Origin of the sequence: Gaetbulibacter sp. M235 (assembly GCF_043876835.1) — a bacterium.
Lineage (GTDB): Bacteria > Bacteroidota > Bacteroidia > Flavobacteriales > Flavobacteriaceae > Yeosuana.
This window is the reverse complement of record NZ_JBAWJZ010000003.1, coordinates 230686-288356: the sequence shown is the minus strand read 5'-3', so window position 1 is coordinate 288356 and position 57671 is coordinate 230686. Positions and strand designations below refer to the sequence as shown.

The following is a 57671-nucleotide window of genomic DNA, read 5'->3' as shown; positions in this document are numbered from 1 at the left end:
TGGTTCAAATGGACGAACATTGGTGTAAAATTGGATGGCTACTCCTGTAAACAAGAAAAATACCAACATGACCCAAAACAGTTTTTTGTCTTTGTTGAATAAAAAGAATAACCCAATAAGACCTAATATAAGTGGTAAAAAATAGTAGGTATTTCTTGCTTTATTATTCTTTACATCACTTGGTAGGTTGTCTTGCGATAAGCCTAAATGCCATTTATCAATAGGTTTAATACCACTAATCCAATTTCCATGATTGTCTAATCTACCTTGAATATCATCTTGCCGTCCGGTGAAATTCCACATGAAATAGCGCCAATACATATATCCTAATTGATATTGTATCATGTAAACTATGTTGCTAGCTAGTGAAGGTTTTTCAACTTCAATATAACTTTTGTAACGTTTTAGAAAATTGTTGTAATCTTCATAATCAACATTCCCTTTAGCAACATCATTTTTAAAATTTGTAACAAGTGTTCTTAGTTCATTTTGCATTTGGTAATCAGGTTTTAATTTAAAATCTAAATAACCTGAAAACATCATATAATTTTCGGCATGTTCTGCACTCCACATTCTTGGAAGAATTGAAGCTTGTTTATGATTATAATTTTGTTTAGCGTTTTTATAATCGTTTACAATAACGTATTTGCCTTTTGCTTCATCTTTTTCGTATTTTGGTTTATCATCAACATATGGTTCGTTCTCATCAAGATAAGCATACTGATCTGTAAATTGAGGTCCGTAAAACAAATGGGTTTCCGGGTATTGTTCTAAGTTATAATAGGCTAATAACTCTCGGGCACTTGACGGATTGTTTTCATTAATTACCACATTGGCATTGGCTCTAATTGGCAATAATAACCAAGAAGAAAAACCAATGATGATAAAGCTTATACAAAGAATACCTGTATTAATATGGGTGTAATTTTTTTTGCGAGTATATTTTAATCCAAAATAAATAAAGGCAACCAAAAGTACCCCGGCAATAATTGAACCTGAATTAAAAGGAAGTCCTACAGAATTTACAAAGAAGATTTCAAAATCACTAAAAAGTTTTAAAAGGTTTGGTGCTAAAAGTTTGAAAACAAATAACAAAACAGCAACAGAGACCAAGTTTGCAATAATGAAGTTTTTAAGTGTGACAGTTTTATAATTTTTAAAATAATATATAAGCCCAATAGCCGGAATGGTTAATAATCCCATAAAGTGGACTCCAAACGATAATCCAATAACAAACGATATTAATATAAGCCAACGGTTACCTCTTGGTTTGTTCATATCTTGTTCCCAACGTAAACCTAACCAAAATAAAATTGACATGATAAGAGTTGCCATAGCATAAACCTCTGTCTCAACAGCGTTAAACCAGAAAGAATCGGTAAATGTAAAAGCTAAACTTCCAACCAAGCCACTACCAAGAATAGCAATTGCTTTTTGTTGAGTCAATTCTTTGTTTTTTATAACCATTTTTTTGAGCAAAAGCGTAATAGTCCAGAACATAAATAGAATAGTAAATGCACTAGCCACGGCACTCATCATATTTAGCATCATTCCTACATGTTGGTTATTCCCAAAAGTAAATATTGAAAAAAATGCTCCAAACATTTGAAATAATGGTGCTCCTGGAGGATGTCCTACCTGAAGTTTTGATGATGTTAAAATATACTCTCCTGCATCCCAAAAACTTACAGTGGGCTCAATTGTTAAACCATAAGTTATAAAAGCTATTAAAAAAGTGAACCAACCAGTTAAGGTGTTCCATTTTTTAAAGTTGAAATATGTCATTTGATTTTTTATTTATTTATGATGGCGAATTTAAGAATAAATATGTAATGAATATAAGTATTTGGATTGTGTTAACATAATTGATTTCTTACATAAATTTAAGAAATGATAAAATATTAGGATAATGTAATTCAAATTAACCCATATTAAATTTGAAGAAATGGTAGAGGCATGTGATTATTTTTCAAAAAAATACTTGTGCAAATAAAACTTTGTGCTAAATTTGCACCCTCAATTACACATTGGCTTATGGTGTAACTGGCAACACGTCTGGTTTTGGTCCAGAAGAGTCTAGGTTCGAGCCCTAGTAAGCCAACATAATTGTAAACCCTAATCTTATTAAGATTAGGGTTTTTTATTTTTAGGAATAATTGAATTCACTATAAAAGATTATTCAATCTTAAAAGTTAGTACTGGGCGTTGAGCATTATTAACCAAATCTTCACTAATGCTACCATTAAAAAAGTTTGAAAGTCCTCTTCTGCCATGAGTACACATACCTATTAAGTCGGCAGAAATAGATTGAGAAAAACTCATGATTCCTTTTTCAACATTTATGTCATTATAAATGTTAACTGTATAATTATCAAAATCAGCACTTTTTGCAAACTCGTGCATGCGGTCATTAGCGTCATGTGTTGTCATAAAATGCCCCGCAGTATTAACCATTAAAAGATGCATTTTAGCATTAAATAATTTAGCAAATTCAGTTGCTTTAAGGTAAGGTGTTTTGTAATGGTCTTTAAAATTTGAAGCAAATACAAAATGGTCAACCTTAAATACAGGGTGTTCTTTTTTAACTACTAAAACAGGCACTTCAGATGTTCTGACTATTTTTTCAGTATTTGATCCAATTAGCATTTCTTTAAAGCTATTAGTGCCATGCGATCCCATTACTATTAAGTCTATATCATGTTTTTTGCAAACTTGATAAACACCTCTAAAGGGTTCATAAAATTCAACAATTTCATGAACATTTAAACCCTTCAAATATTTTCTTTCTAATAAGCTTTCAAAATGTTTATGTGCTAATTGCATGAAATACATGGCCTCTGGTAAACTTTGACTAGTGCTTAAAGGATCAATCTTTTGCATAGGTAACTCTAGCGTATGAAGCAGATAAATTTCCGCATTATGCTTTTTAGCTAATTGTGCAGCTACTTTTAAAGCGTTTTCAGCTTGCTCTGAAAAGTCGGTAGGTATTAATATTTTTTTCATATTCGGTTTGTGTTAAGTAGGCTTTAATACTTATAAATTTATGAATATTACTTTAGAAATCAATTAAAAAATTATATATTTGCGCCGTTGTAAGGCAAAAAAAGGAAATGAGGGGACGGAAAGTCCCCTCTTTTTATAATAAAAATGTTTAAAGATACCGTTAAAGAATTACTGGAAAAGGCACTGTTGGAAAGAACAGATTTGTTTCTTATTGGCATGACTATTTCTGAAGACAACAGAATAAATATTGTAATTGATGGCGACAATGGAGTTAGCGTTGAAGACTGCATGTTTGTAAGCCGAGCCATTGAACATAATCTAGATAGAGAAGAAGTTGATTTTGCATTAGAAGTAGCTTCGGCAGGCGCAACTTCTCCTATAGTTAATCAAAGACAGTACAAAAAAAATATTGGGAGAGATTTTGAAGTTAAAACAACTTCGGGTAAAATTGAAGCCATTCTTAAAGGAGTATCAGAAGAAGGTATTTTGTTAGAATGGAAAGCCAGAGAACCAAAACCGCAAGGAAAAGGTAAAGTAACCGTAGTAAAACAAGCTAATTTAGCTTATAGTGATATTGTAGAAGCAAAAGTGATGATTAAATTTTAATTCAAAAGAGTTATGGAGAATATTGCGTTAATTGAATCGTTTTCAGAATTCAAAGACGATAAATTAATTGATCGTGTAACGTTAATGGCGATTTTAGAGGATGTCTTTAGAAGTGCCTTAAAAAAGAAATTTGGAGACGATGATAATTTTGACATTATTGTTAACCCTGATAAAGGCGATTTAGAAATTTGGAGAAACCGCGTTGTGGTTGCTGATGGAGAAGTTAAAGAACCAAACCAAGAGATTTCTTTGTCTGAAGCACGCAAAATTGAACCAGATTTTGAGGTAGGCGAAGATGTATCAGAAGAAGTAAAATTAGTAGATTTAGGAAGAAGAGCTATTTTAGCATTACGCCAAAATTTAATCTCAAAAATTCACGAACACGATAATACAATTGTTTACAAACAGTTTAAAGATTTAGTAGGTGAAATATATACTGCCGAGGTTCATCATATTCGTCACAGAGCAGTTATTTTATTAGATGATGAAGGCAATGAAATCATTCTTCCAAAAGAAAAACAAATTCCTTCAGACTTTTTTAGAAAAGGAGATAACGTAAGAGGTGTAATTGATAGTGTTGAGCTTAAAGGAGCAAAACCAACCATTATCATGTCTAGAAGTTCGCCAGCATTTTTAGAAAAATTATTTGAACAAGAAATTCCTGAGGTTTTTGATGGGTTGATTACTATTAAAAATGTAGTTAGAATTCCAGGCGAAAAAGCAAAAGTAGCTGTAGATTCATATGATGATAGAATTGATCCAGTAGGAGCATGCGTAGGTATGAAAGGATCAAGAATACATGGCATTGTACGTGAGTTAGGAAATGAAAATATTGATGTTATTAACTACACCAATAATTTACAACTATACATAACTAGAGCATTAAGCCCTGCAAGAGTAACTTCAATAAAAATTAATGAAGAAACTAAACGTGCAGAAGTTATTTTAAAACCAGAAGAAGTAAGTAAAGCTATTGGTAGAGGTGGACATAATATTCGTTTAGCCGGTCAACTAACTGGTTATGAAATTGATGTGTTTAGAGAAGGTGCAGAAGAAGATGTTGAATTATCTGAATTCACAGATGAAATTGAAGGATGGATTATTCAAGAATTCAGTAAAGCTGGACTTGATACAGCAAAAAGCATCTTAGAACAAGATGTAGAAGACTTAGTAAAAAGAACAGATTTAGAAGAAGAAACAATTAGAGATGTTATTAGAATTCTAAGAGAAGAATTTGAAGAATAACATAAATTTGGTATATTAAAGGCAATTTATGGCTGACACAGTAAGATTAAATAAAGTATTAAGGGAATTAAATATCTCTATAGATCGTGCGGTAGATTTTTTAGAATCTAAAGGCATTGATGTAGAGAAAAGTCCTAATACTAAAATATCAGAAGACGTACATGCAATTCTTTCAAACGAATTTCAAACAGATGCTAGCAAAAAAGTAGCATCTCAAGAAGTTAGTGAGGCAAAAATTAAAGAGAAAGAAGTATTACGTGAACAACGAGAACGAGAACTTGAGGAAAAACAAAAGGAAGCGGCAAGAAAAGAAGAAATTATTAAAGCTTCTACAATTATTTCAAGACCAAAAGCCGTTGGAAAAATTGATTTAGAGCCAAAAAAGAAAGAAGAAATTCCAGCTCCTCAAGTAGAAGAAGCTAAAGAAGTTGCTCAAGAAATTCCTAAAAAAGAAGAGTCAGCACCAGTAATAGCCAAAGAAGAGCCTGTTGTTGAAAAGCCAAAACCTGAACCTGTTCAAAAACCTGTAGAAACCAAACCTGCAGAGCCAAAACGTGAAATATTTAATAGTGAAGGAATATTAGTTCCTGATGAAAGAGTAGAAACTCAATATCAAAAGCTTACAGGTCCTAAAATTTCTGGAGATAAAATAGATCTTTCACAATTCAATAAGCCAAAGAAAAAGAAGGAAGAAAAGAAACCAGAAACTAGACCTGGTAATGACAATGCTAATAAAAAGAAGCGTCGTCGTATTAGTAAAGTAGGTGGGCCACAAACTGGAGGAGATCAAAATAAGCCAGGAGTACAACAACCTGGTGGACCAAACAGACCTGGCGGACCAAACAAACCAGGAGATAGATTTAAAGGAAATAATAATCAAGGTCCTAGACGCCCAATTTTAAAAGAAGAACCAAGCGAGGAAGATGTTCAAAAGCAAGTAAGAGAAACGCTTGAAAAACTTCAAGGTAAATCTAATAAAGGAAAAGGAGCAAAATATCGTAGAGAAAAAAGAGAACATCATAGAGAACAATCTGAAAAGAGCTTAGAGCAAGAAGCAGCAGAAAGTAAAATTCTTAAAGTTACTGAGTTTGTTACTGCAAGTGAAGTTGCAACAATGATGGATGTTCCTGTAACTCAAATTATTTCAGCATGTATGTCACTTGGTATGATGGTAACCATGAACCAACGATTGGATGCAGAAACACTTAGTATTGTTGCTGAAGAATTTGGTTATCAAGTAGAATTTGTTACTGCTGCAATAGAAGAATCTATTGAAGAAGTTGAAGATACCGAAGAAGATTTAAAACCACGTGCACCAATTGTAACAGTAATGGGTCACGTAGATCATGGTAAAACATCGCTTTTAGATTATATCCGTAAAGAAAATGTAATTGCTGGAGAATCTGGAGGAATCACTCAACATATTGGCGCTTATGGTGTAGAACTTGACAATGGTCAAAAAATAGCATTTTTAGATACACCAGGTCACGAAGCGTTTACCGCTATGCGTGCTCGTGGTGCGCAAGTAACAGATTTAGCAATTATTGTTGTAGCTGCTGATGATGATATTATGCCACAAACTAAGGAAGCCATTTCTCATGCTCAAGCAGCTGGTGTACCAATCATTTTTGCGATTAATAAAATAGATAAGCCTGACGCAAATCCAGAAAAAATTAAAGAAGGACTTGCTCAAATGAATTTATTAGTTGAAGATTGGGGAGGGAAAATTCAATCCCATGATATTTCAGCAAAAAAAGGAACAGGCGTAAAAGAGCTTTTAGAAAAAGTACTACTTGAAGCCGAATTACTTGAACTTAAAGCGAACCCTGATAAACAAGCAAGCGGAACTGTAGTTGAAGCCTTCTTAGATAAGGGTCGTGGTTATGTATCAACAATTTTGGTGCAAGCAGGAACCTTAAGAGTTGGTGATTATGTATTGGCAGGGAAAAATAGTGGCAAGGTAAAAGCTATGCAGGATGAACGTGGCAACAATGTTGTTGAAGCTGGACCATCAACGCCTGTATCGATTTTAGGATTAGATGGCGCACCACAAGCAGGTGATAAGTTTAATGTTTTCCGTGATGAGCGTGAAGCCAAACAAATAGCTGCTAAAAGAGCACAATTGCAACGTGAGCAATCTGTTAGAACACAAAGACATATTACACTAGATGAAATAGGTCGACGTATTGCTCTTGGAGATTTCCAAGAATTAAACATCATTCTTAAAGGAGATGTGGATGGTTCTGTTGAAGCATTAACAGATTCATTCCAAAAATTATCAACAGAAGAAATTCAGGTTAATATTCTACATAAAGGTGTAGGTGCCATTACTGAAAGTGATGTGTTATTAGCTTCCGCTTCTGATGCTATTATAGTTGGATTTAATGTACGCCCTGTTGGAAATGCAAGAATGATTGCCGATAGAGAAGAAATTGATATTAGAACTTACTCTATTATTTACGATGCTATTAATGACCTTAAAGACGCTATGGAAGGTATGTTGTCTCCAGAGCTTAAAGAGGAAATTACCGGAACGGCTGAGATTAGAGAAATATTTAAAGTTACTAAAATTGGAAGCATTGCTGGTTGTATGGTAACAAATGGTAAGATATTCAGAAATTCTGGAGTGCGTTTAATTAGAGATGGTGTTGTTGTATATACTGGAGAATTAGCTTCTTTAAAACGATTTAAAGACGACGTTAAAGAAGTAACTAAAGGATATGATTGCGGTATGCAGGTTAAAAACTATAACGACATAAAAGAGGGTGATATAATTGAAGCCTTCCATGAAGTTGAGGTTAAAAAGAAACTTAAATAATAAGTATAAATTATGAGTATAAAAAAAAAAGCACTTTCAACAGAAAGTGTTTTTTGTTTTAAATTATTTAAGAGTTATTTTATTTCCTTTTTAGGTTTGAAAATGAAAGCACTTGAAAATTTTTGTTTCACTTCTTTCAAAGCTCTGTCAGCTTCTAAGCGTGTTGTAAAACTTCCCGCCCAAATTTTAAAATTTGGATATTCATATACTATGTTTGATTTCCATTTATCAAAAGTTGAGTTAAATTTACTTTGTGTTGCTTCTGCATCAGAGCGATTTCCAGAATAAACCTGTATTTTATATCTGTCAATTGCATTATCTGTTTTGTTCATTTCTTTTTTTAAATCCAACAAAACATCAATATTTTTATCTTGATTTACGGTTACATTTCCCTGTTGAGCAAACCCATTAGTTGTTAAAAATAAACAACCAATAAATGCTAAAAGGCTAATTTTCAAACTCAATGTTTTCATTTTTATCAATATTTATTACAAATGTATAAGTTATTAACTGAAATAGTATATAATTTATTATTTAGAATCTCTCTAAATTATCAATTATCAACACTCTGCGTTTCTAAAATCGAGTTTAAATATTACTTTTGCCTACGTTTTAAACTATGATTTTCTCTATTTTATATATAGAAAAAACCATACCAAAGATTAGAAGTTAATTCAACCAATAATATGAGACAGGTTATTCACTGTAAATTAAGTAAGGACTTATTATGTCTAGGCTTAATTATTCTATTAGCGTTTTCAACCTCACTTTCTGCTCAGGAAGGTGATCCGGCAACAGGAAAATCATTGTTTAATGCCAATTGTGCTGCCTGCCACCAGTTAGATAAAAAAATGACTGGACCAGCTTTACGTAATGTTGAAGCTAGATTATCAAATGATCAAGGTTTAGATAAAGCATGGATATATGCGTGGGTACGTAATAGTGCCGGAGTTATAAAATCTGGTGATGCTTACGCAAATAAGGTATTTAATGAGTATGGCGGTACAGCAATGACAGCTTTCCCTCAATTATCAGACCAAGATATTGATAATATTTTAGCATATACAGCTGAAGTTAAAGCTGAACCAGCAGCTCAAGCTGCAACAACTACAACAGAAACAGCTGCAACTTCAGATATTTCAAATGAACTTATTCTAGGAGCCTTAGCAATTTTATTTGTATTGTTGGCTACTGGTCTGTATTTGGTTAACAAAACATTACGTCGCTTTGCAGCTGCAAAGGATATTGATTTGCCAGAAACAAAAAGAACGCCATTATGGAAAGCTTTTGCTCAAAATCAATTTTTGGTTTTGGTTACTGCAATATTTTTGTTGTTAGCCAGTGCTTATTTTGTTTATGGGTACTTAATGCAAATTGGGGTTGATCAAGGATATCAACCAATACAACCAATTCATTTCTCTCACAAAATTCATGCTGGTGATAATGCAATTGATTGTAAGTACTGTCACTCTTCTGCTAGAGTAAGTAAAACTTCTGGTATTCCTTCGTTAAATGTTTGTATGAATTGCCATAAGTCAATTTATGAATACAAAGGGGAAACATCTGTAGAATTCACTAAAGAATTTTATGACGGAGAAATTAAAAAACTTTATGCTGCTGCCGGATGGGATGATACAGCACAACAATATACTGGTAATTCTCAGCCTGTAAAATGGGTAAGAATACATAATTTACCTGATTTTGTTTACTTTAACCATTCTCAACATGTTAGTGTTGCAGGAGTTGAGTGTCAAACTTGTCATGGTCCAGTAGAAACGATGGAAGTTGTTAGTCAATTTGCTCCTTTAACCATGGGATGGTGTATTGATTGCCACAGAACTACCAATGTTAACATGAAAGACAATGCTTACTATGAAAAAATACATGAGCAGTTGGCTAAGAAATATGGCGTTAAGGAAGTTACCGAAGCTCAAATGGGTGGTTTAGAATGTGGTAAGTGTCATTATTAATTTATTAAAGAAGTAATTCAATTATATAATATGTCATCAAACAAGAAATACTGGAAAAGTGTTGAGGAGCTAAACGAAAATAGTTCTATTGTTGAGACGCTAAAACAAAACGAGTTTGTAGAAGAAATTCCTACTGATGAATTTTTAGGTAATAAAGATTCTTTAGAAGCTTCTTCAACAACACGTCGCGATTTCTTAAAATACGTTGGTTTTAGTACAGCTGCTGCAACATTGGCAGCATGTGAAGGACCAGTTATTAAATCAATACCATATGTTGTGCAACCAGAACAAATTATTCCTGGAGTTGCCAATTATTATGCTACTTCAATAGCAGATGGGTATGACTTTGCAAGCGTTTTAGTTAAAACTCGAGAAGGACGTCCAATTAAAATAGAAAATAACGCTTTAGCAACTACCAATGGAAGTGCGAATGCTAGAGTGAATGCTTCTGTTTTAGGATTGTATGACAGTTTAAGAGTTCAAAGTCCTAGAAAAGAAGGAAGTTCAATTTCTTGGGATGAATTAGATGCAGAAGTTATTCAAAAATTAACATCGTTAAAGGATTCTGGTAAAGACATTGTTTTATTTACTCAAACTTTTGCAAGTCCTTCAACTAGTAAGTTAATTACTGAATTTAAGGAAAAATATGGTAATGTGCGTCATGTAGTTTATGATTCAATTTCTGAATCTTCTGCGTTAGATGCTTACCAAACAAAATATGGAGAACGTGGTTTAGCTAATTACGATTTTTCAAAAGCTATGACCATTGTATCTGTTGGAGCTGATTTCTTAGGAGATTGGCAAGGAGGCGGATTTGATTCTGGATATTCAAAAAATAGAATTCCTCAAAATGGTAAAATGTCAAGACATATTCAGTTTGAATCAAATATGTCATTATCAGGTGCTAATGCCGATAAAAGAGTGCCATTAACTCCAAGCCAACAAAAAGTAGCTTTAGCTAAGTTATACAGTTATGTAGTTGGCGGTTCTGTTTCTGGAACATTACCTGAAAATATTGAAGATGCAGTTAAAAAAGCTGCTTCTCAATTAAAAAAAGCAGGAAGCAACGGTTTAGTTGTAACTGGAATTCAAGATGTAAATGCTCAAACAGTAGCTCTTGAAATCAATGAATATTTAAATAGTAAGGCTTTTGATAAAGCTGCACCTATTAAAACAAGACAAGGTAGTGATAAAGAAGTAATGACTTTAGTTGCTGATATGAAAGCAGGAAAAGTTGGTGCTATTTTTATGAGTGGTGTAAATCCATTATATACCTTACCAAATGCTGCTGATTTTGAAGAAGGATTAAAAAACACTGAATTATCAGTTACTTTTTCAATGAAAGAAGATGAAACATCTTCTAAAACTCAATTTATTGCAGCTTTACCACACTATTTAGAATCTTGGGGTGATGTTGAAATTAAAAAGGGACATTATGCTTTAATTCAACCAGCGATACGTCCATTATTTAATACAAGACAATTTCAAGAAGCTTTATTAAAATGGACAGGAAAAGATGTTTCATACCATGATTATATAAAAGAAACTTGGGGAACAACTATATTAGGAACAAGCTCATTTAATCAAGCATTACATGATGGTATTTTTGTTGGAGAAATTGCAACTCAGGTTGAAGATACAACAGATGCTTCAGATAGCTTGGAAACTCCTTCAGGTGACGCAGCTAGAACTTTAGCAAATTCTGCAAAATCAAGTCCATTAGAATTAGTATTGTATACTAAAACAGGAATGGGCGATGGTCAACAAGCTAATAACCCATGGTTACAAGAGTTTCCAGACCCAATCACCAGAGTATCTTGGGACAATTATTTAACTGTTTCTAAAAAAGATGCTGAGGCTTTAGGTTTAGTAAATGTTCATGTAGCTAATGGTGCTTTAAACGGAAGTTATGTTAAAGTAACTGTAAATGGTAATAGTCTTACTGTTCCAGTAATTATTCAACCAGGTCAAGCAATTGGATCTGTTGGATTATCCTTTGGATATGGAAAGACTTTAGGATTAAAACAAGAAATGCAAACAGGTGTTAACGCCTATACTTTATATAACAATTTTAATAACGTTCAAGATGTAACTGTTGAATTGGCTGCTGGTGAGCATGAATTTGCATGTGTTCAGTTACATAATACGTTAATGGGTCGTGGTAGTATTATTAAAGAAACTACGTTAGAAATTTTCAATACAAAAGATAAAGAACACTGGAATGCTGTTCCTATGGTTTCTTTAAATCATGTAGAAACGCCAGTTACTTCACCAGAAGTTGATTTATGGGATGAATTTGATCGTTCAATTGGACATCATTTCAACTTATCAATCGATTTAAATGCTTGTACAGGTTGTGGTGCTTGCGTCATTGCTTGTCATGCTGAAAATAATGTGCCAGTAGTTGGTAAAACAGAGGTAAGACGCAGTAGAGATATGCACTGGTTGCGTATTGATAGATATTATTCTTCTGAAGAGACTTTTGAAGGCGATAATGAAAAAAGAGATAAAATTTCAGGGTTGTCAAGTTCATTAAGTGAATTTGCAGAAATGGAACATGCTTCTGAAAATCCTCAAGTTTCTTTCCAACCAGTAATGTGTCAACATTGTAATCATGCACCTTGTGAAACTGTTTGCCCAGTGGCAGCAACATCACATGGTCGTCAAGGTCAAAACCATATGGCATACAACCGTTGCGTAGGTACACGTTACTGTGCTAATAACTGTCCTTATAAAGTACGACGTTTTAACTGGTTCCTATATAACGGAAATGATGAGTTTGATTATCATATGAACGATGATTTAGGTCGTATGGTATTAAATCCAGATGTTGTTGTACGTTCTCGTGGAGTTATGGAAAAATGTTCAATGTGTATTCAAAAAACACAAAAAACCATTCTTGACGCTAAACGTGATGGACGTGTGATTAAAGATGGTGAATTCCAAACAGCTTGTTCTGCAGCGTGTAGCAATGGAGCGATGGTATTTGGAGACATCAACGATAAAGAAAGTAAAGTTGCAAAACTTAAAGAAGATAACCGTATGTATCACTTGTTGGAAAGCGTTGGAACAAAACCAAACGTGATGTACCAAACAAAAGTGGTTAATGCTACGGAAGCATAATAAATTAATTAAGAAATAATTAAAAAAGGATTATGGCGTCTCATTACGAAGCACCTATTAGAAGACCTTTAGTTACAGGAGAAAAATCATATCACGATGTATCGGTTGATGTGGCCAAACCTGTTGAAGGAAAAGCCAATAAATCTTGGTGGATAGTTTTCTCTATATCACTAACCGCTTTTCTATGGGGAATTGGATGTATCATTTATACAATATCAACAGGTATAGGTACTTGGGGTTTAAATAAAACCGTAGGTTGGGCCTGGGATATTACAAACTTTGTTTGGTGGGTAGGTATCGGTCATGCAGGAACACTTATTTCTGCAGTACTTTTATTATTCCGTCAAAAATGGAGAATGGCTATTAACCGTTCTGCGGAGGCAATGACAATTTTCTCTGTTGTTCAAGCAGGTTTATTTCCAATCATTCACATGGGTCGTCCATGGTTAGGATATTGGGTATTGCCAATTCCAAACCAATTTGGATCATTGTGGGTAAACTTTAACTCGCCATTACTTTGGGACGTTTTCGCAATCTCTACGTATTTATCTGTATCATTAGTATTCTGGTGGACAGGTTTATTACCAGATTTTGCAATGATTCGTGATAGAGCTGTGAAGCCTTTCCAAAAGAAAATATATTCATTATTGAGTTTTGGATGGTCTGGTCGTGCAAAAGATTGGCAACGTTTTGAGGAAGTATCTTTGGTACTTGCTGGTTTAGCAACTCCACTTGTGCTTTCTGTGCATACTATTGTATCGTTTGACTTCGCAACATCAGTAATTCCAGGTTGGCATACTACAATTTTTCCTCCTTACTTTGTTGCTGGTGCAGTATTCTCAGGATTTGCTATGGTAAATACACTTCTTATCATTATGAGAAAAGTGTGTAACCTTGAAGACTATATAACAGTTCAACATATTGAATTAATGAACATAGTAATCATGATTACTGGTTCTATAGTAGGTGTTGCTTACATTACCGAATTATTTATTGCATGGTATTCTGGAGTAGAATATGAACAATATGCATTCTTAAATAGAGCAACAGGACCTTACTGGTGGGCATATTGGTCTATGATGACTTGTAATGTATTCTCACCACAATTTATGTGGTTCAAAAAACTAAGAACAAGCATTATGTTTTCTTTCTTCATCAGTATTGTAGTAAATATTGGGATGTGGTTTGAACGTTTTGTAATTATTGTAACATCATTGCACAGAGATTATTTACCATCATCTTGGACCATGTTCTCTCCAACATTTGTTGATATTGGAATTTTTATTGGAACAATTGGATTCTTCTTTGTATTATTTTTATTATACTCAAGAACATTCCCAGTAATTGCTCAAGCTGAAGTAAAAACAATATTAAAATCTTCTGGAGAAAAATATAAGAGATTAAGAGAAGCTGGACAAAGTTTAGTAGGAACTGGTGTTGATGCCAGAACTTCTACAAAATACGCTTCAGGAGATGATGCAAACCAAACAAAAAATAACGAGTAGCATATGGAAACTTCAAAAGTAATTCACGCTATTTATAATGATGATGATGTCTTAATGGAAGCTGTTAAGAAAGTTAAGGCAGAAAGATATCATATAGAAGAAATATATACACCTTTTCCTGTTCACGGATTAGACAAAGCTATGGGATTAGCACCAACACGTATTGCTATTGCATCTTTCATTTATGGTTTAATTGGATTATCTGTAGCAATTACAATGATGAACTTTATTATGATTAAAGATTGGCCACAAAACATTGGTGGTAAACCAAGCTTTAGTTATATAGAAAATATGCCAGCATTTGTACCAATTATGTTTGAATTAACAGTGTTTTTTGCTGCGCATTTAATGGTTATCACTTTTTATTTAAGAAGTAGGATGTGGCCATTTAAAAAATCTGAAAACCCTGATCCTAGAACAACAGACGATCATTTTTTAATGGAAATCGCTGTTGATGGTAATGAAAATGAGTTAACTAATTTGCTAAAAGAGTCAGGTGCAGTTGAGATTAATTTAGTTGATAAAGCCCACTAATGAATCATATGAAAAGCTTAATTAAAATATCAGTAATTTTTGTCGTTTTAATAACCATGACATCATGTAGAAAGGATACAGCTCCTAACTATCAATTTATGCCTAATATGTACGCACCAATAAGTTATGAAACTTATGGTGAGTCAACGGCATTTGCCAATGGAGTTGAAGCTCAATTATCTGCTGAAGGAACAATTTCTAGAGGACACAGTCTTTTTGAATATGAAAATTCAATAGAGGGATATACATTAGCTAAGGAAACTTTAAAAAGCCCGTTAGATTCAACACAAGTTAATTTAGATAATGCAAAAGTATTATTCGAAATTTATTGTGGTATTTGTCATGGCGTTAAAGGTGACGGACAAGGAAATCTTGTAAAAAGAGAAAAAATTCTTGGTATTCCAAGATACGATGATCCAGCAAGAGCCATTACTGAAGGCAGTATTTACCATACAGTTTATTATGGAAAAAATGCTATGGGTTCATATGCAAACCAATTAAGTGAAAAAGAACGTTGGGAAGTAGTATCCTATGTGCTTAAATTAAAAGCAGATTTAGAAAAGTAAGATTATATAGATATGTATACATTTTCAAATAAATTAAGAACATTTTCTTTCGCTCTAATAATTCTAGGGTTGTTAGGTGTTGGATATGGTTTTATGACATCTCATAAATCTTTAGAAGAAGTAAAAATGATGCTGGCAGAAGAGGCATCAGAACACGGTAATGGTCATGCAGAGGCTACAACACATGCTGTTGTTGAAGATGCTCATGGTTCAACTTCTCATGAAGCAAATGTAGAAGAAGCGCATCATGGTGACGAGCATGTAGAACATGTTCAACATCAAATTGCAAACAGACCTTGGTCTGCACTTTATGTAGCTGCTTTTTTCTTCATGATGATTTCTTTAGGAATTTTAGCATTTTATGCTATTCAAATAGCTGCACAAGCTGGATGGTCGCCTGTATTATTTAGAGTCATGGAAGGTATGACAGCTTATTTATTACCGGGCGCTTTAATAGTTATTGCTATAGCAGTGGCTTCTGGAACTATAGGACATTACAATTTATTTATTTGGATGGATCCTGAGGTTGTTGCAGATGATAAATTGATTCAAGGAAAATCAGGGTGGTTAAATTTACCTTGGTTCACAATTAGAGGATTAATTTTTGTTGCTGGATGGAGTTTATACCGTCATTTTTCACGTAAATTTTCAATAGCTCAAGATACAGCTGAAGATAAAAGTAATTTCAAAAAGGCGTTCCGTATTTCTGCAGCTTTCTTAGTATTCTTCATTTATACTGAATCTATGATGTCTTGGGATTGGATTATGAGTGTTGATCCACATTGGTTTAGTACTTTGTTTGGATGGTATGTTTTTGCAAGTATGTTTGTAAGCGGTATTACAGTTTTAGCTTTAATTACCATCTACTTAAAATCTAGAAATTATTTAGAATTTGTAAATGAAAACCATTTACATGATGTTGCCAAGTTTATGTTCGCATTCAGTATTTTCTGGACATACTTATGGTTTTCACAATTTATGCTTATTTGGTATTCAAACATACCAGAAGAAGTAACATATTTTGTAACTCGTTTTGGTGATTACAAATTACCATTCCTAGGTATGGTTGTCATGAATTTTGTTTTCCCAATCCTTATGTTAATGAACGCAGATTTCAAGAGAGTTCCTTGGTTTGTAGTTATGACTGGTTTAGTAATTTTAGCAGGACACTATGTAGACATTTTCAACATGATAATGCCTGCAACTGTTGGAGACAGATGGTTTATTGGAATCCCTGAAATTAGTTCAGTATTACTTTTTGCAGGATTATTTATATTAGTAGTGTTTACTGCTTTAACAAAAGCGCCATTACTTGTAAAAGGATATCCATTTAGAAAAGAAAGTGAACATTTCCATTATTAATTAAGAAATAAATAAAGACGAACGACAACAATGACTGCTTTATTAACAATTATAGTTTTAGTATTTATTTTAGTTGCCATTTGGCAAATGGTGAAGATTTTTGATTTAGCTCAAGCTAAAGTTGAAAACTCACAAGTAGCCAATGATAGTGACAACAGAATGAATGGATATTTAATGATGGGCTTTTTGGCTTTCATTTATATTATCACAATCGTGTGTTTTGTAAAATGGGGTAATTTACCTTTATTATCAAATTCAGCTTCAGAACATGGTCCTCAAATTGATAACTTAATGATTATTTCATTAACGTTAATTTTTGTTGTGCAAACAATCACACAGTTTTTATTATACTATTTTGCTTTTAAATACAAAGGAGAAAAAGGTAAAAAAGCATTGTTCTTTGCTGATAATAACAAGTTAGAAGCTATTTGGACAATTATTCCTGTAATAGTTTTGGCAGGATTAATTATTTACGGATTAAACACTTGGATTAACATTATGGGTGTCGATGAAAGTGATGATCCTATGGTTATTGAACTGTATGCCCAACAGTTTAATTGGACTGCTCGTTATGCAGGAGAAGATAATACATTAGGAAAAGCCAATGTACGTTTAATAGATATTGACCGTGCTAATGTTCTAGGAATTGATGAAGCTGATTCTTATGGACAAGATGACGTCATTACTAAAGAATTGCACCTACCTGTAGGAAGACCCATATTGTTTAAAATGCGCTCTCAAGATGTGTTGCACTCAGCATACATGCCTCATTTTAGAGCCCAAATGAACTGTGTTCCAGGAATGATAACACAATTTGGACTCACGCCAACTGTTACTACAGCTGAAATGCGTCAAAGAACTGAAATAACTGAAAAGGTTGCGAATATTAACAAAATTAGAGTAGAAGAGAGTAAAAAATTAATCGCCAAAGGAGGTGAAGCTCTTGATCCTTATGAATTTGATTACTTGTTATTATGTAATAAAATTTGCGGTAAGTCACATTACAACATGCAAATGAAAATTGTTGTTGAAACCCAGGATGAGTATGATGCTTGGATTAAAGAGCAAAAAGTATTCAAAAATTCTCTAATTAATTAATTTTAAAAAGATAAACAAGATATAAGATTATGTCAGCACACGAAGATACTCACGCTCACGACGACCACGGACATCATCACAAAGAAACCTTTGTTACTAAATATATATTTAGTCAAGATCATAAAATGATTGCTAAACAGTACCTAATTACAGGTACTATTATGGGGGTTATAGGTGTATTTATGTCTATGATGTTCCGTATGCAATTGGCATGGCCAGAACAACCAAATGTATTATTTGAAGCAATATTAGGTAAATGGGCTCCAAATGGTGTTATGGATGCTGATATTTATTTGGCATTGGTTACTATTCATGGTACTATCATGGTATTTTTTGTACTAACAGCTGGTTTGAGTGGTACGTTTAGTAACTTATTAATTCCATTGCAAATTGGTGCTCGCGATATGGCATCTGGATTTTTAAACATGATTTCATATTGGTTATTTTTCTTATCAAGTGTTATCATGGTTATTTCATTATTTGTTGAAGCTGGACCAGCAGCAGCAGGTTGGACTATCTATCCACCATTAAGTGCTTTACCAATGGCTCAAGGTGGCTCTGGTTTAGGTATGACCTTATGGTTAGTATCCATGGCAATTTTTATTGCATCATCATTAATGGGTTCGTTAAACTATATAGTTACTGTAATAAATTTACGTACTAAAGGAATGTCTATGACTAGACTTCCATTAACAATATGGACATTTTTTATCACTGCTGTAATTGGGGTAATTTCTTTCCCTGTGTTATTATCTGCGGCTTTGTTATTAATTATGGATAGAAGTTTTGGAACTTCATTCTTCTTATCAGATATTTTCATTCAAGGCGAAGTATTACATTATCAAGGGGGTTCTCCTGTGTTATTTGAACACTTATTCTGGTTCTTAGGGCATCCTGAAGTTTACATTGTAATTTTACCAGCTATGGGATTGGTTTCTGAAATTATGGCGTCAAACTCACGTAAACCAATTTTTGGTTACAGAGCCATGATTGCTTCAGTTTTGGCCATCGCATTTTTGTCAACAATAGTTTGGGGACACCATATGTTTGTTTCTGGAATGAATCCATTTTTAGGTTCTGTATTTACATTCACGACTTTATTAATTGCAATACCTTCTGCGGTTAAAGCATTTAACTGGATTACAACATTATGGAAAGGTAATTTACAAATGAATCCTGCTATGTTATTCTCTATCGGATTTGTTTCAACTTTTATTACTGGTGGTTTAACAGGAATTATTCTTGGAGATAGTGCTTTAGATATCAATGTACACGATACTTACTTTGTAGTTGCTCACTTCCATTTAGTAATGGGCATATCTGCATTGTATGGTATGTTTGCTGGTATTTATCATTGGTATCCAAAAATGTTTGGTAGAATGTTAAATAAAAATTTAGGTTACATACATTTCTGGGTAACTGCAGTTTGTGCTTATGGGGTATTTTTCCCAATGCATTTTATTGGAATGGCTGGATTACCAAGACGTTATTACACAAATACAAATTTTCCATTATTTGATGATTTAGCTAATGTGAATGTTATTATAACCATTTTCGCTTTAATAGGAGGGATTGTTCAAATTGTGTATTTATACAATTTCTTCAGTAGTATTTTCTACGGTAAAAAAGCTGTGCAAAATCCATGGAAATCTAATACTTTAGAGTGGACAACTCCTGTTGAGCATCTTCATGGAAACTGGCCAGGAGAAATTCCTCATGTTTACCGTTGGTCTTACGATTATAGCAAACCAGGACATGATGAAGACTTTGTGCCTCAAAATGTTCCTTTAATGGAAGGTGAAGAAGAGCTTCAACATTAAACTTAAATAAAAAATAATATTGAAAAGCCTTTCTATTTTTAGAAAGGCTTTTTCTTTATATTTGTTTGTTATGAATGAAAACTTAGATCCAACAAGCGAACATTTTTCTCCAGAAGAGATTGATGTAGAAAAGAAATTAAGACCATTATCTTTTAATGATTTTACTGGTCAGGATCAGGTTTTAGAGAATCTTCAAATATTTGTACAGGCTGCTAATTTACGAAGTGAAGCATTAGATCATACATTGTTTCATGGGCCTCCGGGATTAGGAAAAACAACGTTAGCTCACATTTTAGCAAATGAATTAAGGGTAGGAATAAAAGTAACTTCTGGACCAGTATTAGACAAGCCTGGAGATTTAGCAGGGTTACTAACAAATCTTGAAGAACGCGATGTTTTGTTTATTGATGAAATTCATCGTTTAAGTCCAATAGTTGAAGAATACTTGTATTCTGCTATGGAAGATTATAAGATTGATATCATGATTGAATCTGGGCCTAACGCTCGAACAGTTCAAATCAATTTAAATCCGTTTACACTTATTGGAGCCACTACTCGCTCTGGATTGTTAACATCTCCAATGCGTGCTCGTTTTGGTATTCAAAGTAGGTTACAATATTATAATACAGAACTATTAACCACTATTTTACAGCGTAGTGCATCTATTTTAGATGTGCCTATTTCTATGGAAGCAGCTATTGAAATAGCTGGAAGAAGTAGAGGGACACCAAGAATAGCAAATGCTTTGTTACGACGTGTTCGAGATTTTGCTCAAATAAAAGGTAATGGAAGTATCGATATCAAAATAGCCAAATTTGCCTTAGAAGCTTTAAATGTTGATGCCCACGGTTTAGACGAAATGGACAACAAAATTTTAGCGACTATTATTGATAAGTTTAAAGGCGGACCAGTTGGAATTACCACTATTGCAACAGCGGTTAGCGAAAGTTCAGAGACCATTGAAGAAGTGTATGAACCTTTTCTAATACAACAAGGCTTTATAATGCGTACTCCTCGAGGACGTGAAGTAACGGAATTAGCATACAAACATCTTGGTAAAATAAAGGGAAATATTCAAGGAGGGTTGTTTTAATAAGGATGATTAAATTTTTTCGAAAAATTCGACAATCATTATTGACTCAAAATAAGGTGAGCCAATATTTTTTCTACGCCATTGGTGAAATAATATTGGTGGTCATTGGTATTCTTATTGCGCTTTATATAAATAATAACAATGAAAAAAGAATAAATAAAGAAAAAATTACAGCTATCCTTAAAGAGATTCAGGTAGATTTGGTTACAGATATTACAGAATCAATTAATTTATTTGATAGGTTTAAAAGAATCGATTCAATTCAGGATTTAATTTTAAATAATAAATATACTTATGAAGATTATATGTCTTGGAAAGTTCAATTTATAGATCTGTATTATGATAGTCATGAGGTACAAACAAATGGTTATGATAATTTGATGCAAAATATCGATAATGTTTCTGAAGAACATAAAGACTTACTTAAAGAATTAAAACATTTGTATGTTATTGACAAAAGTGATTTAGATGTATCCAATAGAAGAATTCAAAACACAGTATACGAAAATGTTGATAGTTATTATAGTAAAAAATGGGCACAACAACTCAATTTAGGAAATTGGACTGATGAGGCCATTGATTATTATCTTAACGATTTAAGTCATAAAAATCAGATCCTTTCTTACATGAATGATTATAGATGGGTATTTAGGCGAAGTCAACGATTTAGGATTGATGCAATCAATTCATATAAAGCTATTGCTAAAATTGTTAAAAATGAAGATTCTATTCCAGACGTTGTGAGTTACATAACTAACGATTCAACACTTCTAAATAAAATTGAAGGCAATTATAGTTTGAAGAAAAGTAACGCAAATTGGCCAAAGAACCTAGAAATAACTAGTAAAGATGGTCTCTTAATAATAAGTTCTGAAAAATTTTCAAATGCAAAATATTATTTCATAAAAAATAGATTGTTTTATTATAATGATATCATTTTCGATTTTGAAAATATCGAATCAGGTGAGCTCTCAATGAGTCAAAACATAAATGGCAAAGCAATCTATACCAAAAATGGATTTAAAACTGATTTGCATTAAGTGAACCTAAAAACAAGGCACACACAACTTATCAAAACCGAAGCCAAACGCCTCGGTTTTTTGTCTTGTGGAATAAGTAAAGCACAGTTTTTAGAAGAAGAAGCCCCAAGGTTAGAAAAATGGCTAAACAACAATATGCACGGTGAAATGCATTACATGGAAAATCATTTTGATAAACGACTCGATCCAACCAAATTGGTTGAAGGTTCTAAAAGTGTTATTTCGTTATTGTTAAATTATTATCCTGAAGAAAAGCAAAACGTTAATAGTTTTAAGATTTCCAAATATGCTTACGGAACAGATTATCATTTTGTGATTAAAGACAAACTCAAATCACTTCTTAATTTTATACAAGAAGAAATTGGCGAGGTTGATGGACGCGCATTTGTGGATTCTGCACCGGTTTTAGATAAAGCTTGGGCAGCCAAGAGTGGTTTAGGCTGGATAGGGAAAAACAGTAATTTATTAACCCAGCAAGTAGGCTCGTTTTATTTTATTGCAGAATTAATTGTTGATATTGATTTGGAATACGATTTACCAACTACAGACCATTGTGGAACCTGTACCAAATGTATAGATGCTTGTCCAACACAAGCCATTACAGAGCCATATGTTGTTGATGGAAGTAAATGCATTTCTTATTTTACCATTGAATTAAAAGAAAACATTCCATCAGAATTTAAAGGACAGTTTGACGATTGGATGTTTGGTTGTGATGTGTGTCAAGATGTTTGTCCTTGGAATCGATTTTCAAAACCACATAATGAACCTTTATTCAATCCGAATCCAGAGTTACTTTCAATGTCCAAAAAAGATTGGGAAGAAATTACCGAGGATGTTTTTATGAAAATATTTAAAAATTCTGCTGTTAAGCGAACTAAATTTTCAGGATTGATTGGAAATATTGATTTTTTAAAGCAAGAAAAACCTTAATCTATATTTTTAGTAGATTCTCTTTTTACAATGGCTGTTTCAAGTTCAATTATTTTTGGGGCTATTGTTTTGTTACTTTTCTTCTTATTCATTTCTTTAAAAAGTTGTTTGAATGCCGTTTTCCCCATTAAGTAACCAGGTTGATCTATTGTAGTTAAAGTAGGTGATATCACAGAAGACATAAACCAATTACTAAACCCTACTATGGCAATATCATCGGGGATTTTTACACCTTGTTTATTAAATTCACTCATAGCTCCAATAGCAACTAAATCAGTATTAATAAAAATACCATCTACATCATTATGATCTTTTAATAGCTGTTTTGCACTATTTTTCCCTTCTTCAAAGCTTTTATCTCCGCATTGACATATATAAACTAAACTTGGATCGTATGGCATATTATTATCAAGTAATGCTTTTTTATAACCAAGAAATCTATCAATTGAATTTTGTGGTAAAAGAGGACCCCTAAAATGGGCAATACGTTTACAACCCGTATCTATTAAATGTTTTGTTGCCGTATAAGCTGCTTGTCTATCATTTATTATGACTTTTGAGCATTTTACAATTTTGGCAATTTTATCAAACATAACTAAAGGTTTGTCTTGTGCAATCACTTCATTTAAATGATTAAAGTTAGCTGTGCCATTTGCTATGGAAATTAGAATACCGTCTACACGTTGTCGTAGCAATAAATCTATTTGTTTTTTTTCTAATTCATAGGATTCATTAGATTGTAAAATAATCACTAAATATCCTTTTTTTTCGGCTTGAGAAACAATCCCTTTTATAACACTAGAGAAAAAGTGGTGTACAATTACAGGAATTATTAATCCTATGGTTTTAGATTCCTTGGTTCTTAAATTAACAGCAAAAGCATTGGGTTTATAGTTTAGGGTTTTTGCTAATTCTTTTACGAGGCCTTTTGTTTTTTTACTTACATCTGGATAATCTTTTAAAGCTTTTGACACAGTTGTAACCGAAATGTTTAAGTGCTCTGCTATTTGTTTTAATGTAATAGGTTTCATAAAATGATTTAATTCTAAAAGATAAATATACATAAAAACTTAAAAACGAAAACGTTTTCGTTTAAATCGAAAACGTTTTCGTTACGAAAAAAATATTTTCACTAGCTCTAAAATGTACATTGCTCAATAATTAAGCTAAAATATTATTAAATTAACTAAACTTTAATGCAAAATGGATTCAACAAAAACTATGTGGAGCGTTTTATTTCTGTTGTTATTTTCTGTAACAACGTTGGTCGCTCAATCAACTATTACTGGAACTGTTAATGATCAAAATGGTGTGCCTATTGGAGGTGTAAACATTATTTTAGATGGAACTACTAAAGGAGCAGTGTCTGACTTTGATGGAAATTATTCTATTGCTAATGTAGAAAATGGGACTTATACATTAATAGCAACATTTATTGGTTACAAAACCTTTACAAGAACTGTTGAGGCTCAAGGGAGTAATATTACATTAGACTTTATAATGGCTGAAGATGCAGCATCTTTAGACGAAGTTATTGTTACTGGTGTTGTAAACCCTAAATCTAAAATAGAATCAAGTGTATCTGTCTCTACTATGGATGTTAAGCTTATTGAGCAAGCTGCGCCAAGAAGTGCAGGTGAACTTTTTAGAAACATACCAGGTATTCGTGCTGAATCTTCAGGCGGTGAGGGTAATGCGAATTTTAATGTTCGTGGGGTGCCAATTTCTTCAGGTGGTTCAAGATATTTTCAAATTCAAGAAGATGGTTTGCCATTAAACTTATTTGGAGATACTTCTTTTGGGAATTCTGACAACTTTTTACGTATTGATTCAAACATTGGAAGAGTCGAGGCTATTAGAGGTGGTTCTGCTTCTACTCAAACGTCTAACGGTCCTGCAGGAATTATTAACATGATTAGCAAAACGGGTCAAACAGAAGGAGGTTCTATAGGAGCGACTTATGGTTTAGATTATCAAACTAGTAGATTAGATTTTGAATATGGTACACCAATAGGTGAAGGATTATCATATCATATTGGAGGATTCATGAGATCTGGTGAGGGGCCAAGAGAAATTGGTTACCAAGGAAACAAAGGAGGCCAACTAAAAGCAAATCTTACTAAAAGATTTAAGAATGGTTATGTTCGAACATTTTTCAAGTTTTTAAATGATAAATCGGTAATGTATTTACCAATGCCAATGTTATTAGAAGGTGATAATTCAAACCCAACATTTTCAAACTTACCTGGGTTTGATATTACTGGTGATGCTGTGCAGTCTGCATACCTTCAACAAAGTGCAGGAACATCTCCTTTTGATGGAGGCGGAACTCATGTAAACGATGTTAGAAATGGTAATAATCCTGTTTCAACAGCTGTTGGTGCTGAGTTTTCTTTTGATTTAGGTGATGATTGGAAAGTAAATGGTAAAGCTAGATATTCAAAAAACAGTGGAGAATGGGTTGCTCCGTTTACAGCTGCTGTTGGTACAGTTTCAGAAATAGAAACAATAGCTAGAGATGCTTCAAATGCAACAGGCCCCCTTGTGTATGCTAATGGTTCTAGAGAAGCTTTTAATCCATCAAATGGACTAGCTCAAATTATACACATGTTTGATGTTACAGTCGATGATTTAAGTAACTTTTTTAGTGATATTAAAGTGTCTAAGAAAGTAAGTGATAATGTAGGTATTACGGCGGGGTTATTTAGTGCTACTCAAAACACAAAAATTGGATGGCAATGGAACTCTTTTATCTCTGAAGTTAAAGGAGGCGGACAAGCTAGGTTAGCAGATTTTGATGGTTTTTCTAGAAATGGTCAATTCTCTTACGGAACACCTGTTTGGGGTAACTGTTGTCAACGTAAATACAATACAGTACATAATGTAAATTCGCCTTACGTTGGTGTAGATGCAGATATTACAGAAAAATTAAACTTTGATGGAAGTATACGTTTTGAAAATGTTAAAGTAAATGGTAATATTCAAGCTGGTCCTACTAGTCAGGGGAATTATGATTATGATGGAGATGGTGTAATACAAGGCATTGAAGAAGTTGTGCCTGTTATTGCTGGTAATGCAGGTCAAATTGTAAATGATGATTACAACTTTGTATCGTATTCTGCGGGTCTTAACTACAAATTGAATGCAGGTTCAGCAGTGTTTGCAAGATATAGCTCAGGTGCTTCAGGAAGAGCTGCTGATAGAAATACTTACGGAATAAATGGAAAGGCAGATGTGCAATATGACGAAGTTTCTCAGTTTGAAGTTGGTTACAAAAAAAGATTAAAAAACGGAGTTCTTAACTTAACTGGATTTATGAGTAATACAGATGAAGGATTGAGCAATGAGTTAAACAGATCTGTGGGTAATCCTTTTAAAGCATTAGGTTTAGAAGCAGAAACAGCTTTGGCTTTTGGAAAAGATTTCTCTTTTAATGGTTCTTTTACTTGGACAAAAGCAGAAATTGATGGTGGAGCCAATAAAGGTAACACACCAAGAAGACAAGCAGATTTAGTTTACAATCTGTCTCCATCTTATAATTTTGGTAAGAATAGTCAGCATAGTTTAGCTTTAAGTGTTTTAGGAACATCTAAATCGTATGCTCAAGATGATAATCAATTAGTTATGCCAGCATATGCATACTTTAATTTAATTGGAAGAGCTGGTTTAACAGACGGTCTTTCTTTAGTATTAAGTATAAACAATATTTTCGATACCGTTGGCATTACAGAAGTTGAAGGTAATGGAGATGGAGCATTTGGAACAAATCGTTTAGTAAGAGCAAGATCTATTAGTGGTCGTTCTTCAACAATATCACTTCAATATAAATTTTAAGTGTTTAATAGCAAATAGTTTGTTTGGTTTTTAAGTAAAAAAAAAGGGTTGATGTTTTGTCAACATGATGTCAACTCTTTTTCTTTAAATTTATTCTATCATGAAATACTTTACATTGTCTTTTTTCTTAATATCTCTAAACGCCAATATATTTCAAGAAAAGAAAACTATTATTGTTTATGGCAGTGATACGTGCCACTATTGTATAGATACAAAAGCATATTTAAAAGAAAAAAAGGTTGCGTTTATTTATTTTGATGTAGATGTAAATTTAGAAAAGCAGCAGGAAATGATAGCTAAACTTCAAAAAGCAAAGATTGATATTTCTAGTTTGAGTTTGCCTGTCATTGATAAGAAAGGTGAAATATTTACAAATGGTGAAGATTTCGATAAATTTCTTAAAAGAATTATTCAATAAAATTAAAACAAGCAGTTATGTTGACCAAACCTAGATTAAGTTTTTGGCAAATTTTTAATATGAATGTAGGGTTCTTAGGAATTCAATTCAGTTTTGGTTTACAGCAAACGGCTGTTAATCCTATATTTTCATTCCTAGGGGCACATCATGAAGATTTACCTCTTTTAAATTTAGCTGGTCCTGTTACGGGTTTAATTATTCAGCCTATAATAGGTGCTATTTCAGATAAAACATGGTCTCCTCGTTGGGGAAGAAGGAAACCTTTTTTTATGATTGGAGCGTTAATTGGAAGTTTGTGTTTGTTTGCATTTCCATTTAGTCCAACTCTTTGGTTTGCTGTTGGATTATTATGGATTTTGGATGTAGGTAATAATATGGCTATGGAGCCTTATCGCGCTTTTGTAGGTGATAAATTACCAAGTAAACAATTAAGTTTTGGTTATCAAATGCAAAGTTTGTTTGTTGGTGCAGGTATTGTTCTGGCTAATGCCTCTATTTTTCTTTTTCAAGATTGGTTTGGAGGTACAGAAACGGTCAACGAAGCAGTAAGTGCTATTCCTAAATGGTTGTATTACTCATTCTTCATTGGAGCTATTTTATCGGTTTCAACCATTTTATGGTCGGTTTTGAAGACTCCTGAAATCCCCCCTACAGATGAAGAATTAGAAGATATAAAAAAACACAATGCTTTACCGTTTTTCGACAGGATAAAAACACCATTTATTGAAATTGTCCAAGCAATAAAGGATATGCCTAAGTTTATGTGGAAATTATCTGTTGTATATCTCTTTCAATGGTATGCCTTATTTGTTTATTGGCAGTTTGTCGCTCCCATGTTTGAAGAAACGATGGGTTTTGATAAATCACAGGCATTAAGTCAAGCTGCAAAAATGAATACAACATACAACCTTTCTACAATCATTTTTGCATTGGCATTAGTACCATTAGCATTAAAATTTGGAGGCAAAAAGGTATATGTGTGTAGTTTATTTATTACAGGGATTGCCATGCTTTCTATACCATATATACAAGACCCATTTTTGGTTATTATACCTATGGTTTTGTTTGGCATAGGTTGGGCAGCGATGATGGGTATTCCATATTCTATGGTCTCTAAAATAGTCCCTCAGCAACGACGTGGGGTTTACATGGGTATATTAAATATGATGATTGTTATTCCAATGGGTATCCAAACGCTTAGTTTCGGGCCTATTGTGAAAAATCTTTTAAATAATAGTGCCATTAATGCCATTTTGTTTGGAGGCGCATTTTTTGTTATAGCAGGTGTGTTGGCATTACGGCTTAAGGAGCCTAAATCTTTACAGTTAGAAGAAGATGTTGTTGCTGTAAGTGGTGGTCACTAACTAACGAGATATAGCTTAAATTAAGATTAGATAAATTAAGAAATGAATTAGTTTTGAAAAATAATGTTAAAAATATAGACGTTCTATGTGTTGGTGAAGTGCTTGTTGACTTCATTGGACATCAATCTGGTGTTCAAATTAACAACACAAGAGATTATCACAGGTATTTAGGAGGTTCGCCTACAAATGTGGCCATGAATTCAGCTAGATTAGGATTGAAATCCGTTATGGTTGCTACGGTTGGTAAAGATGGCTTTGGAGAATATATATTTGAAAGACTTGAAGAAGTAGGAGTAAACACTAATTTTATCAAGCAAATTGATGACCACCATACAAGTGTTATTTTTGTTTCAAGAACAGATAGTACTCCAGATTTTATCCCGTTTCGTGAAGCCGATTATTGTATTTCTGAAGATCAAATTTCAAAAGAAACATTGTTAAATACCAATATTTACCATACAACCTGTTTTGCGTTGAGTAAAAATCCGGCACAATCTACTATTTTAAAAAAGGCTGAAGAAGCTTATAATTTAGGATGTAAATTAAGCATTGATATAAATTATGCTAAAAAATTGTGGAAAAGTAAAGAAGAAGCGCTTAGCGTAATTAAAGCGTATTGCAAATTTAATCCGTTAGTAAAGATTAGTGAAGACGATATGTTACGTCTTTTTGAAAAGCAGTTACCTCATGAAGATATCTTTGAGTTTTTTCACGCATTAGGTGTCGATACAGTTTGCATTACCTTAGGAAGTAAAGGTGTTAAGCTGTTTCAAACAGGAAAGCAAATTATTCAGTTGCCAGCCATAAAAATAGACGTAGTACAAGATGCAACTGGAGCAGGTGATGCGTTCTGGTCGGGGTTTTTATTCGCTTACATAAAAGAAAAACCTATTGAAAAGTGTTTAGAAGTAGCTTTACAATTAGCAGCCTTAAAACTTCAAAATGTAGGTAGATTACCAGATAACATTAATATATTATCAGAACTTCTGTAAAGTGCCAAAATAATGTCAAAAGAAAATAAAATAGGTAGTGGTGTAATGCTTAACGCATATCCTGATAGTATTGGTAGCAATTTGAGTGGCATAATAACTATGTTACAAACACCAGAATTCAAAGAGGTGTTTTCTTTGTTTTATGTATTACCAACTTTTTTCAATAGCGATTTAGATAGAGGGTTTTCGATTATAGATTATAATCTAAATAAAGAATTAGTTTCAGATGCTGATTTAATAGCATTAGATGAACTCAATATTCAATTAAAATTCGATATTGTTTTAAATCATTTGTCAGTTGCGTCACCTCAATTTAAAGATATATTGAAGCTTGGAGACCATTCAAAATACAAAGATTTTTTTATTAATTGGAATACCTTTTGGGAAGGTAATGGTACTATGGGAGATGATGGTGTCATTATTCCCAAAAAAGAATTTCTAAATAAATTATTCATGAGAAAATCGGGACTTCCCGTATTAAAAGTCCTTTTTCCAGATGGTACAGAAAAACCATATTGGAATACATTTTATCAGCAAATCATTTATAATAAGATAAGTATTAATGATTTAAATAAAGTTGAGGGGTTAACTTTAGATAAAGCTGAACAGATTTGTAAAAAAATTAATTCGGCTATTCAAGAGAATAAAGATTTTACAACTATCAATTTTGAAGATTGCAATCAGTACAAAAATGAAATCATAACAATTGTAAACCAGAATCGCACATATTTAGGGCAAATGGATGTAAATGCTAACTCGTCATTAGTATGGGATTTTTATGAAGAAACTTTAAAAAAATTAAGCAAATATGGTTGTAAAATTTTACGACTAGATGCCTTTGCTTACTTGCATAAAGAAATTGGTCAGTCTAACTTTTTTAATAAACCAGGAACTTGGGATTATTTAGACCGGATCAAACAAATAGCTCAAAAGAATAATTTACTGCTTTTACCCGAAATCCATGCAGAATATGGCTTGCATTTACATGATGAGGTAGCAAACAAAGGCTATCAAATTTATGATTTTTTCTTACCAGGGTTAACTATTCATACCATTGAAAACAGAAATAGTAAAGCACTTTTATCTTGGGCAAAAGAAATTATCAACAAAGGTTATAAAACAGTTAATATGCTTGGTTGCCATGATGGGATACCAGTATTAGATTTAAAAGGTAAAGAAGTTAATGGTACGTATAATAAAGGTTTATTAGAAGATGATGAGATTGAATATGTTATGAATAAAATACTGGAACGTGGTGGTCGTGTAAAAAATCTTTATGATCCATCAGGTAAAAAGATTTCTTATTATCAAGTTAATGCAACATTCTTTAGTGCATTAGGCGAAAGTGAACAGAAACTTTTATTAGCTAGAGCCATTCAAATGTTTATACCTGGTATTCCACAAGTATGGTATTTGGATATTTTTGCGGGAAAAAATAATTATAAAGCAGCTGATAAAGAGGGAAGTGCAGGTCATAAAGAGATTAATCGAACAAATTTAACCATACAAGAAGTAAAAGATAGTGTTAATAGAGATGTAGTTATAAATCAACTTGAAATTATTAGGTTAAGAAACACATCAAAAGCCTTTTTAGGTCATGTAAAAATTAATGACACTTCTGATAGGGAGATAGACATTGTTTGGAAAAATAAAGAACATGTGGCACAATTAAAAGTTAATCTTCAAACACATACTTTTAACATAGTATATACCCAAGATGGAATAGAGAAAACAATGTACTTTTAATAAAATTCAACTTAAATTATTAAAGTATTTTCGGTTTTATATATTTAAAAACATTTTAACTTAAAAAGAAACATCAATTTCATAAAAGATTGATTGTTTCCGTAGTGAGATTCTTATCTTTGTTATTCCGATTTTTTAAATAAAAATAAAATGAGTAAGCAAAGCAAAAGGAGAGAAGCACTTGTATATCATGCAAAACCAACTCCAGGGAAGATTAAAGTTGTTCCAACCAAAAAATATGCAACACAAAGAGATTTATCACTAGCCTATTCACCAGGTGTTGCAGAACCTTGCTTAGAAATAGAAAAAGACATAAATAATGTTTATAAATATACAGCTAAGGGAAACTTAGTTGCTGTGATTTCAAATGGTACTGCTGTTTTAGGTTTAGGAAATATAGGACCTGAAGCCTCTAAACCAGTTATGGAAGGTAAAGGTTTATTGTTCAAGATTTTCGCCGATATTGATGTGTTTGATATTGAAGTTGGAACAGAAGATATTGAAGAATTTATTCAAACAGTTAAAAATATAGCACCTACTTTTGGAGGTATTAACTTAGAAGATATTAAAGCACCTGAAGCTTTTGAAATAGAAAGACGCTTAAAGGAAGAACTGGATATACCATTAATGCATGATGACCAACATGGAACGGCTATTATATCTGCAGCTGCCTTGTTAAATGCATTAGAACTTTCAAAAAAGAAAATCGAAAAAGTTAAAATAGTTATTAATGGTGCCGGTGCTGCAGCCATTTCATGTACACGTTTATATCAAGCTTTTGGGGCAAAACGTGAAAATATTGTAATGCTGGATAGTAAAGGTGTTATTAGAAACGACCGTGACAATTTAACCTCAGAAAAAGCTGAATTTTCTACAGGAAGAAACATTCATACATTAGAAGAAGCCATGAAAGGTGCCGATGTATTCATTGGTTTATCAAAAGCTGATACTGTATTGCCAGAAATGTTAGTGTCAATGGCAAAAAACCCCATTGTGTTTGCCATGGCAAATCCCGATCCAGAAATTGCTTATGATGTTGCTATAGCAACCCGTAAGGATATCATTATGGCAACGGGAAGAAGTGATCATCCTAATCAAGTGAATAATGTCCTTGGATTCCCATATATTTTTAGAGGAGCGTTAGATGTTAGAGCAACAAAAATAAATGAAACCATGAAAATGGCAGCTGTTAAAGCATTAGCCAAATTAGCCAAAGAACACGTGCCGGAACAGGTTAATATTGCCTATGGTGAAACAAAACTAACGTTTGGCAAAGATTATATAATTCCAAAACCTTTTGATCCACGTTTAATAGCTGAAGTGCCTCCTGCAGTTGCCAAAGCGGCTATGGAAAGTGGAGTTGCTAAAGAACATATAACAGATTGGGATAAATACAGGGAATCTCTTCTTGAAAGAATGGGTTCTGACAATAAAATTGTTAGATTATTATTTAACAGAGCTAAATTGAACCCTAAACGGGTTGTTTTTGCAGAAGGAGACCAATTATCTGTTCTTAAAGCGGCGCAAATTGTTTATGATGAAGGTATAGCTAAACCAATTCTATTAGGAAGAAGAGAGACTATAAAACGTTTGATGACCGAAATTGAATTTGATCCTGAAGACGTGATTATTATAGATCCAAAATCTGAAAAAGAAGATGCCAGAAAAAACAAGTATGCTAAAGTGTATTGGCAACAACGTAAACGTAGAGGTGTTACTTATTATGCAGCTCAAAGGCTGATGAGAGAGCGTAACTATTTTGCCGCAATGATGGTTAATGAAGGTGATGCAGACGCTTTAATATCTGGATATTCTAGAAATTATCCTTCAGTTGTAAAACCTATGCTAGAGCTTATAGGTTTGGCGCCAGGTGCTACTAGAGTTGCAACAACAAATATCATGATGACCAAACGTGGCCCTATGTTTTTAAGTGATACTTCTATAAACATAGATCCTTCGGCAAAAGACTTAGCGAAAATTGCTCAAATGACTTCTAAAGTGATAAAAATGTTTGGTATGGAAGCGGTTATGGCTATGATTTCGTTTTCGAACTTTGGGTCTTCTAATAATGAAAGAGCTTCAAAAGTAAGGGATGCTGTTTCGTTTTTACACCGTCATTATCCAGATATGATTGTTGATGGTGAATTACAAACAGATTTTGCTTTGAATGATGAAATGCTTAGAGAACGTTTTCCGTTTTCAAAACTTGTTGGAAAAAAGGTTAATGCTTTAATTTTCCCTAATCTTGATTCAGCAAATATTACATATAAGCTTTTAAAAGAATTAAATGAAGCGGAGTCCATTGGGCCTATCATGATGGGAATGCGCAAACCAGTGCATATTCTTCAATTGGGAGCTAGTGTTGATGAAATTGTAAATATGACTGCTGTTGCAGTTGTTGATGCTCAGAATAAGGAAAAGTGGGAACAAGAAAAGGCTAAGGCTAAGTAATTCAAATTGCCAATTATTTTATTACATTTGAAAGGCAAACTAACTTTTTTAAATGATAACACATATTCAAGGGAAACTTATTGAGAAAAATCCAACAGATGTAGTTATTGATTGTAATGGTGTTGGCTATTTTATCAGTATTTCACTTTATACGTTTTCTCAGATACCAGATAAAGAGCATTTAAAATTATATACGCATTTACAGGTTAAAGAAGATTCTCACTCACTTTATGGGTTTTCTTCATTAGCAGAGCGCGAAATTTTTAGACTTTTAATTTCTGTGAGCGGTATAGGAGCCAATATTGCTCGTACAATGTTATCATCATTAACACCTAAACAAGTAAGAGAAGGAATTGCAACTAGCGATGTCGCTTTAATACAATCCATCAAAGGAATTGGAGCGAAAACAGCACAGCGTGTAATTATAGATTTAAAAGACAAGATTTTAAAAATCTATGATATTGATGAAGTTTCTGTTTCAAAAGGCAATACCAATAAAGATGAGGCGTTATCTGCTTTAGAAGTTCTTGGGTTTGTTAAAAAACAAGCGGAACGTGTTGTTGACAAAATTGTGATGTCGCAACCAGAAGCCAGTGTTGAAACTATTATTAAGCAAGCTTTAAAAAATTTATAATTGATTTTGAATACTACCAAACCAGCATCCTATAAATTAATTAATAAATACTTATTATTAACTCTTTCTTTACTTTTTTCATTTGCGGTTTGGTCACAAGAACCAGCACAAGATTCTACAGCTACTGGATTTCAATTAGGAAAACTTAATATTCCAAATCCTAATAGTATTGTGTCTAAATACACATACGACCCAATTACAGATAGATATATTTACACTGAAAAAGTTGGAAGTTTTAATATCAATTATCCAATAATTTTAACACCGAAAGAATTTCAGGCATTAGTTGATAAGGAGAATTTAAGGTCTTATTACAAACAGAAAATTGATGCTTTTGATGGCAAAAAAGATGGAGCTAAAGATGAGCAAAAAAATTTACTGCCAGGGTTTTATGTAAAATCAGATCTTTTTGAAAGTATCTTTGGAGGTAATAATATTGATGTTATTCCTCAAGGTTCGGTTGAAATGGATTTGGGGGTGCTTTTTTCCAAACAAGATAATCCATCGTTTTCACCAAGAAATAGAAGTAATTTCACTTTTGATTTTGATCAGCGTATTAGCTTAAGTTTATTAGGAAAAGTTGGAACACGTCTTCAAGTTACAGCAAATTATGATACACAATCAACCTTTGATTTTCAAAATTTAATAAAATTAGAATATACACCTACTGAAGATGATATCATTCAAAAAATTGAAGTAGGTAATGTAAGTATGCCTTTAAACAGTTCTTTAATTACTGGAGCACAAAGTTTATTTGGTGTAAAAGCACAATTGCAATTTGGAAAGACAACGGTAACAGGAGTTTTTTCTGAACAAAAATCACAAGCTAGTACTGTGGTTGCTCAAGGTGGTGGCACTTTACAAGAGTTTGAATTGTTCATCAGAGATTATGATGAAAACAGGCATTTCTTCTTATCACAATATTTTAGAGATACTTACGACAAGGCTTTAGCAAACTATCCCTTTTTAAATAATGGAGGATTACAAATAACAAGAATAGAAGTTTGGGTAACAAACAGAAGCAATAGAACAGACAATATTAGAAATATTGTAGCTTTTCAAGACTTAGGAGAATCAGACGTTATTGGTTTGCAAACACCTCCGGCAGGATTTGTAAATGCTGGTTTTGGAACCTATCCAAATAATGCGAATAACGATTTTGACCCTACAAACATAGGTGGTGGAGGTTCTCAACTTACAAATGCAATTCGTGATGTAGCAACCGTACAATCAGGTATTTTAGTTTCAAACGTAAAGGAAGGGTTTGATTATGCAAAATTAGAGAATGCTAGAAAATTAATTGAAGGACAGGAATTTATACTTAATAAAGACCTAGGATATATCTCGTTAAACCAGCGTTTAAATAATGATGAGGTTTTGGCAGTATCATTTCAATTTACTGTTGGCGGACAAGTATATCAAGTTGGTGAATTTGCAAACGATGGAGTTGATGCAACTAATGTTACTACAAATACTTCGGGTCAAGTAACATCTGTGGTAAATAGTAATTTAGTGTTAAAGCTTTTAAAAAGCAGTATTACAAATGTAAATCAGCCAGTTTGGAATTTGATGATGAAAAACATTTATGATACAGGTGCATATCAATTAAGTCAAGATGATTTCAAATTAAACATTTTTTATAATGAAGCATCACCTTTAAATTATATTACACCAGTAAGCGGAACACCATTTCCAACACCAGGACCTAACCAAGATGCTTTACAAGAAACGCCATTGTTACGGGTATTTAATTTAGATAAATTAAATTTCAATAATGACCCGCAAACCAATGGAGATGGTTTTTTTGATTTTGTTCCAGGAATTACAGTTATTCCTCAAAACGGAAAAATAATCTTTACAAGTGCAGAACCTTTTGGTAAATATTTATTTAATAAATTATCGCTTAACAGTAGTGAAGATTATAATAATAATGCTACCTATAACGACAACCAGAAAAAATACGTTTATGATGTGCTTTATAAAAGCACAAAAACTGCAGCTTTAGAAGCCATTGAAAAAAATAAATTTAAATTAAAAGGACGATATAAATCAGCAAGTGGTGATGGAATTCCAATAGGTGCTTATAATGTTCCTAGAGGTTCTGTTAAAGTAACCGCTGGGGGAAGAGTTTTGGTGGAGGGAATAGATTATACGGTTGATTATCAATTAGGTAGAGTGCAGATTTTAGATGCAGCACTTAAAGCATCAAATACACCAATTCAGGTAACTACTGAAAATAATGCCGTTTTTGGGCAACAAACAAAACGTTTTACAGGGTTAAATATTGAACATAAGTTTAATGAGAATTTTGTTTTAGGCGCCACCCTTTTAAACTTAAATGAGCGACCAATAACACAAAAAGCTAATTACGGTTCAGAACCTATAAATAACACCATTTTTGGTATTAATGGCAACTATGCTACAAAAGTGCCATTTTTAACCCGTTTAGTTAACAAACTGCCAAATATTGATACAGATGTAGAATCAAACCTATCTTTAAGAGGTGAGTTTGCCTATTTAGCTCCAGGGGCTCCAAAAGGAACTAATTTTAATGGTGAAGCTACTTCTTACATTGATGATTTTGAGGGTTCACAAAATGCCATCGACTTAAAGGCGCAACAGTCTTGGTTTTTATCAAGTAGACCAATTGGTCTTGGTGCGGCATCAAATCCTAATGAAGATGATAATGGAATTCAAAATGGATATCAAAGAGCTAGGTTAAACTGGTATACAATCGACCCTATTTTTTATAGTAGTCAAAGACCAAATGATGTGTCTGATGATGATATGTCCAGTTTATATACAAGCCGTGTATTTATAAAAGAACTTTTTCCTGAGCGCGATTTAGTTCAAGGACAAAACTCAGTCATTAACACTTTAGATTTAGCTTATTTTCCTTCAGAAAGAGGTCCATATAATTTTGATTCTAATGCTGCAAATGGAATAAGCAATCCAATTGAAAGTTGGGCGGGTATTACAAGACAATTAACATCAACAGATTTAGAACAGGCCAATGTTGAGTATATTGAATTTTGGCTGCAAGATCCATTTCAAGAAAATCCTTCAAATCCTGGTGGAAAATTAGTTTTCGACCTTGGAAATATTTCTGAAGACATTGTAAAAGATGGAAGGAAATTATATGAAAACGGGTTACCAAAAGACGGAAATAAATCATTACTTCCAGTTACAGCTTGGGGAACAGTTGTGCCTCAAAATCAATCTCTAATTTATGCCTTTGACACAACTGGACAAGAGCGAGTAAATCAAGATGTTGGTTATGATGGATATAGTGACGCTGAAGAAATTTCAAATTTTGGAGCTACTTTTGGTGATGACCCTTCAAATGATAACTACACCTATTTTTTAAATACTGATGGAGATATTTTTGAACGTTATAAAAAATATAATGGTATCGAAGGAAATACTCCGGACACGTTTACAAATACAGATAGAGCAGCCAATACACAACCTGATGTAGAAGACATCAATCGAGACAATACTATGAACACGATTGATAGTTATTTTGAATACGAACTTGATGTTAACAGACAAAATTTACCGGAAACTCAAGCAGAATTCGATAATTTATCGCCATCAAATCCATTAAAAGATTTTATAAAAGATTTTAAAATCAGACCAAGAGCATTACCAAATGGCAACAGTGTTGATGTAAGATGGTATCAAATAAGAGTTCCTGTTCATGGTAGTCATGTAAAAGCAGTAGGAGGGATTACAGATTTAAGATCGGTACGTTTTACAAGAATTTACCTAAAAGAATTTACGCAAAACACAGTGTTCCGTTTTGGAACCATTGATTTAGTAAGAAGTGATTGGAGGCGTTATACACTGGCATTAGATAAGAATGACCCAACTCCAGAAGACCCTCAAACAGATTTTACGGTTGGTGTTATTGGAACTATTGAAAATGAAGGCAGTTATCAAAGACCACCAGGTGTAGAACCAGAAGAATTATATAACAACAATACAGTTGTTGAACAAAACGAACAGTCATTGGTTGTAAATGTTTGTAATCTTGAAACAGAAGATTCTAAAGCAGTTTATAAAAATATCAATATTGATATGCGCCAATACAAACGTTTAAGAATGTTTATGCATGCTGAAGAAGTTGAAGCAGGTAGTTTATCAAACAATGATTTAGTTGGATTTATAAGAATGGGTAATGATTTAACCGAAAATTATTATCAAATAGAAATTCCGTTACAAGTATCTACGGGAATTTCAAGAGATGAGCTATGGCCCAAAGACAATGAAATAAATTTGCCACTTGATGTATTGGCTCAAATAAAGGCAATAGGAATTTCAGATGGAACCTTATCAAATGAAGACCCAACTTTTTATGATGTTATTAACGGTGAAGTTATTCCTGTCGTTGGTGATCAATATTCAAATTATGTAGCAGGACAACACAGAATTGCTGTTAAAGGAAATCCTAATTTTGGAGATATCAGAACTTTAATGGTTGGATTAAAAAATGGTTCAAACACAAGTGATGTTTGTGGTAGCGTTTGGTTTAACGAATTGCGTTTGTCTGATATGGATAATGAAGGTGGTTGGGCAGCCGTAGTAAGTATGGATGCCAACTTTGCTGATTTTATGAATATAAGTGCAACAGGCAGGCAAAGTACTTCTGGTTTTGGTTCGTTAGAACAAGGACCAAGTCAGCGTAGTCTTGAAGATGTGAAACAGTATGATGTTGTAACGAATGTTAATGTTGGACAATTATTACCAAAAAAATGGGGCATTCAAATACCATTTAATTATGGTCAAGGCGAAGAGTTAATTACACCTAAATATGATCAATATTATAAAGATCTAACTTTAGATTCAAGATTGGCTGCTGCTAATTCAAACGCTGAAAAAGAGCAAATTAAAGAACAATCTGAAGATTATACCAAAAGACAAAGTATTAATTTTATAGGGGTTAGAAAAAATAGGACTACTGAGAAAAAACCTCGTTTTTATGATGTGGAAAACCTTACGTTCAATTATTCCTATAATAAAGTGGAACATAGGGATTTTGAAATAGAAAAGTCTGTAAATAAAAATTTAAGAGCAGGAGCAAATTATGCTTATAATTTCAACCCAATAACTATTGAACCTTTTAAGAAAAATGATTCGTTGTTTACTGGGAAGTATTGGAAAATTTTAAAGGACTTTAATTTTAACTTATTACCAACAAGTTTTACGGTTAATACAGATATTAATAGACAGTTTAATAGTCAAAAGTTTAGAGATACAGAATTAGGTGGAAACAATATAGGTATAGAAGAATTATTCAGAAGAAACTACACGTTCGATTTTCAATACACCATCAATTTTAATTTAACTAAAGCTTTGCAGTTAAATTTTTCAGCTTCAAATAATAATATTGTAAGAAACTATTTTAAAGATGGAATTATTAATGGAGAGCAAGATCCAACACTAGATGTTTGGGACGGTTTTTTTGATTTTGGAGATCCTAACAGGCAGTTTCAACAATTAGGAATAACCTATGAATTGCCATTAAATAAAATTCCAACGTTCAGTTTTATTAATGCAACGTATCAATACAGTGGAGATTTTCAATGGCAAAAAGGATCTGATTTATATGGTAATTTAGAATTAGATGGGCAAACCTATGATTTAGGAAATACAATTCAAAATGCCAACACACACAATCTTAATACAACTTTAGATATGAACAAGTTGTATAAGTATATTGGCTTAACAAAAAAACCAATTTCGACGGTTAGGGCTAGAACAACAGGAACTCCTCCAGGAGTAAATGCAACAAACACAAATCAAGCAAAAAGCAAAAATAAAGGAACTACCAAATTATTAAATGCTGCCGTAGATATATTAACTGTTATTAAAAGAATCCAAGTTAATTATTCTGAAAATAACGGAACATTTTTACCAGGTTATTTGCAAACCCCAGGTTTTATAGGGACCACAAAACCTACTTTAGGATATACTTTTGGTAGCCAAAGTGATATTAGATATTTAGCTGCTCGAAATGGCTGGCTTACAGTTTTTCCAGAATTTAATCAACAATACACAGAAACCAATAGTAAACAACTTGATGTGTCTGCAAGTTTAGAACCAGTTAAAGATTTTAAAATTGACATTATTGGTAACAGAACATATTATGAAAACTACACTGAAAACTATAGGGTAAACAATGTTGGAGGAGAATATGAGTATGAATCATTAACCCCAAGTACATTTGGAAATTTTAATATTTCAACAATTTTAATCAAAACAGCATTTAGCACTAGTGATGAAACCATGTCTGAAGCATTTAACGACTTTAGATCAAACAGAATTAAAGTTGCCCAACGATTGGCTTTAGAAAAAGGAGTTGATTTAAATAATCCAGATAATATTGACGATAATGGTTATCCAAAAGGTTTTGGTAAAAACAGTCAAGCTGTTTTAATTCCATCATTTTTGGCTGCATATTCTGGTCAAGATGTAAGTAAGGTTAAAACTTCTGCATTCAGAGATGTACCAATACCTAACTGGGACATAAAGTATACTGGTTTTATGAAATATAACTGGTTTAAAAAGCGATTTAAACGTTTCTCTTTATCACATGGATATCGTTCAAACTATACCATAAACCAATTTAGATCAAACTTAGATTATAATAGTATAAATTATTCTGTAGATTATAATAATCAACCAAATAATGTTTTGGATCAATCTGGCAATTATAAAAATCAAACCTTGTTTAGTAATATTAACTTAACAGAAATGTTTAGTCCACTTATTCGAGTTGATTTTGAAATGAAAAACTCAGTTAAAATTTTAGCTGAAATTAAAAAAGACCGTTTATTGTCACTCAGTTTTGATAATAATTTAATGACAGAAATTCAAGGAAAAGAGTATGTTTTAGGTTTAGGTTATCGTATTAAAGATGTTAGAATAAAATCTAATTTAGCCGGACCTAAGAAACGAATTGTAAGTGATTTAAATATGAAGGCAGATGTTTCAGTAAGAGACAATAAAACCATTATAAGATATCTGGATTTAGAAAACAATCAAGTAACTTCAGGTCAAACTATTTGGGGATTAAAATATTCAGCAGATTATGCGTTTAGTAAAAATTTAACCGGTATTTTCTATTTTGATTATACATTCTCAGAATATGCCATTTCAACAGCATTTCCTCAAACAACAATTAGGTCTGGGTTTACTCTCAGATATAATTTCGGGAATTAACATACAAAGTATTTGAATTTAAGATTTGAATAAATACATTTGCCAAAAACTAATTTAAAAATAAAATGAACATTCCATCAGAATTAAAATATACTAAAGACCATGAATGGGTTAGTATTGAAGGTGATATAGCAACTGTAGGTATTACACATTTCGCTCAAGGAGAATTAGGCGATATCGTTTATGTTGAAGTTGAAACAGTAGATGAAACATTAGAGGCAGAAGAAATATTTGGTACTGTAGAAGCTGTTAAAACGGTTTCAGACTTGTTTTTGCCTATGTCTGGTGAAATTATTGAATTTAACAAAGTGTTGGAAGATGAACCTGAAAAGGTGAATTCAGATCCTTATGGAGATGGTTGGATGATTAAATTAAAATGTTCTGATATTTCACAGTTTGATGATCTTTTATCAGCTGAAGATTATAAAGTATTAATAGGTGCTTAAAACCTATTCTTTTTTACTTGTTATTTTATATTCAATTGCACTAACTGTAATTTGTTTAGTGAGAATTGAAGGTTTAAATGAAGCGGGAATCCCTTTTGCAGACAAAATATTTCACGTTTTATCCTATGTTGTTTTATCTTTTTTATGGTACATCACATTACGTAACAAGTTTAAATTAAGTAAATCAAAGTCCTTAATTTACGCCATTATTATATCCATTGTTTTTGGTATAATTATTGAGGTACTTCAAGGAACACTTACAGCATACAGGTCGGCAGACATCTATGATGTGTCGGCAAATAGCCTGGGAGTTATGTTAACGGCTGTTGTAATAGGAATTAAAAACAAATACTTATTAAAATAAATATAAAGGTTTGTTTTTTTGGTAAATAAATAGTTATTTTAGCAATCTACAAAAACAATTAAAAATGGAACTTAAGAAAAATCCTAAAGCAAATGTTGGGCGTAACAGTTCACTTTATTTCGCAATTGGTTTAGCTTTAATGTTGTTTCTTACAAATTATGCTATCAATTACAAGACTTATGATAAGTCAGCTATCGATATTGGGCAATTGAATTTAGACCAAGAGATAGAAGAAGAAATTCCAATTACTGAGCAACTTCAAACACCACCACCTCCACCACCTCCACCAGCAGCACCAGAACAGATTTCTGTAGTTGAGGATGAGGAAGAAGTTGTAGAAACGGTTATTGAATCTACGGAATCTAACCAAGAGCAAGAAATTGTTAAAGTAGAAGATGTTGCCGTTGAAGAGGTAGAAGAAGATATAGAAGTCCCTTTTGCAGTTATTGAAAATGTACCGGTATTTCCTGGATGCGAATCTGGAAATAATGATGCTAAGAAAAAATGTATGTCTGATAAAATATCTGCATTTGTAAATAAAAAATTCAATACAGAGTTAGCTAGTGAATTAGGTTTAACAGGAAGACAACGTATTAATGTTATTTTTAAAATCGACAAAACAGGAAACATCACAGGTATTCGTGCAAGAGCTCCACACCCAGGTTTAGAAAAAGAAGCTGCCAGAGTTATTGGTTTACTTCCTCAAATGAAGCCAGGTAAACAACGTGGTAAGCCAGTTACTGTTCCATATTCATTGCCAATTGTGTTCCAAGTACAAGAATAATTTTTCTCTGTTTTAAAACAGAATTCTATAAATATAAAATCCCGTTACAACTTTTGTAACGGGATTTCTTTTTTGGTATGCTTATTGTGATTTTATCATAATATTAACAATTAATCGAATTATATTATGAGAATTCCAAAGAAAAATCACGAGCTCATTCGCCAAAATGAGCAAAACGTGAAAAGATCGCAAAAGCACGATGCAAATTTACAAAAAAACTCAACGATGTACTTTCAAGTTGGGTTAATTGTAGTTTTATTGGTAGTCTATGGATTGTTTGAAATGAGGTTTGAAACAACAATTCCAAATTATTCTAATCCTATGCCACCAGATGAGCCACTTTATGTTTATGTTCCTGTAATTAAGTCAGAAGCACCATCAAAAGAAAAGCCTATTGAACAAAAGAAAAGTAAGAGCACAGATTTTAGAGGAGTTCCTGATGATGCTCCAATGAATCCTTTTGTTAAAGTTGATAATCAACCAACACCAACGGTGGACGTTAACCCTCCAATAGATTCTGAATCTATTAATGTTTTGCCTCCACCAATAGATGACGATGTTGATTTTATAAGAGTTGAGCAAGTGCCCATTTATCCTGGTTGTGAAAAGGCAAAGAATAATGATGAAAGAAGAGAATGTATGTCAGACAAGATAAACAAACTTGTTCAGAAGAAGTTTAATGGAAGTATAGCTTCAGATTATGGTTTAACTGGTCTGCAAAGAATCAATGTTGTTTTCAGAATTGATAAAACCGGGCATGTAACCGATGTTAAAACTCGAGCTCCACACCCAATATTACAAGATGAAGCAGAGCGAGTAATTAATTTTATTCCAGACATGCAACCTGGAAAGCAAAGAAACATCCCTGTTAGTGTGATTTATTCTTTGCCTATAGTTTTTAAGATTCAGAATTAAAAGACACAATTATAGTTTTTAAAAAACCATTATCTTTAATTGATAGTGGTTTTTTTAATTACAGCATTATTAAAAATATAGTATCTTTCTACTTTAAATCAAACCATTAAAAAATTTCATGAAGCAATCCATTGTTCTACTCCTACTTTTAGTTCAATATAGCCTATTTTCTCAAGAAAAAACTTTTTTTGAAAGACCACCTCTTTTTCCAAATTGTGAAGAAGTTGCTATAGATTCTCAACAGCATTGTTTTGACCAAAAAGTTTTTCAACTAATTTTTGAAAATTTTAAAGTTCCACAGAAAGTTGTTGACGATAATTACAAAGGGAACATTATTGTCCTGTTTGAAGTAGATACTACCGGCTTGTTTAAAGTGATTTATGTAGATGCCATGTATGATGAATTGAAAACTGAAGCTAGAAGTGTGTTTTCAAAGTTTCCAAAAATAAAGCCAGGAACTTATAACGGAAATTCAACCTACAAACAATACTCTATTGAAATTAAAATTCCGTTAGAATTTCGAGACACCAAAACAAATGATTTAAAAAAGGAATCTGAAATTTCTAAGTTAGAGATTGAAGCAAAATCAGAATTTGATAAAGTCAATAATTCCCTAGTTGCTTTTGAAGATAAAACCTACTCAAGTCAGTTAAACATTCCGTTTACACATTTTGATTATTCAAAGTTTGACAGAAACATGAATTTGGTTGGAACCAATAGCCATACAGCTTCAAAGCCATTTTTATATGAAGATGTTTCAAGTTATTATGACTTCAAAACAGAAATTGAGAAGTTAAAAAAAGAAACAATTACATGGGCAGGTAAAAAACTTTGGAATGAACATTTAGTGCAATTACAAGGTAAAGATTATTGGTTTACCATAGATCCAATTTTTGATTTAGAAGTTGGAAAAGATTTTGATGCTGATTTCAATACTACTTATAATAATACCAGAGGAATTTTAATTCGTGGAGGATTTGGAAAAAACTTTAATTTCTACACCTCGGTTTTTGAAAGTCAGGGTCGTTTTGCACAATACATTAATGACTATGCTGAAAGTTTAAAAGCGTATGGACCAGATCCTGCTATAATTCCTGGACGTGGAATCGCAAAACGTTTTAAAACGGATTCTTACGATTATCCAGTTGCTGAAGCTTATTTGTCATATTCGCCAGCAAAATTTATTAATATTCAGTTTGGACATGGTAAAAATTTTATTGGTGATGGGTATCGGTCATTGTTTTTAAGTGATGTAGCAAGTCCACACCCATTTTTAAAATTGAACACCAAATTTTGGAAAATTAAATACACCAATACTTGGATGTGGTTAAAAGATGTAAGGCCAGAAGCTACTGTTGATGCTGCTTTTTTAACCAAATTTATGGCAAATCATTATTTAAGTTGGAATGTGTCTAAACGTTTGAATATTGGATTGTTTGAATCTGTGATATGGACAAATACAAACGACAGAGGTTTTGATGTTAATTATTTAAACCCAATAATTTTTTACAGAGCAATTGAGTTTGAAACGGGTCAAGGTGCTGGAAACGCTATTGTGGGTGCTTCTGGGAAGTACAAAGTGAATGATAATGTTAATATTTATAGCCAATTTATTTTAGACGAATTTTCACTAAGCGATGTTAAAGCAGGAGAAAAAAGTTGGAAAAACAAATTTGGGTATCAATTAGGTGTGAAATACTTTAATGCGTTTAAAGTAGATAATTTATTGTTGCAATTTGAATATAATAGAGTAAGACCTTACACCTATTCACACAATACTATTGTGTTAAATTATGGACACAATAACCAATCTATGGGCCATCTTTGGGGCTCAAATTTTAGTGAAGCTATTATTATTGGACGATACTATTTTAAGCGTTGGTTTGGAGATGCTAAATTAATTTTTGGAGTAAGAGGATTTGATTATAATGATGGAACAGATAACTTTAGTTATGGTAGCGACATCTACAGAAATTATAACGACAGGCCTTTTGATTCCGGTGTTGAGATAGGCCAAGGCAATAAAACCAATTCGTTTTACGCCAATTTACAAACAGGATATGTCATCAATCCTGCATCTAATTTGAAACTATTTGCAGATATCACCTTTAGAAATTTTAATCCAGACGTTGAAACCACTTCAACATTTAAAACTAATACCGTTTGGTTTAATATTGGATTAAGAACAGATTTATTTAATTGGTATTTTGATTTTTAGAGTTATTGCTTCAAACTTTTATAAAACGTTCTGCGTATTTTTTCACTATTTATAAAAGCCCAACTATACCCTAAATCATCATAAGTTTTTGTAATGTTTGAATTATTAGCAACTTCATCTTCAGTTTTGCCTAATTCAATTTCAGCTAATACGTTAGTTTTCAAATCTTCAAGCATACTTAAGAAAAATTGATATTGTTTTTTGTTTCCAAGTTTTCCATGACCTGGAATTATTTTGGTATCATCATCAATTAATATCAATGCTTTTTTTACGGCCTCTATGTAACCATTAACACTACCTCCAGAGTCTAAATCAATATATGGATATAGTTCATTGAAAAAAGTATCACCTGTATGAAGTACATTGCTTTCAGGAAAATACAATAAAGCATCACCATCTGTATGGGCATTGTCAACATGAAATACAAGCACATCTTCTCCATTGATATGAATGTGAAGTTTATCATTAAATGTAATTATGGGCAATGCTTCTTTTGGTGTCTCTGGGGTTGATTCACTTAAACGTTTATAAACATTGTCTTGTGCGATAATTTTCACCCCTTGTTTAGCTAAATTTTCATTACCTCCAGTATGGTCACCATGCCAATGGGTATTAATTAAAAATTGAATAGGTTTATCACTTAAGGTTTTAATGGCGTCTAATATTTTAGGGGTTAACCTGGCATATTGATCATCAATCATAAAAATGGCTTTGTCACCTACACAAACACCAATATTACCGCCTTGACCTGTCAGCATATAAACATTATTTGATAACTGTTGTGTTTCAATAACAACTTCAGGAGTTTCTTGGGCATAATTTGCAAATGCAAAGAATAACATATATAAAAAACAAATAGATTTACAGGTTTTCATATTTTGAATATTGAAAAATTATAGGTTTTAAAATTACAAAATCTTTTGTTGTGGTTTGACATCCATAAATTTAGTAATAAATAGTATTGCTAAAATTCATTAATAAAGTATCTTTGCACACGCAAATATAAGCCATCAATTAAATAACATATTGAATAAGATAAATTCTCTAAAGACTCATACTTTAATATCTGATTTTAAAGAAATTACCAAAATGCGATTAGCATTAAGTGTGGTTTTTTCTTCCCTTGCAGGATATTTACTTGGAGTTGACACGATTGATTTTAAAACATTGGTTTTATTAGCCTTTGGGGGCTATTTTATGGTAGGTGCTTCAAATGCTTTTAATCAAATTATTGAAAAAGACTTGGATGCTTTAATGGATCGCACTAAAGACAGACCTGTTCCAGCTGGACGCATGTCTGTAAATTCGGCCTTTATTATTGCCTCAATTTTCACTTTATTAGGGATAATTATACTTTATACCATTAACAAACAAACAGCAATGTTTGGAGCAATTTCCATTTTTATATACACAAGTGTTTATACGCCATTAAAAACAAAAACACCATTGTCAGTTTTTGTTGGAGCCATTCCAGGAGCTATACCCTTTATGTTAGGTTGGGTCGCTGCAACTAATGATTTTGGTATTGAACCAGGGACTTTGTTTGCTTTGCAATTTTTTTGGCAGTTCCCACATTTTTGGTCTATTGGGTGGTTTTTATTTGAAGATTATAAAAAAGGAGGATTCTTTATGCTTCCAACAGGGAAACAAGATAAAGGAACTGCAGTACAAGTAATTATGTATACTATTTGGACCGTCTTGATTTCTATAATTCCAGTATTTGGTTTTACAGGAAAATTACATTTGTCAATTGTTTCTGCTTGTATTGTATTTGTGCTTGGATTAGGGATGTTGTTTTACGCTATTCAGTTATTTAAAAAAATGACAACAAAGGCAGCCAAACAACTCATGTTAGCAAGTGTTTCCTATATAACTCTTGTTCAAATTGTATATGTTATTGATAAATTTATTAGATAGCCATGGATTTAACACAAGGTACCACAGAAGAAAAAAATAAAAGAGCAAAAAAAATGATGCTTTGGTTTGCCATCATTTCACTTATTATGTCTTTTGCGGCATGGACAAGTGCTTTTATAGTTAGTAGTTCTAGACCAGATTGGTTAAAAGATTTTAAATTACCCAATGCTTTTATAATTAGTACGGTAATAATTATTTTAAGTAGTTTATCATTTATTCTAGCCAAAAAAACCTTAAAAGCAAACAATAAAAAAGCAACAACTTTTTGGTTGTTAATCACACTAATTTTAGGAATTGTTTTCATTTATAATCAATTTGTGGGATTTAAGCAGATTATTGATTTAGGATATAATTTCACTGGTCCAACAAGTAATGTTACCATGTCTTACATTTATTTAATAGCTATGGTACATATTTTACACGTTGTTGTGGGGTTAGTTTGCTTACTAGTAGTAATTTATAATCATTTTAAACAAAAGTATAATTCAATGAATATGTTAGGGTTTGAATTAGCTTCAACATTTTGGCATTTTATTGATATACTTTGGATTTATCTCTTTTTGTTTTTATATTTTGTGAGATAAATTATTACAGTGGCTTTTCATAAATCTTTTTATTAAATTCACTTTTTTTATCTGTTTTTTGAATTTTAGACGTGTATATTTCTCTAGATAAATAAAATGATTATTTTTGTGCAACTTTTATTAAACAACCAATATATATGAGTACTACAGTTGTAACTACTGGAACAGAAGGTAAAACTTGGGGAGGAGGCAATGAGCCTTTAAAAGCAAGTTACGGTAAAATGATGATGTGGTTTTTCATTGTTTCAGATGCTTTAACCTTTTCCGGATTTTTAGCGGCCTATGGATTTTCACGTTTTAAGTTTATAGAAACTTGGCCAATTGCCGATGAAGTATTTACACACGTGCCTTTTTTACATGGGCAAAATTTACCTATGATTTATGTGGCATTTATGACATTTGTCTTAATTATGTCATCAGTAACAATGGTATTAGCTGTTGATGCTGGTCATCATTTAAATAAAGCCAAAGTGACCTTATATATGTTTTTAACCATTATTGGCGGTTTAATATTCGTTGGATCACAGGCATGGGAATGGTCAACTTTTATTAAAGGCGACTATGGTGCTATTCAAACAAAAGGTGGAAATATTTTACAGTTTGTTAATACTGAAGGACACCGTGTAGCTTTAAGAGACTTTGTTGTTGTTGGTGAAAATGAAAGAGCTGCTCATGAACGTAAAAATGGATTATGGTTTGTAAGTGAAGGAACTTTGCCAACTTATACGGTTGAAGAAGTTATCCATGGATTAGAATCCCATCCTAATGTTTTAGTTAGAACTCAAGATATAAATGAGCATGGCCATAAAACGGTGCTTTCAAGGGAAGAATCATTAAAACAAATTAAAGCAAATGGTAAGCATGTCGTTGAAGGAGCTAATTTACATGTCAACGAATATGGGTCACCGTTATTTGCAGACTTTTTCTTTTTTATAACAGGTTTCCATGGTTTCCACGTATTTTCTGGTGTAATTATCAATATCATTATCTTCTTTAATGTTATTTTAGGAACTTACGAAAAGCGTAAAAGCTATGAAATGGTTGAAAAAGTTGGGTTATATTGGCACTTTGTAGACTTAGTTTGGGTATTCGTATTTACATTCTTCTACCTAGTTTAATTGAATTAATATTATTACAAAAATGGCACACGCACATAAATTAGAAATATTAAGAGGTTTAATAAAATTTAAATCTAATACTCAAAAAATTTGGGGTGTTTTAATTTTACTTAGTATCATTACTTCTGTTGAAGTTGCATTAGGTATAGAAAAGCCTGAAATTTTAATGGGTCATATTTTAGGAATGAAAGTTTTAAACTGGATTTTCATCATCCTAACCATAGCAAAAGCATATTATATTACTTGGGACTTTATGCACATGAGAGATGAAACGTCAAGCTTAAGACGCATGGTAGTTTGGACTGCAATTTTCTTGATTTTATATTTAGTCTTTATTTTGTTGCAAGAAGGAGGATATATTCAAGATGTTTATTCTTCAGGATTCCTTAAAAGAGATTTTTAAAAGAACAAACAGATAATACTGTGTTAAAAGATATATGAAAGGTGGTTTATTAGACCACCTTTTTTTATTTTTGCAATTCAATAATTTAAGCATATTTAAGTGGATTTTAAAAAAGCTAAGCGCTATGTGGTTTTAGGAATATTATTCTTTCTTCCTGTAACTTTTTTGTTGTTTTTGTATCCTGCAACACATAATTACACACCACTTGATATTGTTAATGATTCGGTTTCAGATTTAGAAGCGTTTAATTCTGATGACGGAGAAAAAATTCTTCTTAAGAATCATATTACTGTTCTAGGTTTTTTAGGCGAAAATCCTATGGATAATGTTATAGCTGCATCAAATTTAAAAGAATTGGTGTATGATAAATTTAAAGGATTTAAAAAGTTTCAAATAGTAATAGTCGTTCCTAAAGGAACTCAAGAAGCAGTTAAAAAGCTCACAAAGGAAATTAACTCTTATGAAGATATTAGGTTTTGGCATTTTGTGTATGGCGAACCTGAAGCTATTCAGGAGGTTTATAATAGTTTAAAGAGCAATTCAAATCTTAATTCAAATCTAGCCACTAATTCTGTTTTTATAATTGATAAAGATTTAAGTCAACGTGGACGAATAGATGACAGAACTGATAACGAAATAGTAAAGAACAAACCCGTTTATGGTTTAAATTCTTATGACTGTATTGAAGTAGCTGTAATAAAAAATAAGATGAGCGAGGACATGCGTATTTTATTTACAGAATACAGACAAAAAAGAAAAGGTAATTTTGATTCTACAACAAGAAGAGCAAACGATTTAAAAGAACATCATGAAGAAAACTAATTATTCATACATAGGAATTTCATTCATCATTTTAGTCTTTGGAATTTATTTTATTCCAAAAATTATTGATAGAATCACTAACAATGATACTGTAAGAAATGATGGTGGAACAAAGATTAATACAAATGTTTCTAAAAAAGCAAATTCAGATTTAGCGTTTATAGAAATTAATGGCGAGCCTAAAAAAGTACCAGCTTTTAGTTTTGTAAATCAAAATGGGAAAATTATAACAAACAAAGATTATAATGGTAAAGTGTATGTTATTGAGTTCTTTTTTACAACATGCCCAACTATTTGCCCAAGGATGAATGCCAATTTGATTCAAATACAAAATTCATTCACAGAATATAAAAATTTTGGAGTGGCTTCATTTACCATAAATCCAGATCATGATACGGTTGAAGTTTTAAAAGCATATGCAGATAGTTATGGTGTTACAAATCCTAATTGGAATTTAATGACTGGTGACCAAGAAACCATATATAAGTTGGCAAATGAAGGATTTAATTTATACACAGCAAAAGACGCCTCAGTAGCAGGAGGTTTTGAGCATTCTGGAAATTTTGCCTTGATTGATAAAAATGGATTCATTCGTTCGCGAGTAGTGAATGGAAATCCTATTATTTTCTATAATGGAATGATTTCACAAACCGAGAAAGTAGATGATGAAGGTATGTCTGAAGAAATAACAATATTAAAAGAAGATATTACTAAACTTTTGAATGAATAAATGGGAGAAGCCAATATACAAGCCGAAAAAAAATATAATACTTGGATAGTTATTTTATCTGTTATTATTCCAATTGTAGTTGCTATACTTTTTGGAGTTAATTTACGTGAAATGGGTTTTGATGTAAAACCATTAACTTTTTTACCGCCTATTTATGCATCTATTAATGCGGTAACAGCACTAGTTTTGGTCTTGGCTTTTATTGCTATTCAAAACAAAAAGATTGGGATTCATAAGAGGTTAATGCAGTTTGCAATTCTTTTATCTTTAACTTTTTTGGTGATGTATGTGGCATATCATATGACAAGTGATTCCACAAAATATGGAGGCGATGGAATTATAAAATATGTTTATTATTTTATTTTGCTTACACATGTTTTAATGTCTATTGTGGTTATCCCTTTTGTGCTTATCACTTATGTAAGAGCAATTACCAATAATATTGAAAGGCATAAAAAAATAGCTAAAATCACATTTCCTTTATGGCTTTATGTAGCCGTAACTGGTGTGGTAGTTTATATCATGATTTCTCCGTATTATGTTTAAAAACAAAGGATTTTTCATATTATTTTTATTGTTGATTATATCAATTCCTGCAGATGCACAATGCGCTATGTGTCGTGCTGTTCTTGAAACTGAAGACGGTCAAGGAGTGGCAGCTGGAATCAATAATGGAATAGTTTATTTAATGGCCATTCCATATATACTTATTGCTGGTATTGGTTTTATTATTTACAAGAAATTCTTCAGTAGTAAAAAGCAGTAAAAAAACAATTTTTGCTGTAACATTTCCTCTTTTAAATAGTCTTACTTAGTGTACAGAATTTAGACTCTTAACAATTTCTTATGATATTAAAGGAATTGTTTTAGCTAATTTTATCACAATAACCATCATCTTATGATTCAAATAAAGGATTTACACAAATCTTACCAAATGGGGAATAATTCCCTTCATGTTTTAAAGGGAATTAATTTTAATGTTAAGGAAGGAGAAATGGTTTCTATTATGGGCTCTTCAGGCTCAGGAAAATCTACTTTATTAAATATTTTAGGAATTCTTGATGAGGCTGACTCAGGTTCGTACGTTTTGGACGGAGTTTCAATTAAGAACCTAAATGAAAAAGTAGCAGCAAATTACAGAAACAAATTTTTAGGGTTCATTTTTCAATCATTCAACCTTATCAATTATAAATCGGCTTTAGATAATGTGGCAATGCCATTATATTATCAAGGTGTGAAACGTAAAGAGCGCATAGAAAAAGCAGAATATTATCTTGAAAAAGTAGGTCTTTCTGCTTGGTCACACCATTTGCCAAATGAGTTGTCGGGTGGTCAAAAACAAAGAGTGGCTATTGCAAGAGCTTTGGCCAGCAACCCAAAAGTGTTATTGGCAGATGAACCTACAGGAGCATTAGATTCTAAAACTTCCCAAGAAGTTATGGAGTTAATTCAAGGGATTAATGACGAAGGAAAAACCATTTTAATGGTAACCCATGAGCATGATATTGCTCAAATGACCAAACGAATTGTGCATATTAAAGACGGACTAATTATTGATGATAATCCTGTAGAACAAGTAAGAGCTTCATTATATGTTTGATATTGAGCGCTGGCAAGAAATTTTTGAAACCTTAAGAAAGAATAAACTAAGAACTTTTTTAACAGGGCTTTCGGTAGCATCTGGTATTTTCATATTAGTTATTTTACTAGGCTTTAGTAAAGGTATTGAAAACGGAGTAACCTCGCAGTTTCAAAGAGATGCCACTAACTTAATAACTGTTTGGACAGGTAATACTACTAAAGGTTATAAAGGATTAAACCCCGGCAGATATATTCAACTTAAAAATGAAGATTATAATACCGTATCCAGAAAGTACGATGACTATATAGATTATAAAAGCTCGTTATACTCAATTTGGGGAGGAACCATATCTTATAAAAATGAAACTGGAAATTATCAAATAAGAGGCGTCACGCCAGATCATCAATTTATTGAGAATGCAGATATTGGTAGCGGAAGATTTATAAATCAATCTGATTATGATGAGTATAAAAAAGTAGCTGTTATAGGAAATAAACTTAAAAAGGATTTATTTAAAGATGAAGATCCAATAGATAAAAACATCTCCATTTATGGAATGAATTTTAAAGTTATAGGAGTTTTTTATGACCCAGGTGGAGAACGGGAAGAAAGTCAAGCTTATATACCAGTTAGTACAGCTCAAAAAGTATTCAATGCTGGAGATAATATTAGAAACATGCTCTTTACCATAAAAATGGCCGATAATTTTGAAGAAGCTGTTGAACTATCAAAAAATATTTCTCAAAATATTGAGGCCGATTTAAAGCAGATGCATACTGTAGCTCCCGATGATACCAGTGCAGTCCGTGTTTTTAATACTCTTGAGGAAGCAAAAAAAATATATTCATTAATTGGTACCATTCAGGCCGTGTTTTGGTTTGTAGGTATAGGAACCATCATTGCCGGCATTGTTGGTGTGGGCAATATTATGCTGATAATTGTAAAAGAGCGCACCAAAGAAATAGGAATTCGAAAAGCACTTGGAGCTTTACCAATGTCAATAGTTGGAATGATACTTCAAGAAGCAGTTTTTGTAACCATGTTTGCAGGATTATTTGGCCTTATTTTTGGGTTAGGATTACTTGAAATAATTGGGCCACAAATACAAAGTGATTTTATAAAATACCCTCAAGTTAATTTTAATATAGCTTTAACAACTGTATTTTTATTAGTGTTAGCGGGAGCTTTAGCAGGGTTTTTTCCAGCGTATAGAGCAGCAAAAATAAAACCAATAATAGCCTTAAGAGACGAATAATATGTTTAGTAGAGATCGTTGGGATGAAATTTTGGAGGCTCTAAATTCTAATAAATTTAGAACCTTACTAACAGCTTTTGGTGTTTTTTGGGGAATTACAATTTTGGTATTATTGCTGGCACTTACCAATGGACTTAAAAATGGTGTTATGGCAGATTTTGGAGATTTTGCTACCAACTCCATGTTTATGTGGACACAAGGAACATCAAAACCATATAAAGGATTGCCTAAAGGGAGAAGTTTTAATTATAAACTAGATGATGTAGAAGCCATAAAATCTGAAATCCCAAATCTTAAATATGTGTCACCTAGAAATCAACTTGGGGGGTTTATGGGTAGTAATAATGTTATTAGAGGCACTAAAACGGGAGCATTTGAAATCTATGGCGATTATCCCGAATTTATAAATCAACAACCTTTAGATATTTTACAAGGACGTTTTATAAGCTATTCAGACATAAACGATAAAAGGAAAGTTTGTGTTATTGGAACAGATGTTATTAAAGGGCTTTATGATAAAGATGAAGAAGTATTAGGTACATATATAAAAGTTAATGGTGTTAACTTCATGGTTGTTGGCTCTTTTAAAATGAGTAATAGTCAAGGAGATAACCAACGAGATGCAAACACAATATATATGCCGTTTACAACCTTTGGGCAAGCATTTAATAGAGGTGATAATGTGGGTTGGATGGCATTAACAGCTGTTGATGATGTTCCCATAACGTCAATTAAACAACAGATTTTTGATTTAATGAAATTCAGACATAAAATAGATCCAACCGATGAAAGAGCCATTGGTAATTTTGATCTGTCAGAACAATTTGAAAGAGTAAATGGATTATTTACAATTCTTTCAATTGTAGGCTATTTTGTTGGAGCATTGGTATTGATGTCTGGAATAATTGGCATCAGTAATATTATGCTTATTGTAGTAAAAGAACGTACCAAAGAAATTGGAATTAGACGTGCTTTGGGTGCTACTCCGTGGGTTGTTAAATCACAAATTTTGCAGGAAAGTTTAATTTTAACCATACTTGCTGGTATGGTAGGAATCTCTTTTTCGGCTGTAATTATTTGGGCCTTAAATTACTTGCTTGATATGAATGGTCCGGTAGAAAATTTTGCAAACCCAAGTGTAAGCATGGGAGTTGTATTCACGGCGCTTATCATATTAGTAGTTTCTGGGTTATTAGCTGGATTAATACCAGCAAACAGTGCTACAAAAATGAAACCTGTTGATGCATTAAGAATTGAATAAAATATAATTAACAAATAACAATGAAAAGAACTAGAACCGTCATCGTATTAACCACTATAGTAGTTTTATTTGCTTCTGCACTTTTTTATCTATGGAAAAAAAATCAAGAAGATCCTATAAAATACACGTCAGAACTTCCTTCTGAACAAACAATTGTAGTAAAAACAGTTGCAACAGGAAGTATCGTTCCGAAAGAGGAAATATTAATTAAACCGAACATTTCTGGAGTTATTGAAGAGGTATATATAGAAGCTGGTGAATATATAAAGTCTGGAGATTTAATTGCAAAAATCAGAGTCATTCCAAACGTATCATCACTTACCAGTGCGAAAAACAGTATTGCAACAAATCAAACGGCTTTAGAAACAGCCCAAATTAATTTAAAAACACAACAATCAAACTACGATCGTCAAAAAGCATTGTTTGAAAAAGGAATTATTTCAGCCAATGATTTCGAAGGTATCAATAATTCATATTTGCAAACCAGGCAAAGTGTTGAGCAGGCAAAAATTAATTTAATGTCTGCAAGACAGAATTATGATATCATTAAAACAGGTACAACAAGCGGTTTAGGTAATATTGCACAAACACTGGTAAGAGCAACCATTTCGGGTATGGTGTTAGACGTTCCGGTTAAAGAAGGAAATCAGGTTATTGAAGCTAACAACTTTAATGAAGGAACTTCAATTGCTTCCTTGGCAGATATTAATAAAATGATTTTTGAAGGAAAAGTTGATGAAAGTGAAGTTGGTAAAATCAAAGAAGGATTGCCTTTAGAAATTACCATTGGTGCTATTGAAAACAAAAAATTTGATGCTGTTTTAGATTATATAGCTCCTAAAGGAGTCGCTGAGAATGGTGCCATTCAATTTGAAATAAAAGGAAGTTTAAAATCTATTGACTCAACATTCATTCGAGCAGGATTAAGTGCCAATGCTTCAATTATTCTTGATAAGGCGGAAAAAGTTTTAGCTATTAGAGAGGCTTTAGTACAATACGATTCTGAAACTAAAAAGCCTTTTGTTGAGGTAGAGGTTGGCGATCAAAAATTTGAGAGAAAAGACCTTGAATTGGGTATAAGTGATGGTATCTTTGTAGAAATAAAAGGTGGTGTTACAAAGTCTGATAAGATAAAAGTTTGGAATCAAATTCAAGGTGTTCCTAGTTATGCACAAAATAATTAATTTATCTGTAACACTTTAACAGTTACGTAGACCAATATTTTATATATGAAAAAAGTAATCTTTATAATATTAGTTTTATTAACTATAAAAATTCAAGCTCAAAACCATAAATGGACGCTAAGGGCATGTGTTGATTATGCTATTGAAAACAATATTTCTATCAAGCAAAGTGAATTAGATTTAAAAACATCTGAATACAATAAAAAGGATGCTGTTGGTAATTTTTTACCATCATTAAATGCATCAGCTAGCCATTCTTGGAATATTGGTTTAGGACAAGACCCTGTTACGTTTGATGCTGTAACGTCAACCAGTAAAAACCTTTCAGGAGGTATAAGTTCAAGTTTAGATATTTATAAAGGTCTTCAAAATATCAACCAGTTACAACGTTCCAAATTAGAAGTTTTGGCAGCGCAGTATCAGTTGGATGATATGAAAGATAATATTTCGCTTTACGTAGCAAATGCCTTTCTTCAAATTCTATTCAATAAGGAACAATATAAAGTCTTATCTGCTCAACATGAAATTTCTACTGAAGAGTTAAATAGAACGAAAGAATTGGTGAATGCTGGCTCTTTGCCAAAAGGAGATTTATTAGAAATTCAGGCAACTCTGGCTTCACAAGAGCAGCAATTGGTAGATGCCCAAAATGCTATTTTACTATCTAAAATTCAATTAGCACAGTTGTTATTAATCAAAGATTATAAAA

At 32.4% G+C, this 57671-nt stretch carries 45 protein-coding genes and 1 tRNA gene (2 of these 46 only partly in view); 41 read left to right on the top strand and 5 right to left on the bottom strand.

The features are described from left to right. A protein-coding gene (locus V8G69_RS06525; protein WP_394881024.1) for a DUF2723 domain-containing protein crosses the window boundary here: on the bottom strand, positions 1–1785 show its 5' portion. 1512 nt of this gene lie to the left of the window's left edge; 1785 of the gene's 3297 nt are visible here — the first part of the coding sequence; its start codon is at positions 1783–1785; the stop codon falls past the left edge of the window. Positions 1786–2028: 243 nt separating this feature from the next. Here V8G69_RS06525 and V8G69_RS06520 point away from each other — a divergent pair. Then, positions 2029–2101, top strand: a tRNA-Gln gene (locus tag V8G69_RS06520). 74 nt (positions 2102–2175) lie between these two features. On the opposite strand, the gene V8G69_RS06515 is transcribed toward V8G69_RS06520, so the two are convergent. Beyond that, positions 2176–3003: a universal stress protein gene (locus V8G69_RS06515; RefSeq protein ID WP_394881023.1), complete on the bottom strand. Its 828-nt coding sequence runs from the start codon at positions 3001–3003 to the stop codon at positions 2176–2178. Positions 3004–3147: 144 nt separating this feature from the next. Between V8G69_RS06515 and rimP the strand changes: the two genes are divergently transcribed. The 3 genes from rimP to infB are packed head-to-tail and all read left to right on the top strand — an operon-like array spanning position 3148 to position 7672. Further along, positions 3148–3609, top strand: coding sequence for a ribosome assembly cofactor RimP (gene rimP, locus V8G69_RS06510; protein ID WP_394881022.1), 462 nt, complete (start codon positions 3148–3150; stop codon positions 3607–3609). Between the two features lie 12 nt (positions 3610–3621). Next, the gene (gene nusA, locus V8G69_RS06505; RefSeq protein ID WP_394881021.1) at positions 3622–4854 is read left to right on the top strand and encodes a transcription termination factor NusA; all 1233 of its coding nucleotides are present in this window, start codon (positions 3622–3624) and stop codon (positions 4852–4854) included. Between the two features lie 28 nt (positions 4855–4882). Continuing rightward, positions 4883–7672 (top strand): translation initiation factor IF-2, encoded by a 2790-nt coding sequence (gene infB / locus V8G69_RS06500; RefSeq protein ID WP_394881020.1) that lies wholly within the window; start codon positions 4883–4885, stop codon positions 7670–7672. Between the two features lie 74 nt (positions 7673–7746). Here the strand turns inward: infB and V8G69_RS06495 are convergent, their stop codons facing one another. Further along, the gene (locus V8G69_RS06495; RefSeq protein ID WP_394881019.1) at positions 7747–8145 is read right to left on the bottom strand and encodes an SPOR domain-containing protein; all 399 of its coding nucleotides are present in this window, start codon (positions 8143–8145) and stop codon (positions 7747–7749) included. 213 nt (positions 8146–8358) lie between these two features. Between V8G69_RS06495 and V8G69_RS06490 the strand changes: the two genes are divergently transcribed. The 11 genes from V8G69_RS06490 (at position 8359) to queG (ending at position 22716) form a co-directional block, all read left to right on the top strand. Then, positions 8359–9642 (top strand): cytochrome c3 family protein, encoded by a 1284-nt coding sequence (locus V8G69_RS06490; protein WP_394881018.1) that lies wholly within the window; start codon positions 8359–8361, stop codon positions 9640–9642. A gap of 30 nt (positions 9643–9672) precedes the next feature. After that, the gene (locus tag V8G69_RS06485; RefSeq protein ID WP_394881017.1) at positions 9673–12765 is read left to right on the top strand and encodes a TAT-variant-translocated molybdopterin oxidoreductase; all 3093 of its coding nucleotides are present in this window, start codon (positions 9673–9675) and stop codon (positions 12763–12765) included. Positions 12766–12797: 32 nt separating this feature from the next. Next, positions 12798–14270 carry an NrfD/PsrC family molybdoenzyme membrane anchor subunit gene (gene nrfD, locus V8G69_RS06480; protein WP_394881016.1) on the top strand — a complete coding sequence of 491 codons (1473 nt, stop codon included), beginning with the start codon at positions 12798–12800 and terminating at the stop codon, positions 14268–14270. A gap of 3 nt (positions 14271–14273) precedes the next feature. After that, positions 14274–14804: a DUF3341 domain-containing protein gene (locus V8G69_RS06475; RefSeq protein ID WP_394881015.1), complete on the top strand. Its 531-nt coding sequence runs from the start codon at positions 14274–14276 to the stop codon at positions 14802–14804. 8 nt (positions 14805–14812) lie between these two features. Continuing rightward, positions 14813–15370 carry a c-type cytochrome gene (locus tag V8G69_RS06470; RefSeq protein WP_394881014.1) on the top strand — a complete coding sequence of 186 codons (558 nt, stop codon included), beginning with the start codon at positions 14813–14815 and terminating at the stop codon, positions 15368–15370. Positions 15371–15382: 12 nt separating this feature from the next. Further along, a complete protein-coding gene (locus tag V8G69_RS06465; RefSeq protein WP_394881013.1) occupies positions 15383–16732 on the top strand; it encodes a quinol:cytochrome C oxidoreductase in 1350 nt (449 codons plus the stop codon). Between the two features lie 30 nt (positions 16733–16762). Continuing rightward, positions 16763–17830 carry a cytochrome c oxidase subunit II gene (locus V8G69_RS06460; RefSeq protein ID WP_394881012.1) on the top strand — a complete coding sequence of 356 codons (1068 nt, stop codon included), beginning with the start codon at positions 16763–16765 and terminating at the stop codon, positions 17828–17830. Between the two features lie 29 nt (positions 17831–17859). Continuing rightward, entirely contained in the window at positions 17860–19650 is a 1791-nt protein-coding gene (locus V8G69_RS06455; RefSeq protein ID WP_394881011.1) for a cbb3-type cytochrome c oxidase subunit I, read from the top strand. 70 nt (positions 19651–19720) lie between these two features. Then, positions 19721–20743: a Holliday junction branch migration DNA helicase RuvB gene (ruvB, locus tag V8G69_RS06450; protein ID WP_394881010.1), complete on the top strand. Its 1023-nt coding sequence runs from the start codon at positions 19721–19723 to the stop codon at positions 20741–20743. Positions 20744–20799: 56 nt separating this feature from the next. After that, positions 20800–21783, top strand: a complete 984-nt coding sequence (locus V8G69_RS06445) for a hypothetical protein (RefSeq protein WP_394881009.1) — start codon at positions 20800–20802, stop codon at positions 21781–21783. Next, positions 21784–22716: a tRNA epoxyqueuosine(34) reductase QueG gene (gene queG / locus V8G69_RS06440; RefSeq protein ID WP_394881008.1), complete on the top strand. Its 933-nt coding sequence runs from the start codon at positions 21784–21786 to the stop codon at positions 22714–22716. On the opposite strand, the gene V8G69_RS06435 is transcribed toward queG, so the two are convergent. Beyond that, entirely contained in the window at positions 22713–23747 is a 1035-nt protein-coding gene (locus V8G69_RS06435) for a LacI family DNA-binding transcriptional regulator (RefSeq protein WP_394881007.1), read from the bottom strand. The two genes, queG and V8G69_RS06435, sit on opposite strands and share 4 nt — an antisense overlap. Positions 23748–23919: 172 nt before the next feature. On the opposite strand from V8G69_RS06435, the gene V8G69_RS06430 reads away from it, so the two are divergent. The 13 genes from V8G69_RS06430 (at position 23920) to V8G69_RS06370 (ending at position 46106) form a co-directional block, all read left to right on the top strand. Continuing rightward, positions 23920–26550, top strand: coding sequence for a TonB-dependent receptor (locus V8G69_RS06430; protein ID WP_394881006.1), 2631 nt, complete (start codon positions 23920–23922; stop codon positions 26548–26550). Positions 26551–26650: 100 nt separating this feature from the next. Continuing rightward, positions 26651–26968, top strand: a complete 318-nt coding sequence (locus tag V8G69_RS06425; RefSeq protein WP_394881005.1) for a glutaredoxin family protein — start codon at positions 26651–26653, stop codon at positions 26966–26968. 17 nt (positions 26969–26985) lie between these two features. Beyond that, positions 26986–28332 (top strand): MFS transporter, encoded by a 1347-nt coding sequence (locus V8G69_RS06420; RefSeq protein WP_394881004.1) that lies wholly within the window; start codon positions 26986–26988, stop codon positions 28330–28332. 53 nt (positions 28333–28385) lie between these two features. Beyond that, positions 28386–29324 carry a carbohydrate kinase family protein gene (locus V8G69_RS06415; RefSeq protein ID WP_394881002.1) on the top strand — a complete coding sequence of 313 codons (939 nt, stop codon included), beginning with the start codon at positions 28386–28388 and terminating at the stop codon, positions 29322–29324. 12 nt (positions 29325–29336) lie between these two features. Then, positions 29337–31070: a glycosidase gene (locus tag V8G69_RS06410; RefSeq protein WP_394881001.1), complete on the top strand. Its 1734-nt coding sequence runs from the start codon at positions 29337–29339 to the stop codon at positions 31068–31070. Positions 31071–31220: 150 nt separating this feature from the next. Continuing rightward, positions 31221–33521 (top strand): NADP-dependent malic enzyme, encoded by a 2301-nt coding sequence (locus tag V8G69_RS06405; protein WP_394881000.1) that lies wholly within the window; start codon positions 31221–31223, stop codon positions 33519–33521. A 52-nt stretch (positions 33522–33573) separates the two neighbouring features. Then, complete coding sequence (ruvA, locus tag V8G69_RS06400; protein WP_394880999.1) at positions 33574–34155, top strand: Holliday junction branch migration protein RuvA; 582 nt, start codon at positions 33574–33576, stop codon at positions 34153–34155. Positions 34156–34161: 6 nt separating this feature from the next. Beyond that, on the top strand, positions 34162–41379 hold the full coding sequence (sprA, locus tag V8G69_RS06395) for a cell surface protein SprA (RefSeq protein ID WP_394880998.1): 7218 nt from the start codon (positions 34162–34164) through the stop codon (positions 41377–41379). Positions 41380–41444: 65 nt separating this feature from the next. Continuing rightward, complete coding sequence (gene gcvH / locus V8G69_RS06390; protein WP_394880997.1) at positions 41445–41825, top strand: glycine cleavage system protein GcvH; 381 nt, start codon at positions 41445–41447, stop codon at positions 41823–41825. Between the two features lie 58 nt (positions 41826–41883). Next, positions 41884–42189: a VanZ family protein gene (locus V8G69_RS06385; protein WP_394880996.1), complete on the top strand. Its 306-nt coding sequence runs from the start codon at positions 41884–41886 to the stop codon at positions 42187–42189. Between the two features lie 64 nt (positions 42190–42253). Further along, positions 42254–42973 carry an energy transducer TonB gene (locus V8G69_RS06380; protein ID WP_394880994.1) on the top strand — a complete coding sequence of 240 codons (720 nt, stop codon included), beginning with the start codon at positions 42254–42256 and terminating at the stop codon, positions 42971–42973. A gap of 126 nt (positions 42974–43099) precedes the next feature. Next, positions 43100–43888, top strand: coding sequence for an energy transducer TonB (locus V8G69_RS06375; protein ID WP_394880993.1), 789 nt, complete (start codon positions 43100–43102; stop codon positions 43886–43888). A 118-nt stretch (positions 43889–44006) separates the two neighbouring features. Beyond that, positions 44007–46106 (top strand): gliding motility protein RemB, encoded by a 2100-nt coding sequence (locus tag V8G69_RS06370; protein WP_394880992.1) that lies wholly within the window; start codon positions 44007–44009, stop codon positions 46104–46106. A gap of 2 nt (positions 46107–46108) precedes the next feature. Here V8G69_RS06370 and V8G69_RS06365 read toward each other — a convergent pair whose 3' ends face one another. Continuing rightward, on the bottom strand, positions 46109–46981 hold the full coding sequence (locus tag V8G69_RS06365) for an MBL fold metallo-hydrolase (protein WP_394880991.1): 873 nt from the start codon (positions 46979–46981) through the stop codon (positions 46109–46111). 148 nt (positions 46982–47129) lie between these two features. On the opposite strand from V8G69_RS06365, the gene cyoE reads away from it, so the two are divergent. The 13 genes from cyoE to V8G69_RS06300 form a co-directional block, all read left to right on the top strand. After that, entirely contained in the window at positions 47130–48023 is an 894-nt protein-coding gene (gene cyoE / locus V8G69_RS06360; protein ID WP_394881195.1) for a heme o synthase, read from the top strand. Between the two features lie 2 nt (positions 48024–48025). Beyond that, positions 48026–48607 carry a heme-copper oxidase subunit III gene (locus V8G69_RS06355; protein WP_394880990.1) on the top strand — a complete coding sequence of 194 codons (582 nt, stop codon included), beginning with the start codon at positions 48026–48028 and terminating at the stop codon, positions 48605–48607. Between the two features lie 137 nt (positions 48608–48744). Then, positions 48745–49725 carry a cytochrome c oxidase subunit 3 gene (locus V8G69_RS06350; protein ID WP_394880989.1) on the top strand — a complete coding sequence of 327 codons (981 nt, stop codon included), beginning with the start codon at positions 48745–48747 and terminating at the stop codon, positions 49723–49725. A 22-nt stretch (positions 49726–49747) separates the two neighbouring features. Further along, a complete protein-coding gene (locus tag V8G69_RS06345) occupies positions 49748–50128 on the top strand; it encodes a cytochrome C oxidase subunit IV family protein (protein ID WP_394880988.1) in 381 nt (126 codons plus the stop codon). A 99-nt stretch (positions 50129–50227) separates the two neighbouring features. Next, complete coding sequence (locus V8G69_RS06340) at positions 50228–50950, top strand: hypothetical protein (protein ID WP_394880987.1); 723 nt, start codon at positions 50228–50230, stop codon at positions 50948–50950. Then, entirely contained in the window at positions 50937–51680 is a 744-nt protein-coding gene (locus V8G69_RS06335) for an SCO family protein (RefSeq protein ID WP_394880986.1), read from the top strand. Before V8G69_RS06340 ends, V8G69_RS06335 begins: the two co-directional genes overlap by 14 nt. Beyond that, positions 51681–52226 (top strand): DUF420 domain-containing protein, encoded by a 546-nt coding sequence (locus V8G69_RS06330; RefSeq protein WP_394880985.1) that lies wholly within the window; start codon positions 51681–51683, stop codon positions 52224–52226. Then, entirely contained in the window at positions 52219–52446 is a 228-nt protein-coding gene (locus V8G69_RS06325) for a hypothetical protein (RefSeq protein ID WP_394880984.1), read from the top strand. The genes V8G69_RS06330 and V8G69_RS06325 overlap by 8 nt, the downstream gene beginning before the upstream one ends. A gap of 132 nt (positions 52447–52578) precedes the next feature. Continuing rightward, a complete protein-coding gene (locus V8G69_RS06320; protein ID WP_394880983.1) occupies positions 52579–53280 on the top strand; it encodes an ABC transporter ATP-binding protein in 702 nt (233 codons plus the stop codon). Beyond that, the gene (locus V8G69_RS06315) at positions 53273–54517 is read left to right on the top strand and encodes an ABC transporter permease (protein ID WP_394880982.1); all 1245 of its coding nucleotides are present in this window, start codon (positions 53273–53275) and stop codon (positions 54515–54517) included. The genes V8G69_RS06320 and V8G69_RS06315 overlap by 8 nt, the downstream gene beginning before the upstream one ends. A 1-nt stretch (position 54518) precedes the next feature. Beyond that, positions 54519–55778: an ABC transporter permease gene (locus V8G69_RS06310; RefSeq protein ID WP_394880981.1), complete on the top strand. Its 1260-nt coding sequence runs from the start codon at positions 54519–54521 to the stop codon at positions 55776–55778. A 20-nt stretch (positions 55779–55798) separates the two neighbouring features. Continuing rightward, a complete protein-coding gene (locus tag V8G69_RS06305; RefSeq protein ID WP_394880979.1) occupies positions 55799–56962 on the top strand; it encodes an efflux RND transporter periplasmic adaptor subunit in 1164 nt (387 codons plus the stop codon). Between the two features lie 45 nt (positions 56963–57007). Then, a protein-coding gene (locus V8G69_RS06300; RefSeq protein WP_394880978.1) for a TolC family protein crosses the window boundary here: on the top strand, positions 57008–57671 show its start. Its footprint extends 665 nt past the window's final position; 664 of the gene's 1329 nt are visible here — the first part of the coding sequence; its start codon is at positions 57008–57010; its stop codon lies off the right edge, out of view.

Excerpts from the sequence above, each read along its gene's own strand:
- V8G69_RS06515 (WP_394881023.1), bottom strand. The coding sequence starts at position 3,003 with ATGAAAAAAATATTAATACCTACCGACTTTTCAGAGCAAGCTGAAAAC.
- rimP (WP_394881022.1), top strand. The coding sequence starts at position 3,148 with ATGTTTAAAGATACCGTTAAAGAATTACTGGAAAAGGCACTGTTGGAA.
- nusA (WP_394881021.1), top strand. The coding sequence starts at position 3,622 with ATGGAGAATATTGCGTTAATTGAATCGTTTTCAGAATTCAAAGACGAT.
- infB (WP_394881020.1), top strand. The coding sequence starts at position 4,883 with ATGGCTGACACAGTAAGATTAAATAAAGTATTAAGGGAATTAAATATC.
- V8G69_RS06495 (WP_394881019.1), bottom strand. The coding sequence starts at position 8,145 with ATGAAAACATTGAGTTTGAAAATTAGCCTTTTAGCATTTATTGGTTGT.
- V8G69_RS06490 (WP_394881018.1), top strand. The coding sequence starts at position 8,359 with ATGAGACAGGTTATTCACTGTAAATTAAGTAAGGACTTATTATGTCTA.
- V8G69_RS06485 (WP_394881017.1), top strand. The coding sequence starts at position 9,673 with ATGTCATCAAACAAGAAATACTGGAAAAGTGTTGAGGAGCTAAACGAA.
- nrfD (WP_394881016.1), top strand. The coding sequence starts at position 12,798 with ATGGCGTCTCATTACGAAGCACCTATTAGAAGACCTTTAGTTACAGGA.
- V8G69_RS06475 (WP_394881015.1), top strand. The coding sequence starts at position 14,274 with ATGGAAACTTCAAAAGTAATTCACGCTATTTATAATGATGATGATGTC.
- V8G69_RS06470 (WP_394881014.1), top strand. The coding sequence starts at position 14,813 with ATGAAAAGCTTAATTAAAATATCAGTAATTTTTGTCGTTTTAATAACC.
- V8G69_RS06465 (WP_394881013.1), top strand. The coding sequence starts at position 15,383 with ATGTATACATTTTCAAATAAATTAAGAACATTTTCTTTCGCTCTAATA.
- V8G69_RS06460 (WP_394881012.1), top strand. The coding sequence starts at position 16,763 with ATGACTGCTTTATTAACAATTATAGTTTTAGTATTTATTTTAGTTGCC.
- V8G69_RS06455 (WP_394881011.1), top strand. The coding sequence starts at position 17,860 with ATGTCAGCACACGAAGATACTCACGCTCACGACGACCACGGACATCAT.
- ruvB (WP_394881010.1), top strand. The coding sequence starts at position 19,721 with ATGAATGAAAACTTAGATCCAACAAGCGAACATTTTTCTCCAGAAGAG.
- V8G69_RS06435 (WP_394881007.1), bottom strand. The coding sequence starts at position 23,747 with ATGAAACCTATTACATTAAAACAAATAGCAGAGCACTTAAACATTTCG.
- V8G69_RS06430 (WP_394881006.1), top strand. The coding sequence starts at position 23,920 with ATGGATTCAACAAAAACTATGTGGAGCGTTTTATTTCTGTTGTTATTT.
- V8G69_RS06425 (WP_394881005.1), top strand. The coding sequence starts at position 26,651 with ATGAAATACTTTACATTGTCTTTTTTCTTAATATCTCTAAACGCCAAT.
- V8G69_RS06420 (WP_394881004.1), top strand. The coding sequence starts at position 26,986 with ATGTTGACCAAACCTAGATTAAGTTTTTGGCAAATTTTTAATATGAAT.
- V8G69_RS06410 (WP_394881001.1), top strand. The coding sequence starts at position 29,337 with ATGTCAAAAGAAAATAAAATAGGTAGTGGTGTAATGCTTAACGCATAT.
- V8G69_RS06405 (WP_394881000.1), top strand. The coding sequence starts at position 31,221 with ATGAGTAAGCAAAGCAAAAGGAGAGAAGCACTTGTATATCATGCAAAA.
- ruvA (WP_394880999.1), top strand. The coding sequence starts at position 33,574 with ATGATAACACATATTCAAGGGAAACTTATTGAGAAAAATCCAACAGAT.
- gcvH (WP_394880997.1), top strand. The coding sequence starts at position 41,445 with ATGAACATTCCATCAGAATTAAAATATACTAAAGACCATGAATGGGTT.
- V8G69_RS06380 (WP_394880994.1), top strand. The coding sequence starts at position 42,254 with ATGGAACTTAAGAAAAATCCTAAAGCAAATGTTGGGCGTAACAGTTCA.
- V8G69_RS06375 (WP_394880993.1), top strand. The coding sequence starts at position 43,100 with ATGAGAATTCCAAAGAAAAATCACGAGCTCATTCGCCAAAATGAGCAA.
- V8G69_RS06370 (WP_394880992.1), top strand. The coding sequence starts at position 44,007 with ATGAAGCAATCCATTGTTCTACTCCTACTTTTAGTTCAATATAGCCTA.
- V8G69_RS06365 (WP_394880991.1), bottom strand. The coding sequence starts at position 46,981 with ATGAAAACCTGTAAATCTATTTGTTTTTTATATATGTTATTCTTTGCA.
- V8G69_RS06355 (WP_394880990.1), top strand. The coding sequence starts at position 48,026 with ATGGATTTAACACAAGGTACCACAGAAGAAAAAAATAAAAGAGCAAAA.
- V8G69_RS06350 (WP_394880989.1), top strand. The coding sequence starts at position 48,745 with ATGAGTACTACAGTTGTAACTACTGGAACAGAAGGTAAAACTTGGGGA.
- V8G69_RS06345 (WP_394880988.1), top strand. The coding sequence starts at position 49,748 with ATGGCACACGCACATAAATTAGAAATATTAAGAGGTTTAATAAAATTT.
- V8G69_RS06335 (WP_394880986.1), top strand. The coding sequence starts at position 50,937 with ATGAAGAAAACTAATTATTCATACATAGGAATTTCATTCATCATTTTA.
- V8G69_RS06330 (WP_394880985.1), top strand. The coding sequence starts at position 51,681 with ATGGGAGAAGCCAATATACAAGCCGAAAAAAAATATAATACTTGGATA.
- V8G69_RS06325 (WP_394880984.1), top strand. The coding sequence starts at position 52,219 with ATGTTTAAAAACAAAGGATTTTTCATATTATTTTTATTGTTGATTATA.
- V8G69_RS06320 (WP_394880983.1), top strand. The coding sequence starts at position 52,579 with ATGATTCAAATAAAGGATTTACACAAATCTTACCAAATGGGGAATAAT.
- V8G69_RS06315 (WP_394880982.1), top strand. The coding sequence starts at position 53,273 with ATGTTTGATATTGAGCGCTGGCAAGAAATTTTTGAAACCTTAAGAAAG.
- V8G69_RS06310 (WP_394880981.1), top strand. The coding sequence starts at position 54,519 with ATGTTTAGTAGAGATCGTTGGGATGAAATTTTGGAGGCTCTAAATTCT.
- V8G69_RS06305 (WP_394880979.1), top strand. The coding sequence starts at position 55,799 with ATGAAAAGAACTAGAACCGTCATCGTATTAACCACTATAGTAGTTTTA.